Consider the following 57,671-nt stretch of genomic DNA (forward strand, 5'->3'; position numbering starts at 1 on the left):
GATCGTCTCGGAGGCGGCGCTCAAGGCGCATGGCCTGACCCCGCTCGCCCGCATCCACGCCCTCACCGTCACCGCGGGCGATCCGGTGATCATGCTCGAGGAGCCGCTGTTCGCCACCGACCGGGCGCTGCGCCGCGCGGGCATGACGATCGACGAGATCGACCTGTTCGAAGTCAACGAGGCCTTTGCCTCGGTCCCGCTCGCCTGGCTGCGGCATACGGGCGCCGATCCCGAGCGGCTCAACGTCAATGGCGGCGCGATCGCATTGGGCCACCCGCTCGGCGCCTCGGGCACCAAGCTGATGGCGACGCTGGTCCATGCGCTCCGCAAACGGGGCAAGCGCTACGGCCTGCAGACGATGTGCGAGGGCGGCGGCATCGCCAACGTCACCATCGTCGAGCGTCTGTGACAAGCGAAGGGAGGAGAGGATGAAGCTCGACGACAGCATCGCCGCGGTGGTGACCGGCGGCGCCTCCGGCCTCGGCGCCGCGACCGCGCGGGCGCTCGCGGCCCGGGGCGTGAAGGTGGCGATCTTCGACCTGCAGAAGGAAAAGGGCGAAGCGGTCGCGGCGGAGATCGGCGGCCTGTTCTGCGAAGTGAACGTGACCTCGGACGACAGCGTCGACGCCGGCTTCGCCCGGGCGCGCGCCGCGCATGGCCAGGAGCGGATCCTGGTCAATTGCGCCGGCACCGGCAATGCCGTGAAGACCGCCAGCCGCGCGAAGGAAGACGGCACGATCCGGCACTTCCCGCTCGAGGCGTTCAACTGGGTGATCCAGATCAACCTGGTCGGCACCTTTCGCTGCATCGCCAAGGCGGCGGCGGGCATGCTGGCGCTCGATCCCCTGGAAGACGGCGAGCGCGGCGCGATCGTCAACACCGCCAGCGTCGCCGCCGAGGACGGGCAGGTCGGCCAGGCGGCCTATTCGGCGTCGAAGGGCGGCGTGGTCGGCATGACGCTGCCGATCGCGCGCGACCTGATGGGCGAGGGCATCCGAGTGAACACGATCCTGCCCGGCATCTTCGACACGCCGCTGCTCGCCGCCGCGCCGCCGAACGTGAAGGAGGCGCTCGCCGCCTCGGTCCCCTTCCCCAAGCGGCTCGGCCGGCCGGAGGAATATGCGCAGCTCGCGCTCTGCATGATCGAGACCGGCTATTTCAACGGCGAGCATGTCCGCCTCGACGGCGGCATCCGCATGGCGCCGCGGTAGCCCCGCCTACTCCGTTACCCCGGCACGGGGCCGGGGTGACAAATAGCAGACAGAGGAGCGAAGAAATCATGGGGCCCCTTGCCGGCATCCGGATCGTCGAACTCGCCGCGATCGGCCCAACGCCCTTTTGCGGGATGATGCTGGCCGATCACGGCGCGGAAGTGCTCTATGTCCATCGGCCGGGCGCCCCGCCCGATCCGCGTGATCCGCTGCTGCGCGGGCGCGTGCCGGTGGAAGCCGATCTCAAATCGTCCGGCGGCGCCGCGCACGTGCGCGCCCTGGCGGCAGGCGCGGACGGGCTGATCGAAGGCTTCCGCCCCGGCGTGATGGAGCGGCTGGGCCTCGGGCCGGCCGAGCTCCACATTCTCAATCCGCGCCTGGTCTACGGCCGGATGACCGGCTGGGGGCAGACCGGCCCGCTCGCCCAGGCCGCCGGGCATGACATCAACTATATCGCCCTGGCCGGCGCGCTCCACGCCTTTGGCCGCGCGGGTGGCAAGCCGACACCGCCGGTGAATGCCGTCGGCGATTTCGGCGGCGGCGGCATGCTGCTCGCCTTCGCCATGGCGGCGGGTCTGCTCCAGGCCAGGACCGGCGGACGCGGGACGGTGATCGACTGCGCGATGAGCGAAGGCGCGGCGCTGCTGATGTCGATGGTCTGGGGCTTTCGCGAGACGCTCGGCTGGCGCGACGCGCGCGGCGTGAACATCCTCGACGGCGGCGCGCATTTCTACGACAGCTACGAGACCGCCGACGGCAAATATGTCGCGATCGGAGCGATCGAGCCGCAATTCTACGCCCAGCTACGCGCCGCGACTGGCCTGGCCGACGATCCCGACTTCGACGCGCAGATGGATCCCGCCGCATGGCCGGCGCTGAAGGACCGGCTCGCCGCGATCTTCCGCACCCGGACGCGCGACGCATGGTGCGCGCTGCTGGAAGGCACCGATGCCTGCTTCGCCCCCGTGCTCGCGATGGCGGAAGCCCCCACGCATCCGCACAATGTCGCGCGCGGCGCCTTTATCGAGCGGGCGGGCGTGGTCCAGCCAGCCCCTGCCCCGCGCTTCTCCGCGCCTCAGGATTCGACCAGCGCGACCACTTCGAAATCATAGCGCTCCCAGCCGCGCTGCTTCGCCGCCTCGGCGAGCGCGGCCTGCTTGCCCGTTGCTTCCTTGAGCGACTTGACGTGCCCCCAGAACACCTCGGTCCGGCCGCCGCCGAGATGCGCGACGATCCGCCAGTAATGCGTGAAGGGCACCGCGGTCGGCCCGATCGTTTTCACATAGCCATCGGCCATGGTCGCGGTGAGAATGCGCTTCTTCTTCGCCATGCCCGGACGATAGCGCGCGCCCTTGGCGTTGGCACGCCGGCATCCCCACATAGCGGGCGAAACGGAGATCCCGCATGACCGACTATCGCAAGACTCCCGAGGCCGTCGCCGCGCTTTCCGCCGAGCAGTATCGCGTGACCCAGCAGAACGGCACCGAGCGCCCCGGCACCGGCGCGCTGCTGCACAACAAGGCGCCCGGCATCTATGTCGACATCGTCTCGGGCGAGCCGCTGTTCGCCTCGACCGACAAATATGAGTCCGGCTGCGGCTGGCCGAGCTTCACCCGGCCGATCGCGAACGTCGCCGAGCTGCGCGACACCAGCCATGGCATGATCCGCACCGAAGTGCGCTCCGCCCAGGGCGACAGCCATCTCGGCCATGTGTTCGACGACGGCCCGCATGATCGCGGCGGCCTGCGCTACTGCATCAACTCGGCCGCGCTGCGCTTCGTGCCGCGCGCGGAAATGACAGCCCAGGGCTATGGCGCCTGGCTCGACCAGGTCGAGGACCCCACCTGAACCCGCCGACTGTAAATTCATGTAAGCTATTGATTTAGCTGCATATTTGGTACTCATTTCGTCATCCCCGCCCAGGCGGGGATGACGGTTGAAGGAATATGAGTCCTCAACCAGCCCGCCGAGCGGGCGGGCCATTGCCCCCGCTCGACTCGGCGCGCGCCCATGGCACCGATCCGGACTGAAAATCCCCGCAGGTCCGCAACTTGCCGACTGTCGGGAGGCGATACCGCGCCACATTCTGTCGCAGTAATGCAACAGTTTGCATCAATCCGCAATTGGAAGCGGTTCCAATCATTTCAGCCCAATTGACAGAAGCCTTCACGATGATAGCGATAACATCAGGGAGGCATTTCGCTCACCCGAAATAAAAAGAAAGTCGCACTCCGCACGGAGCGCGCTGAAGGAGGGGTTATGACTATTCAAAGGCGCATGCCTATACTTGCGCGTTCCGTTTCCATATTCGCCGTCGCCGCCGGGCTCGCCATGCCCGGCCTTGCCCATGCGCAAGCCGACAACGCTGTCAGTTCGCAAGCCACGGAGAGCGGCCCGGAGGATGGCCAGGAAATCGTTGTTAGCGGTATCCGCGCCAGCCTGGAGCGCGCGATCGCGATCAAGCGCGAGGCGCCGGGCATCGTCGATGCGATTTCCGCGGAGGACATCGGCAAGTTCCCCGATACCAATCTGGCGGAATCGCTGCAGCGCATCCCCGGCGTGTCGATCAACCGCACCAATGGCGAAGGCTCGCAGGTCACGGTGCGCGGCTTCGGCCCGACCTACAACATGGTTACCCTGAACGGCCGCCAGCTCGCCACCTCGACCGTGTCGGTGGTCGGCGGCGACCAGAATGCCGATGGCGCGCAGGGCACCAGCCGCTCGTTCGACTTCTCCAACCTCGCCACCGAGGGCGTGCGCACGCTGGAAGTCTACAAGACCGGCCGCGCGGCCGTCCCCTCGGGCGGCATCGGCGCCACGATCAACATCGTCTCGCGCCGTCCGCTCGACGAGCGCAAGAGCGGCCTGGACGGCAGCATCGGCGCCAAGGCAGTGTACGACACCAGCGTCAACGACTGCCTCGATTGCGGTTCGAAGGTGACGCCCGAATTCTCCGGCGTGCTCAGCTGGAGCGATCCCGACCAGCGCTTCGGCGTCATGCTGTTCGGCAGCTATCAGAAGCGCAACTACACTTCGATCGCCGCGACGTCGAACGACTGGAACATCGTGTCCTACGACACTTTCCTGACCGGCGGCTTCGCCCGCTCGGGCGGCGCCTGCCCCGGCTCGACGCCCGGGCCGAACTGCACCGTGGTCAACAACGCGCCGTCGAACCCCAACCAGCTGGTCGCCATCCCGAACGACAGCCGCTACCATTATGCCGAAGGCACGCGCGAGCGCATCAACGGCCAGGCGGTGGTGCAGTTCAGGCCCACCGACGCGCTGACGATCACCGCGGACGCGCTCTATGCGCAGAACAAGCAGCGCGAGACCCGTTCGGACCTGTCCAACTGGTTCAGCCGCCCGTTCGACGTGGTGACCTTCGACGGCAACCCCACCGTCGCCACCGCCACCTATCTGCACGAGACGATCAACGGCCAGAAGGACGAGGGCTTCGAGGCCCAGTCGCGCGCGCAGAAGGGCAAGCTGGAGGATTACGGCCTCAACCTCGAATGGGAGCTGGCGAGCAACTTCTCGCTGAAGCTCGACGGCCATATCTCCACCTCGTCCAGCACGCCGGACAATGCCAATGGCAACTCGTCGACACTGGTCGGCATGGGCGCCAATGTCGTCGCCGCCCATTCGGTCGACTATTCGGGCGGCATTCCGCGCCAGGACATCACGTTCGGCGCCAGCGGCCCGCTCGACGTCAACGATGTCGGCTCGCAGGTCGGCCGCACTTTCCGCTCGACCCAGCGCCAGCGCGTGAAGGAGCTGCGCGCGGATTTCGGCTGGGACCTGGGCGGCGAAAGCCGTTTCGACTTCGGCGGCAATTACCGCACCACCGACATGCGGCAGACCTTCGTCGCCACCCAGCAGACGCTGGGCGACTGGGGCATCACCAATCCGGGCGACGTGCAGGCGCTGGCGCCGGGCGCGCTCCAGGCCTTCTGCCTCGAGTGCAAGTTCCACAAGTTCAATCCGGGCGGCGATCCGGAATCGCAGATCGCCTTTCGCGGCGTCGCTTCGGACCTCTATGCGATCCTCTCGCCCTATTATGCCAATCGCGGCAATGCGGTAGGCACCACCGGCCGGCAGGACAACCATGTCACGGAAGACATCTGGGCAGTCTATGGCCAGCTGACCTGGAAGGGCGAGCTGGGCGGCGCGCCGGCCCGCCTGGTCGCCGGCATCCGCTACGAGCATACCAAGTCGCACACCATTTCGCTCGAGGCGATCCCGGCCGGCATCGCCTGGGTGTCGGACAACGACTTCACCGTGTCGATCTCGAACCAGACGCAGTTCGTCAGCGACGGCGGCAACTACAGCAACCTGCTGCCCCAGGTCGATTTCCAGGTCGAGTTCGCCAAGAACCTGATCGGCCGCCTGTCGTACAGCAAGACGATCGCCCGGCCGAACTACAATAACCTCTACACCTCGACCACCGTCGGCGGCCCGCCGCGGCCGACCTTCAATGGCGGCATCCCCGGCGCGACCACCGGCAACGCCCGGTTGAAGGCGCTGGAATCGGACAATTTCGACGCCTCGCTGGAATGGTATTTCAAGCCGGACAGCTATGTGTCGATCGCCTTCTTCGACAAGCGCGTGCGCAACTTCATCGGCAATGGCCAGTTCAACTCGACGCTGTTCGGCCTCCGGGACCCCAGCTCGGGCGCGGCGGGCAGCCGCTCCGGCCAGGCCAGGACGGCGCTGGGCGGCCTGGGCGCCGATACCAGCGACGGCAATCTGTTCGTGATGTCCGCGCTGATCCAGGCAACCGGATCGGTCGCCGCCGCCACCGCGCAATTCGCCGCGCACTACAACGCCACCACACGCCAGCTCGACGACGATTATCTCAAGCTGATCAACAATACCTACGACCTGAACGGCATCGCCAGCGATCCGCTCTACCAGTTCCAGGTGACCCAGCCGATCAACAACAAGGACGCGGAGATCTACGGCGTCGAGCTTGCCGGCCAGTATTTCTTCGGGCGCACGGGCATCGGCATCGCGGCGGCCTATACGCTGGTGCGCGGCGATGTCGGGTTCAACCTGGGGGCCAGTCCGGCGGAGGACCAGTTCGCGCTGCTCGGCCTTTCGGACACGATCAGCGGCACGCTGATCTACGAGAAGCACGGCATCTCGGCCCGTGTGGCCTATAACTGGCGCGACCGGTTCCTTTCGGGAATCAACCGCCAGGGCTCGCGCAACCCCGAGTTCACCGCGCCGTTCGGCCAGCTCGATGCGTCGATCAGCTACGAGATCACGCCGCAGGTCGCGATCACGCTGGAGGGCATCAACCTCACCGAGACGGCGGTGCGGACCTATGCCCGCGACAAGAAGGAGCTCTGGTACGCGCAGGAACTCGACCGGCGCTTCCTGCTCGGCGCGCGCTTCAAGTTCTGAAGATCTCCCTCTCCCCGCTCGCGGGGAGAGGGCCGGGGAGAGGGGCATGGCGAGAGGGCATGCGCGCTCGCCAGACCCTTTTCCCGGTTTCGGCTTTGCCTCGCCCCTCTCCCCGCCCGCGGGGAGAGGGGGGTTTGGGGATCGCCGCCCCTTCTCTCCAAGTTGAGGCCCGGCGCGCTTTGCGCCATGCTCGCCTGCCCAGGCTGGATGGAGTTACGATGACCCGACCGGTCGCGCTCGACAATATCGCCCATGCGGATCTCCGCGTCGCGCTCCGCCACGGCGCCGCCCATGGCCATGCCGTGAACCAGGCGCTCCTCTTCCCCACCGAATTCGCCGAGGCGCAGCGCGACTTCCCCATTCTTTTCCGCCGCGAACCCGCCGAAGGGCTCCAGGCAGTCGCCCTGCTCGGGCTCGACCGTGACGAGAACCTGTTCCTCGAAGGCGATCGCTGGACGAGCAGCCATGTTCCGCTGAGCCTCCAGCGCGGTCCCTTCCTGATCGGGCTGACCGCGGACGACGCCGCGCCGGTGATCCAGATCGACCTCGACGATCCGCGCGTCGATGCCGAGGACGGCGAACCGCTCTTCCTGCCCCATGGCGGCCAGGCGCCCGTGCTCGATCATGTCGGCCGCCTGCTCGCGGCGATCCATGTCGGCATGGCCGATGCCGGGCCGATGTACGCCGCGTTCGACGCGCTCGGGCTGATCCAGCCGGTCACGCTCCAGCTGATGCTCGACGACGAGCGCCGCTATGCGATCTCCGACCACGAGGTCCTGGCCGCCGACCGGCTCGAGGCGCTCGGCCCGGCGGAGCTCGGTGGCCTCCACCGCGCCGGCCATCTCGGCGCCGCCTTCCTGCTCGCCACGTCGCTCGGCAACATGCCGCGGCTGATCGCCCGCAAGAACGCGCGAGACGCCGCATGAACGTGGCAGCGGCCGGCGCGGCCCGGGTCCGCGCGCTGGACGGCGTGGCGCCGGGCGCCATTCCCTATGCCGAATTGCTGGCGGGCCAGGCCCCGGTGATCCTGCGCGGAGTGGCGCGCGACTGGCCGCTGATCGCCATCGCCCGCGAGTCCGATGCGGCGGCGATCGCCTATCTCCAGGGCTTCGATGCCGGCCAGCCGGTGGTGGGCTTTGCCGGCCCGCCCGCGATCCAGGGCCGCTTCCATTATGATCCTGGCCTCACCGGCTTCAATTTCGCGGGCGCCCGTGTCGGCATGGCCGATTTCCTCGCACGGATCGGGGCAAGCCTCGACGCGCCCTGCCCCGAGAGCCTCTATATCGGCTCGGCCGATCTCGATCGCCATCTCCCCGGCTTCCGCGCCGCGAACGACTTGCCGCTCGACGATCCGATGTTCGCGCACGGCGTGCTCGCCAGCATCTGGATCGGCAACCGCACCACCGCGCATGCGCATCACGACATGTCGCACAACCTGGCAATCTGCGCGGCCGGGCACCGGCGCTTCACGCTGTTCCCGCCCGGCCAGATCGCCAATCTCTACCCCGGTCCGCTGGAGCCTACGCCCGGCGGCCAGGTGATCTCGATGGTCGACTTCGCCGATCCCGATCTCGAGCGCCATCCCCGCTTCCGCCAGGCCATGGCCGCGGCGCAGGTGGCGGAGCTGGAGCCCGGCGACCTGCTCTTCTACCCCGCGCTCTGGTGGCATCATGTCGAGGCGCTGGAGCGCTTCAATATCCTGGTCAATTACTGGTGGAACGAGGCGCCGGGCTTCCTCGATACGCCCCAGACCACGCTGCTCCACGCCCTGCTGAGCCTGCGCGACCGCTCGGACGCCGAGAAAGCCGGCTGGAAGGCCATGTTCGACTATTATGTCTTCGGCCCCGCCGGCCAGGCCGCGGCTCACCTGCCCGCGCACGCCCGGGGGCCGCTCGCGCCGATCGACGCGACCGGGGCACGGCGGCTGCGGGCGCAGCTGATCAACAAGCTCAATCGCTAGGGGAATGGGGATGGACCAGGCACCGATCCGGCGCGTCGTGATCGCGGGCGGCGGCACCGCGGGCTGGATCGCGGCGGCGGCGCTGGCCAAGCTGCTCGGGCCGCTGATCGAGATCACCCTGATCGAGAGCGACGAGATCGGCACCATCGGCGTCGGCGAGAGCACCATCCCCACCGCCCGCACCTTCCACCAGCTGCTCGGGATCGACGAGCGCGCCTTCCTGCGCGACACGCGCTCCACCTTCAAGCTCGGCATCGCATTCGAGAATTGGGCGCGGGAGGGCGATCGCTACATCCACAGCTTCGGCCAGATCGGCAGATCGACCTGGATGGGCGATTTCCACCATTTCTGGCTGGAGGCGCGCGCGGAAGGCTGGGGCGGCGATCTGGGCGATTATTGCCTGGAGCTGCAGGCGGCGCAGGCCGGCCGCTTCGCCATCCCCGAACAGGGGCACATCAACTATGCCTATCACCTCGATGCCGGGCTCTATGCGCGCTTCCTGCGCGATTTCGCCGAGCCGCTGGGCGTGCGCCGCGTCGAGGGCAGGATCGAGGCTGTCGAGCAGCATCCGGAGACCGGCTTCGTCACGGCGCTGCGCCTGGCTTCGGGCGCGCGGATCGAGGGCGATCTCTTCCTCGACTGCACGGGTTTCCGCGGCCTGCTGATCGAGCAGACGCTGCACGCAGGCTATGAGGAATGGGGCCATTGGCTCCCCACCGACAGCGCGATCGCGGTGCAGACCGCATCGACGGGCCCCGCGCTCCCCTATACCCGCGCCGCCGCCCACCGGGCCGGCTGGCAATGGCGCATCCCCCTCCAGCACCGCATCGGCAACGGGCTGGTCTATGCCAGCGACTTCCTCGACGACGACGGCGCCCATGCGCTGCTCGATGCCCGGATCGAAGGCGAACGGCTGATCGAGCCGCGCATCATCCGCTTCAAGGCCGGGCGGCGGCGCAAGCTGTGGGACCGGAACGTGATCGCGCTCGGCCTGGCGAGCGGGTTCGTCGAGCCGCTCGAATCGACGAGCATCCACCTGATCATGATCGCGATAACCCGCCTGGTGCAGCTCTTCCCCTTTGGCGGGATCGGCGATGGCGTGGCGGCGCGCTTCAACGCGCTCGGCCGCACCGAGATCGAACGGATCCGCGATTTCATCATCCTCCATTATCACCTGAACCAGCGCGCGGACGGCGGCTTCTGGGACCGGTGCCGGACGATGGCGATCCCCGACAGCCTGGCCGAGCGGATCGCCGCCTTTCGCGACGGCGCGATCGCGTGGCAGGCTTCGGACGATCTCTTCCGGGTCGACAGCTGGGTGCAGGTGATGCTTGGCCAGCGGCTGGTGCCGGCGCGCCATCATCACATGGGCCGGATGATCGTCGACGGCGAATTGCGGAGCGCGCTGGGCGAACTCAGGTCGGGCATCGCCGGCGCGGTGGCGCGGATGCCGGCGCACCAGCAATTCCTGGAACGCTACATCGCCGCCTGACGCCGTTATGCCGCCCCGCCCGTCCGACGCGCTCAGCGCCAGCCCAACGATGGCGCGACATGGGTGAGGAGCGCCTCCAGGACATGGGCGTTATAGTCCACTCCCAGCTGGTTCGGTACCGTCAGCAGCAGCGTATCCGCCTCGGCGATCGCCTCGTCCGCCCGTAGCTGCTCGATCAGCTTGTCCGGCTCGGCCGCATAGGAACGCCCGAATACCGCGCGCATATTGTCGATCTCGCCGATCTGGTCGCTGTCGTCGCCGCGGCCGAAATAGTCGCGATCCCGATCGTTCATCAACGCGAAGATCGAGCGCGACACCGAGACGCGCGGCTGCCAGCCATGCCCGGCTCGTTGCCATGCCTCGCGGTACAGCCGGATCTGCCGCGCCTGCTGGACATGGAAAGGCTCGCCGCTCTCGTCCGCCTTCAGGGTCGAGCTCTGCAGGTTCATGCCCTGCTGCGCGGCCCAGACCGCGGTCGCGTCGGACGCCGACCCCCACCAGATGCGCTTGCGGAGCCCCTCGGAATGCGGCTCGAGCCGGAGCAGGCCGGGCGGATTGGGGAACATCGGCCGGGGATTTGGCCGCGCAAAGCCCTCGCCCTTCAGCAAATCGAGAAAGACCTGGGCATGGCGGCGGCCCATATCGGCATCGCCTTCGCCCTCGGCCGGCGCATAGCCGAAATGACGCCAGCCCTCGACGACCTGCTCGGGCGATCCCCGGCTGATGCCGAGCTGCAATCGTCCGCCGCTGATCAGGTCGGCCGCGCCGGCATCCTCGGCCATGTAGAAGGGATTCTCATAGCGCATGTCGATGACGCCGGTACCGATCTCGATCCGGCTGGTCTTCGCGCCCACCGCTGAGAGCAGCGGAAAGGGCGAAGCCAGCTGCCGGGCGAAATGATGCACCCGGAAATAGGCCCCATCCGCACCGAGCTGCTCGGCCGCGACGGCGAGATCGATCGACTGGAGCAGCACGTCGGAGGCCGAGCGAGTCGCCGAATAGGGCGCGTTCGACCAATGTCCGAACGAGAGAAAGCCGATCTTCTTCATGCGAAATCCCCGATCTCCAATCCGGGGCCCGTGCCCGGATCACACGCACCGACATGGGCTTCGCGCGGAACGATCGCACCCCCGCCCCGGGGTCCGGAATGGAAACACAGGGTTTCCGGCCGCGAAGCCGGGGCCACACGCATCGAGAAAGGCCGGCCGGCCTGGGAAAGCCCGGCTAGCCATGGCCAGCCGATGGCGCGGGAATGGCGGGGCACGCCCGCTTCCCGTGCGGGCAGGTCTTGCCGCGGCGCCCGCCCCGCTACGGCATACGCGACGTCCGATCCGGATAAGACGGTCGCTCGGACCGGCAGCGGCTATGCAATGCGTCCCGGCTTGTGATCGGCCTGCCCCAACTGGATAGAAGCGGCTGCGGCGCGAAACGCCGGAACGACCCAATCGCGGAATCGGGCGACCTTGCGGCTGCGCCTCTGGTTTTCGGCATAGACGAACCAATAGGCGGTGCCTTCATCGGCCACCTGGGCGAAGGGACGCACGAGGAGGCCGCTCGCGAGCTCCGAGCGCCAGAGCATCGGGGTCATCAGCGCAAGACCATGCCCCGCGATCGCCGCCTGGCCTTCGCTTGCCTGCGAGTCCATGCGAATTCCGCCGCGCCTGGAATCGTTCATGTCCTCCATCCCGGCGCTCCGGAACCATATCGGCCACCATCGATCCTGCGGGCTGATCCGTTGCATCTCCCGCGCTTCCCGCGCGTCCAGCGGTAGAGTGCGCCCCGCGACTAGCGCCGGACTGCACATCGGAGTGAAAAACACCGTCGCCAGATGATCGGCCTTCAGGGCCGGCCAGTCCCCGCGGCCGGTTCGTATGGCGACATCGATGCGGGATTCCGCGAAGTCGATCACCGCGCTGCTGACTTCCAGCTCGATCTCGATATCCGGATGCGCGGCGTGAAAGGCTCCGATATTTCGCGCGAGCCAGTTGTTCGCGATGCTCGCGGTCGTGGCGATGCGCAGCACCGTTTCGCTCTCGCCGGTCAGTTCGTCGAACGCCATCTCTATCTCATCGAAAGCGGTCGCCAACCGCGCTGCGACGCGGGCACCGCCGGCAGTCAGTTCGGCGCGCCTTCCCCGCCGGAAGAAAAGCGGCTCGCCGACCCGCTCCTCGAGTATCTTGATCTGATAGCTGATGGCGGCCTGGGTCATCCCCAATTCCGCCGCCGCCGCCGTGAAGGTGCCGTTGCGCGCAACCGCTTCAAACGCTCGGACTGCAGGAAGCGGTGGTAGCCGTCGCATGCCGCTTGATAAAGCCTCTTGATAAGGCGAGTCGATCCTTTTGTTGGAAGCACTCGCCAAAGATCCGCATCTCCCTCCCACTCGCTTCAAAGCCAGGAGGCCGCCATGATCGACGAGATGTATGATCGCGCTTGGGTTGGACATCGCGAACGCTTCAGCCAGGACGCGCAGCTTCTGCTCCGGAAAGCCGGGGCGATGTTGAGGTCCATCCTCGAGCCCCGGCGACAGTCGGCGAAGGGAAGTTTCGCCGCCTCTATCGGTGAGCGGGAACGGGAAGTACCGGCGGCGGCGGACGAGGGCTTGGCGCAGCGGGTCCGAGCGTCGCGTCATCGGCACGGCGTTTCTGCGGATCCTTGAGGACCGGATAGGCTTTGTCGAGGCGCTTGGCGCGCCGCTCGGCTTCGTCCTTGTCGCCTGCGAAGATAAGAGTCGCGAGGGCGCCTGCACGTTCGTCCACACCTCGGGATAGCGACCGTTCGTTCATCCGGCGTGCGGCGCGCCCGGTGGGTGCCGGACGCGCCGTGGACATGGGCGATGCTGCTGTCCGGATGGACCGCCCGTGCCCTTTACTCCGCAGTCTTGTTGATCTCGCCCTTGCCCATGATCGAGATCAGGGCGTTGCCGGAGCCGGTGAAGTTTGCGGCGGGCAGCGTGGCGGTCCTATCCTTCACCTTGACCAGCACCTGCTCGATCCTACCACCCGCGGCGGCGCGGACCGACTGGACGGTGCCGATCAGCTTGCCCTTGGCATCGGTGACCGGCATGCCGGCCGAGACCGGGAAGGCGCCGCTGCCATTGGCCGCAGCCGATCCCGCCAGCGTGAGCGTGCCGTTGCCGAGGGAGCCCACGCCATTGGCGGCGCCCGTGGCGGCTGCCGAGACGCCATCGGTGCTCGGCACCGCATTGCGGGCCCGCGAGACAGTGTTGCCGGCGGTATCGCGGACGCGATCGGTTGCGGTGCCGGCCCGGTCTCGGACGTTCGAAACGGTTTCCCGAGTGCGGCCGAGCGCATTGCTCGCCGTGCCGCGCATCGCATCGGTGCCGATCAGTTGGGCATCGGCGCTGCCGCCCGCGCTTCCCGAGGCCGAGCCACTGCCGCCGATCGTGCGGTCACCGACATGCGAACTGTTCGCCGCGGTCGAATCGAGCGCGCTTTCGTTCGACGCCTTCACACGGCCCTTGCGGGCATCGACGCTCTTCTCCGAGTGCGAAGCGCCGCGCAGACTGCCGGTGGTGTCGCTGGCGGTCGGCAGGCGACGCGTCGAACCGTCGATCATGCTGCCGAGCGTGCCCGTGCCCGAACCGCCGATATTGCCGCCGAGGCCGCCGCCCAAGCCGCCACCGCCGCCGAGAATCTGCGCCGAAGCCGGAACCGCCGCGAGCGCGAGGGCGAGGAAAGCGCTGGTGCCGAGAAGCTTGATCATTTCCATTCTCCCAAAATCCATTGGCATTGGGAGAACGGTGGCCCGATCGCGTTTAATCCCGGCGCGCCGAAAAAATTCGGGATCGGTAACTTTCCAAAATGAAATCAGTTCATTGCACAGGCGTCCGACATGCCTCGCACAGCACCCCGCGGCCATAGAGCTTGTCCGTACCGCGCGATCCGGCGTCGCGCGCTTGGGCATCGACCTTGGCCATTGCCGCCCGCAGGCCCGCGGAATCCGGTGCCGGATAGAAGCGTGCGATCGTCGCTGCGACGAAGGGGGCGGCAAAGGAGGTGCCGCGCACGCGCATGGTGCGCCCACTCGCTCCCATCGCCAGCATGTCGGCACCGGGAGCGGCATAGTCGAGATGGCCCGCGCGCCCGGCCTCGATCAGCGCACGACCGCGTCCGTCGATGCCGGTCACCGCGACCACGCCGGCATAGGATGCCGGATAGGCTGGTGGCGCTGCCGGGCCGTTATTGCCGACCGCCGAAACGATCACCGTTCCGCGTGCCTGTGCTGCCGCGATCACCCGCCCGAGCACGGGATTGGGCGGACCGACCAGGCTGATCGTGACCACGCTCACCCGGTTCTGGACCATCCAGCCGATCGCCCGCGCGATGGCGGTTGCGTTGCCGCCGGCGGGATCGCTGCCATAGACATCGGCCGAAGCGATCCGCGCGCCGGGCAGGCCGCCGCGCACCAGGCCGGCACCCGCTATCAGCGAAGCGATGGCGGTCCCGTGATCATTGGCCCGCGGCGCGCCGGCAGCGAAGCCGGATGTGAGAGCGGCACCGGCCGCACCGCCGTCGATCACGCCGACCAGCGGCCCATTGCCAGCATTCACTGGAGCCGCATGCCCCGGGACCGCTCCGCTCGGCGCGTGGAGCTGATCGGCACTCACCTCATGCCCGCCAAGCTTGCGAAGCTCACGGATGGCTTGCCCCAGCGAGCGCCCGCGCGGCGCCGAGAGGCGCACGAAGCCGACGCCGAGCACCTCATCGCGTGCGATCACCGCATAGCCCTTGGCCGTAGCCCTCGCGATCAGCGCATCGTCTGGATCGTCGACGATCACTTCCCCAGCGCGCGCGGGAAAGCCCTCCGGGTCGAGCGCGATGTGGTCGGGATGTTCGCGAACCAGCTTGGCCGCGGCGGCGCGCCGGACATCCTCGAGCTGCCGCGCCACATTGCCGGTCACGCGTTCCAGGTCCTGCCCGATCTCGTTCAGCACCGGCCTTGCCGGCAGGGGTAGCGATGGCAGGGTCGGCGCGAGCTGGGCGCATGCGGGCTGCGCCGTCGCCAGCGAAATCAGCCCGGTCCAGTGCCATATGCCGCGCATTGCCGCGCCCTTCTTGCACAAAATGAAGATCATGTGGATTAAACGCCGCACGCCGTCCGTTTCATCCGCGGACAAGAGGAACTGGGTTTGGCGGCTTTCGAGGAGAACCTGCTGGCGCTGCTGCCGCGATTGCGGCGCTTCGCCCGCGCACTCGCCCGTGACGCCGCCGATGCCGACGATCTGTGTCAGGTGGCGCTGGAAAAGGCGCTGCTGGCACGCGCATCATGGCAGCCAGGCACACGGATGGACAGTTGGATGTACCGGATCATGCGCAACAGCTGGATCGACGTCACCCGCAGCCGCGCCCGCGCCGCGCAGACTTTCGTCGATGCCGATGCAGGGCTCGGTGTCGGCGCCGATGGTGGGGCCGAGGCGCGCGTGGCGCTCGGCGAGATCGACGTCGCGCTACACATGCTGCCCGATGAGCAGCGCGAGGCGGTGGCGCTCGTGTTGGTCGAGGGGCTGGCGTACAAGGAGGCAGCCGAGATCCTCGACGTGCCGATGGGCACACTGACTTCCCGGCTGGTGCGCGGGCGACAGGCGCTGATGGCGCGGTTGGGAGAAGCGGCATGAGCATCGATCCCGAGGTGCTGATGGCCTATGCCGATGGCGAACTGGGCCCGCTCGAGGCCAGGCGCGTGGAGCGCGCCATTGCCGAGGATCCGGCGCTCGGCGAGGAAGTCGCGCGCCACCGCGCGCTGCGTGCCCGGCTGAGCGGCCATTTCGCACCCGTGACGGAGGAGCCCGTTCCCGATCGGCTTGCCGCGATGCTGCGCAGCAACCTGGTCGAGCTTCCGGTACGCAAGCCCGTCGCGCGCATTGCCGCATGGATGCGCTTGGGGGGCGCGGCGGCGGCGTCGCTCGTGCTCGGACTCGCCATCGGGCATGGCCTGCGGGACAGGGGCGTCGTCCAAACCCGAAGCGACCAACTGTACGCCGCCGGTACTTTGGCCAGCGCGCTCGATGGCAAGCTCGCCGCGGACCAGGGCGCGACCCAGGTGCCCGTGACCTTCCGCGATGCCGGAGGCAGCTATTGCCGCGTCTTCATCTCGCGGGCCGTGGAGGGCATCGCATGTCATGACAGCCAAGGCTGGGCACTGCGCCAGACCCGTGCAGGTGGTGCCATGGCGAAGACCGACTATGTCCAGGCAGGCTCCACCGGCGCGGCCGTGATGGCGGCGGCGCAGGAGATGATGGCAGGCGCTCCGCTGGACGCCACGATGGAAGCCCGGGCGCGGGCTTCCGGGTGGAGATGAACGGCCGGGAGAATTGGAAAAGGGCTGGGTTGCGCCCATTTCCAGTCGCTCCGGTTGTCCCGCATCGAGCCGGCTTCAATCGATCGGTGTCGTGCGCAAGCGGACGGAGGCGCCCGGCGAGGCCGGGTACCTCCGTCAGCGGCATCAGCGGGCCGGCAGGCTCGCCGCCAGGCCGCTCACGAACTCGGCACCCGCCGGCACCTGCGCGGTCGATGCCTTGATCGAATCGCCGATCGGCTCGGCGCGGCCGCCAAGGCATTTGCCGAGGAAATTCTCGGCCACCGCATTGAAGGCGATATTGTTCTGGGGGCGGGCGAAACCATGGCCTTCGTCGGGGAACAGGACATAGGTCACCGGAATGTTCTTGGCGCGCATCGCCGCGACGATCTGGTCCGATTCCGCCTTGTTGACCCGCGGATCGTTGGCGCCCTGGCCGATCAGCAGCGGGCGGACGATCGCATCGGCCTTGTAGAGCGGTGAGGCCGCATCGAGGAGCTTGCGTCCCTCCTCGGTCGTCGGGTCTCCCATCCGCTTGTAGAATTGCTGCTTGCCGGCCTCCCAATAGGGCGGGATCGTCTTGAGCAGGGTCTGCAGATTGGACGGCCCGACGATATCGACGCCGCAGGCAAACGCAGTCGGAGTGAAGGTAACCCCGGCAAGGGTGGCATAGCCGCCGTATGAGCCGCCCATGATCGCGACCTTGTCCGGGGTGGTCACGCCCCGCGCCACCGCCCAGCCGACCGCATCGAGCAGGTCGTCGTGCATCTTGCGGCCCCATTGCAGGTTGCCGGCGGTTATGAAGTTCTTTCCGAAACCGGTCGAGCCGCGATAGTTGACCGACAGCACCGCATAGCCGCGATTGGCGAGCCATTGGTGATAGCTGTTGTACCCATATTCGTCGCGCGCCCAGGGGCCGCCATGGACGAACAATATCATCGGCACGGGCTTGTTCGGCTTGCCATCGCCATCCGGGTCGGTACCGGCCGGGAGCGTGAGGTAGGACACGAGCGTAAGCCCATCGCGCGCCTTGATCTCCTCCGGGTACATGGCGACGAGTGGCGCGCCCTCGAGCTGCGGCCGCGAGACGTAGAGCGTGCTCAGCTTCCTGGCCTTGCGATCGAACAGATAGGTGGTGCTCGGCGCGACGACCGGATCGACCGCGACGATCCAGCGATCATCGGCACGCGTGCGCGAGGCGACGATCGGCTCGCCCTTCAACTGCTTGCGCAGCCAGTCGAGATCGGCCCCGATCCCGGGATCGATCGCGGTCCATTCTTCCTTGAGATAGTCGATCGAATATGCCTGGACGCGGCCCGTCTCGGCATCGGCCATGACCCCGCCGATATCGGCCTTCGGACTCTCGGCGATCGTCGTCATCTTGCCGGTGGCGACGTCCTGCGCGAGCAGCGCCGCCGTGTCGCGCCCGCGCGAATCGGTCCAGTAGAGCGTCTTGCCGTCCGCGGTGAAGCCGGCGGGGCCGGTAGTCAGCGAATCATCGAGCCCGATCGTCACCAGCGGCGTTGCCTCGATCTTGTCGCCGGTCACGCGGAAATAGTCGCTGCCGCCGTCGTCGCGCTGCTTGCTCGCCATGCGCAGATTGAGCTGGTCGTCGGCCAGGAAGCCGGCATAGCCGTCATTCCGCATCACGAGCGTCAGCTTGCCGGTCTTGAGATCGAGGCTGTAGACATCGTGCCAGCGCGGATCGCGATTGTTGATGCCGAGCAGGATGCGGCCGGTGACGTGATTGCTGGTGCCGACCAGCTTGACACGGGTCTTCTCGAACGGCGTGAGCAGCCTGGGCTCGCCCCCGGCGGGCGCCACGCCGTAGAGCAGGAAATTCTCGTCGCCACCCTTGTCGTTGATGAACATGATCTGCGAGCTGTCGGGCGCCCAGAAATGACTGCGGATGGGGCGCGTCTTCTCGGCAGTGAGCGGGCGCGCCTGGCCAGGGTCGGATGCCGGCGCGACCCAGATGTTGAGCACGCCGTCGCGCGGGGCGATCCAGGATAGCCATTTGCCGTCGGGGCTGAGGCGCGCCTGCGTCTTGGTCGGATTGCCGAACAGGTCGTTGCGTTCGATCAGGCGCACTGCACCGGGATCGGTCTGCGGCGCCGCTGCGCCCCCTGTCCCGACAGCCAGCAACCCAAGTCCGACCAGGTGAAGCGTCCGCATTGCCGTTCTCCAAAGCGATGATGAAGCGGGATCAGCTTATGACTCGATACAACATGTCTCAAGGCGAGTGACCTGGGGCGCCCGGCAAGGCGCTTGTCAGACCTGTGGATTCCTGCATAAGGCAATTGCCTTATGATACAATGTATCATTCCTTGCAACTGGATGCCGCGGCCGGCGTTCGCAGCGACGAAGGAAGTCGACGTGAAATTGATCAGGCTGTCCGTTCTGTCGGTGACCTTGCTTGCCGGAGCCGTGGCGGTTCAGGCGCGATCGGAGGGGCAAGGCTATCTGGCACCGGGGGCGTTCGACGTCCTGGCGATATTGCCGCCGGCTCCGGTGAAGGGCGATGCCCGCTATGAAGCCGACCGCCGGATTTTCCGGGAGACGCGTGCGCTGGTCGGCACGCCGCGCTGGGATATGGCAACCGGCGACGTTCCGACCGGGCAAGCCGATCTGATGCGCGATTTCAGCTGCGCGCTAGGCGTGACGATCACGCCGGCGAATGCGCCACGCACCGAGGCGCTCGTGGCGCGTGCCCGGATCGATACCGGGCGCGGCACCAATGTCGCCAAGGATTTCTACAAGCGCAGGCGTCCGTTCTTGATCGACAGAGGTGCGATCTGCCAGCCCGCCAGGGAAGTGCTCGACAGCTATGACTATCCTTCCGGCCACACGACGCTGGGTTGGACATGGGCGATGCTGCTCGCCGAGCTGGCGCCCGATCGCGCGACCCAGCTTCTCGCGCGCGGCCGCGCTTATGGTGAAAGCCGGATCGTGTGCGGCGTGCACAATGCGAGTGCGGTCGAGGGCGGGAGGCTCTCGGCGACGGTGACGCTGGCCGCGCTCTCGTCCTCGCCTCAGTTCCAGACCGATTTCGCAGCGGCGCGGGCTGAGCTGGCCGCGCTGCGAGCCACCGGCCCCGCGCCCGATGCCGGGATGTGCGCGCGTGAGGCGTCGCTCGTCGCCGAACCGATTTTCGATCCGGCGAAGCGGCGCTGAGCGATGGCGAGCAAGCATCAGGCGGTGCGCACCGAGCCCGTCCGCGCCTGGCGAGGCGTCCAAGTCCACGCGCTCGACGCTATCCTGCGGGATGCCGTCGATCTCGCGATCTGGGAGCGTGCGCTGGCCGCCGGGCTGAGCGCGGCAATCGGGCAAGCTGACCTCAGCGGAGTCGAGTTTCTCCGCTTCGAAACGCCGGCGGATCGCGTGGCCGAGGAATTGTGCCTCGCATTTCTGGAGGCGGGCATCGAGGGCGATGGCTGGGCGCTTGCCGAGGATGCGCAGCTGCTGGCATGTGCCTTTGCCCGCAATCTCGGGATCGACGACGTTGCGATCCGGCTGGAGCATGTCACCGGGGACGCCTGCCGACGCTTCCATGCCGACTATGTCAGCGCGCGGCTGATCACCACCCAATCCCGGACGCTCAGCCTTCCCGCCAATAGCGGTCGTTTATGGGTTCACGACCATATCAACGTGGCCGTAGGTAGTGTCAAAGCGGCTCTGTCAAATGAACGTGGCCTGGGGCGGGATAGGGTGATAGCGCCGGGTTATGAGCCGCAAATCGAGGGCAAAACCGCCGAGCCCATTCCGACGCTTTCCCTCATCGCCCGAGATAATCCGGTTGGTGGTTCTGATGTACGTGCGGTTCTCGCTGTCGCTGCAGGCGGAACCCGATTGGGCGTCTCCAGCAGGAGTTATTCCGCAGATTGGCTTTAAGTACTTGATATTTGTCCACTCGCAACACGGGGTGCGCCGCGAAAACTTACTGGAAAATCAATGCGGAATGCCGGTTTTTGGTACCGTGTACCGAAGGTTCGAATCCTTCCGCCCCAGCCAAGGATCACATCCAGGCGGAATGACGGCCCGTGAACGGCCGTCATTCCGCCGAATCCCGGCTGTGTGCCGCAAGTCGTGCGGGCGCTGAATCGCTCAGGCGAGCCGTCATCGCGGCATGGGCTTACTGGGCGCAGGCACCGCTTCTGTCCGCAAGCGCGCGTCGGCGGTCGCGGCGGAATGCGCAATAGGATCGTGCGCATGCATTTTCGCCGCTGAGCGCATGAGTATTACTCGATTGCATGCCAAAGCGGCAGGTACTGCGAATTACACCATTTTGGTTCATTCCGTTTCTGGACCTATCTCATTCTCGAAAATAGCCTGCGCTTGATCGACAGGATTCGGGGCATTTCTCCGTCGCCTGATCGACATAGAAGGGCACAATTCTAGTAGCCCTCAAAGGGGGAGGGCATATGCGTCTTCGCTTGTTGGCGTGCACGAGCACGCTGGCCATAGGTTTCGCGTCGCCGCCGGCGCATGCGCAGGAAACCACGACCTATCAATATGATCAGCTCGGACGGCTGGTGCGGTCGTCGATCAGCGGCGGGCCGAACAGCGCGGTGACGACGGCGACCTGCTTCGATCCGGCCGGCAATCGCGCGCAATATTTCACCGGCACCGGGGCGCCGCCCGTCTGCGCCACGCCCACGCCCACGCCCACGCCTACCCCGACCCCGACACCTACGCCTACTCCCACGCCGACCCCGACGCCCACGCCAACCCCGACACCCACGCCCACACCGACGCCGACGCCGCCGGTCGCGGTGAATGACTCGACCTCGTTCGTCTGCTCGACGACGAAGACGGTGGACCTGTTGGCGAACGATTATGACCCGAACGGCAATGTTCCGCTGACCCTGGTCTCGATCAATCCATTCTCCGGATCGATCTATGCCTCGATCGTCAGCAGTACCTCGGTGACGTTCAGCGCGGCCTATACCGGCACGGCGAGCTTCACCTACACGATCGCCAACAGCCTGGGCGCGACGGCCACCGGCATCGTCACCGTCACCGCCACCGGCAACAACAACGCCTGCATCGGCGAGCCGCCCGTCTAGCGCGCTGCCCCGCCACCCCAAATTCCTGATGGAGACCAGAATGCATAGGCATGTTGCACGGCTTCTCACGGCCTCGGCGTTGTTCGGCGCGCTGCCCGCGACGGCCCAGATCGTCCCGCCCAAGATCTACTCGACCACCCCGACGGGCGTGAACCTTGCGGATTCGGCGTTCACCTACACCACGACCGACATCGCGATCGGGCCGCTCAAGCTCGAGCGCTTCTATATCGGCAGCTATCTGAACGATCCGAACGCGATGTTCTTCGGGAGGCATACCAGCACCAATTTCGACATCTATGTCACCAGGCGAGTGAAATCGGTCGGGCGCTATGTCTACAATGTCTATCTGGGGGCCAGCCAGGGCGGCATGTACGATGTCGGCTCGCCCAATCCGATCGAATCGAATCTCGATTCCCGGCGCGGCACGCTGGAGATCGTCAGCGGCAACCTCGTCTATACGGACGCGGCGGGCACGATCTACACCTTCACGGCATCGGTGCCCGCGCTGAGTGTCGGCGGCGGCGTGATGCCGTCCTCGCAGCGCATCGCCAGCATCACCTATCCCGACGGACGGGTGCAGAGCTTCTCCTACAATGCCAGCCGCCAGCTCAAGCTGGTGAGCGACAGCTCGGGCTATGCGATGGTGTTCGACTATGGCGCCAACGGAAGCATCTCGGCGGCGTGCGGGTTCAACCTGTCCAGAACCTATGTCACGGCCTCCAGCACCTGCAGCGGCGCCGCGCTGAAGACGAGCTACGGCTATAGCGGCGACAAGCTGACCGGTTTCACCGACGTGATGAACCAGACGACGACCTATGGCTGGAGCGACAGCATCACCTGCATCAAGCCGCCCGGCTATGCGAACTGCAAGATCACCAATATCTATCTGTATACCAACAAGATCGATCGCCAGATCCTGGCGGACGGAAGCGTGTGGACCTACGCGTCCAACGCCGAGCCCGGCGTCATCACCGACGACGGCCAGGCCATCGACAGCGACGGGCAGATCAACGGCGGCGTGATGGATCCGGACGGGAAGAGCTTCGGCGGCACCTTCACGCGGTCGAGCCCCTACAGCTTCACCGACGCGAACGGGCAGACGACGCAGTATCGCTACACCGGTGCCAGCGACTTCTTCTCGAACAACCCGCCGGGCGGCCCGCTGGCGGAGGGCAGCTTCCTCGTCGAAGTGACCTATCCCGAAGGCAACAAATATCTGGCCGAGTATAACGGCGCTTATCGCGCCCTCAGCAAGGAGACGCTGGTCGCGAAGCCGGGCTCCGGGCTGCCGGATCTGGTGAAGGGCTATCTCTTCGGCGTCGCGTCCTATCCCATCACGCGGCAGAATGTGGCCAAGCCCAACGGGATCATCGATCCCAACGGCAACCGGACCGACTTTACCTATGCCACGCATGGCGGCGTGACGAGCGAGATGCAGCCGGCGCCGGTTGCGGGCGCGGCGCGGCCGCTGAAGCTCTACACCTATGTGCAGGGCTATGCCTATGTGAAGAATTCCGGTGGCGCGCTGGTGGCGGCGGCGTCGCCGGTCTGGCTGCCGGCGACCGAGACGCTGTGCCAGACCTATGCGGGCAGTAGCACGGCGAGCTGCGATCCGGCGGCGCCGATCACCGTCACCAGCTATGAATATGGCGCGAGCGGCACGGCGGACAACCTGTTGATGCGTGGCATGGTGATGACCTCGAGCGGGGTCAGCTTGCGCACCTGCTTCGGCTATGACGAGTATGGCAACAAAATCTTCGAGACCAAGCCGCGCGCTGGTCTTGCGAGCTGTTCGTGAACCGGAAGCAGGGGGACATCGCCATGAAGAAGATTGTCGCTCGGCTGCTGGGCTCGGTCGCCTTGCTCGCCCCGCTCGCCGCGATGGCGCAGTCTGCTCCTTCGAACTTCACCAGTGCAGCGCGCTATGATCTGGCCCGCCGATTGGTGGGAACGATCGCGCCCGATCCGGACGGTGCCGGGCCGCTCCACCATCTGGCGGTGCGCAACACCTATGACTCCAATGGGCGGCTGACACTGGTCGAGAAGGGTGAACTGGTAACCTGGCAACCGGAAGGTACTGCGCCGGAGAACTGGTCCGGTTTCTCGGTGCAGCAGAAGATCGCCACCGATTATGACTTGCTCGACCGCAAGGTGAAGGAGACGGTGCTCGGCTGGAACGCGGCCACCAGCACCTGGGAAACCGGACAGGTCACACAGTATAGCTATGACAGCGTCGGCCGGCTGCAATGCACCGCGGTGCGGATGGACCCGGCGTTGTTCGGCAGCCTGCCGGCCAGCGCCTGCGCTCAGAGCAACCCGTCCAATCCGATCGACCGGATCACCAGGAATGTCTATGATCCGGCCGGCCAGCTGGTGCAGGCGCGCAAGGCCGTCGGATCCAGCCTCGAGCAGGCTTATGCAACGTACGGCTTCACGGCCAATGGTAAGCAGGAATATGTCGTCGACGCGAACGGCAACAAGGCGCGGTTGGTCTATGACGGCCATGACCGCCAGGTGCAGTGGCAATTCCCCTCGACGAGCGCTCCCACCACCTACAACCCCTCGACGCCGGCCAATGCCCTGGCGACTTCGGGCGCGGTCAACACCAATGACCGCGAGGAATATGGTTATGACCTCAACGGCAACCGCACCTCGCTGAGGAAGCGCGACGGGCGGGTATTCGGCTATACGTTCGACGCGCTCAACCGGATGACATCAAAGCTTGTGCCCACGGCGTGCGTGGCCGGTTATGCATGCACCAACGTACCAGCCTCAATGGCGCGCAACGTCTATTACAGCTACGATCTGCGTGGGTTACAGACGGCCGCGCGGTTCGACAGTCCGAGCGGCACCGACGCGGTGACGAACGGCTATGACGGGTTCGGGCGCCTAGCGTTGAGCACCACGAGTATGGGCGGGTCGAGCGTGGCTTTCGGCTATCTCTATGACGCCAACGGCAATCGGACGCGGATCACGCATCTCGATGGCAACTTCTTCACTTACGAGTATGACGGGCTAGATCGTCCGGTGGCAATTCGCGAGAATGGCGGCACCTCGGTCGCAACGATGAGTTGGGACGTGCAAGGGCGGCGTGCGGGTGAGGCACGAGGTGCTGTCGCCACCAGTTATAGCTATGATGCGGCGTCGCGTCTGAGTAGCCTAGGCGACGATCTGGCGGGCAGCGGTTATGACGTGATGACGACCCTTGGCTATAATCCGGCCAGTCAGATCACGACCAAAGCCCGGTCGAACAACAGCTATGCGTTCGGGGCCTATACCAGTACCAACCGCAGCTACGCGGTGAACGGGCTGAACCAATACTCCGCGGTCGGCAGCAACAACTATGGTTATGATTCCAACGGCAACCTGACCTCCGACGGCGGCATCGCCTTTACGTACGATGCCGAAAACCGGCTGGTTGTGTCGTCAACCGGTGCCAGTCTCACCTATGATCCGCTAGGGCGCCTTTATCAGACCTACAGCCCGTCGACAGGCGTCACGCGGTTCTATCATGACGGCGACCAGCTGACGATGGAACTGAGTGGCTCCGGCGCAATCCTGAGGCGCTATGTCCACGGCACTGGCGTGGACGATCCGCTGCTCTGGTACGAGGCATCGGGACTTACCATGCGGCGCAGCTTGCAGATCGATCACCAGGGATCGGTCGTGTCGGTGGCGGATGCTGACGGCAACGCGCTGTGGATCAACAGCTATGACGAATACGGCGTTCCTGCCAGCGGCAACCAGTACCGGCTCCAGTACACCGGCCAGGCGTGGATTCCCGAACTGGGTATGTACTACTACAAGGCGCGCATCTACGCGCCGATGCTCGGGCGCTTCATGCAGACCGACCCCATCGGATACGAAGATCAAGTCAATCTCTATGCTTACGTAGGGAATGACCCCATCCAAGGGAGGGATCCTAGTGGGCAATTCGGTCTGTTCGACCAATGCCCTGCGGGGAGTTCCTGCGCTAGCACCGACCCCGAAGCCTCGAATGCTGCTGCGGCCTCGTATGGGGCAAAGGGTAGGCCGTATTCATCAATAGACGTCTATGTATGGACGCCTACTGAATATGCAGATGACCCTATAAGGGATCAGGGGCATGTTATGACAACCATTGGTGGAACTACACAGGTTCTAACAAACCCTTGGCCTGAAGACGGCAACGGAAAGACAAACAACACTCCAAGCAATACCAAAACTATATCATTTTCTGCATCATTTAGGAGTATGAGGGCCTATGGCTGGAATGGTACTTCGAATAGCGAATACAAACTCACGAAGTATACCGTGAACTTTGACTCAAAACTGTCCGGCAAGCTTTCCGGAATAGCCCGCGAAGAGGCTGGGAAAACCTGGAGATTGTTGGCTTCTTGGGGAAGTGATACGACGAATTGCACGGAGGCCGCCCGTCGTTTGCTCACCGCCGCTGGCGTAAGAACGAGCTGGGCCTTCGCGCAACCATCGCCGACGACGTTAGAGCGCGACTTGCGCCACGCGGTCTACAGAACGACAATGAAAGGCAGGATGAATTGATAGCAGCCAAACGGCTTGGTCTCCATCGTGTGTCATGGTCGTTAAGCACAGGAGGTTGTGATGATAAATCTTCATCGAACCAAGATTATAATTATTGGATCAATTGCTGTCGTCGCTTACTGGTTTTTTGTTGTCGTTAATGCGATTGGTTTGAGATATATTCATTGCTCATCTTCGGTAGTTGAGTGTGCCAAGATTTCTGAGATGGCAATCAATCGCTCGAACAATTACTTAGTGCAATCTGGAATTATATTTATATCTGTGGTTGCGATTGCACTTATAGTGATTTTCTTGAGGCGGCGCTGACGTAGCTATCGATAATATCGAAATATTTCTCAGATTCTAAGCTAGAAATTGCTCGCGCCTGTTCATTAAGTCAGTTTCTAGCGACGGATCGAAGGAAGAGCGGGCCATAACGAGAGTTTATCCTTAGGAACTTCAACTGATCTATTGGGGCGGACATCATGTACCGTTCTCTGGGCATCGTCGGTTTTCTTCTGATAGGATGCAGCAATCAGCCTGGTGCGTGTGGGGAATCATTCTGTATTGACCACGCCGAGAAGAATCAGTTGAAGAAAATATATGAGATGGAGGACGGGTCTACCAGTTTTATCAAGGTAGAAAGAAGTTTTCGATTTATGAAGGAAATGCACCTCAGGTCGATATGCGTTTGGCCAGGGTTTTGGCCGATGACGGCAAGGGCATACGGTATGACTTGGCAGAGGAAAAGGACAAGACATCCGTAGTGATAAGTATTGCTATGGGAACTTGGCCGAGAAAGATTGGCGTCTGGCAGGATTGTCAACTTGGGCACTGCGATGTCTTGGGTGTTGCATCGAGAATCAAGATTAACTCCAGGGACCGCTAGCGCCTTCGCGGAGCAACGGTGCGGCCTACTGCATCTGATGTTGCCCTCGCCGAACCATCCACGTGGCGCGGCTAGATCGTTTCAGGTGTTACACCGACATCCTCCGGTATTTCCTGTCGCAACTTCGGTCCGCTCGCCAGCCTGCGCGGCGGGTTCGGGGAGTGATGGAGTGGTCGTTAACCAGAAGCGGACGAACACGGCGTCCGCTTCGACCGCGACTGTGAGATCCCTTTCGAGGCGCGCAATGCCCCGAGTGAGTTGGTCGAGCCGTTTGGCAATGGCGGCCTCTTGGCGTTCCGCTGCATCCGGGGAGACGATGGAGGGAATGCCCGCCTCGGCGACCATCGACAGAGACAGTCCGCGCCGGGCGGCATGCGCCGCCAGCGCATCCATGACCTCTGTTTCGAGATAGACCGAAAGCCGCTGCTTCTTTGTCTTGGGTCCTTTCGCCACACGCAGTTCTCCTAGAGTTCGATGCCGTCGTCAGGTTGGGTCTTCGGCCGCGGCCACCGGGTTCCGAGACCGCCCGCGATCATGGCGTCGGCGCGCTCCTGATTCATATGCGCGTCGTAGAGTTCGATCGTCGTGCGCGCGTCCCGGAAGCCGAGATGGGCCGAAAGGACGGCGACGCTTGCCAGCCTCCCGTCCGGGTCGGTTGTGCGCAAGGTCTGCCAGAGCGGCCCGTCATAGCGATCGATCGCCGGCATGTATTTCGGGCCGGCCCGCTTCGTCGCTGAACAGGACAGGATCAGCAAACGGCGGGGAGGGAGAGATCGATCCATCGGCCGGCCCTCCCGGTGACTTGGGGGGAGGCGCCGATACGCCGCACCATGACGGGATGGGTCTCGCCCGCCTGTGCCGGATAGCCGGATAGCCGGATAGCCGGAAGGTCAGGTCTTGCTTGGAGCCTTTTTTGCCCTTGGCGCACCCTTGGCCGCGCGACCTTTTGCGCCGAGTCCTATCTTGTGCGCCATCGCGCGACGCTGCTCCGAATAATTGGGCGCGACCATCGGATAGTCGGACTTTAGATTGTAGCGTTCACGATAGCTTTCCGGCGTCATGCCATGGGTGGCGAGGTGTCGGCGCAACGTCTTGTACGGCTTTCCGTCCACCATCGAGATGATGTGATCTTTCGATGCGAGCGACTTCTTGACGGATACGGCCGGCGGATATTCGACGGGAGCCGGCGACGGCTCCGGATCAGTATCCGGGGATGGCTTGTCGGCCGACAGTGCGGAGAGCGTCGCATGGGCGCGCAGATCGAGATGCGGCTGATCCGCCACGGCTTCTATCCGCGCGGCGGTGGCCGGATCGAGGTCGATATCGCGCCGGGCAAACTGGCGCCGATCGATTGCATCGAGCGCGGCGCGCTGCGCTCGGTGTCGGCAACTGCCCTATTTGCGGCGCTGGCGTACAACATTGCCGAGCGCGAGATCGCGACTGCGCGCAAGTTGCTGCTGGACTGGCCCGAGGACACGTTCGCCGTCCGCCAGCTTCCCGACGAGCAAGGCCCTGGCAATGTGCTGCTTCTCGAAGCGGCGTTCGAGCATGCGACCGAGATCGTCACGGGTTTCGGCAAGCTTGGCGTATCGGCGGAATCGCTGGCGAAGACCGCTGGGCAGCGCATGGCCGGGTTCCTCGCGTCCCATGCGTTCGCGGGCCCTTATCTGGCGGATCAGCTTTTGCTGCCCTTCGCCCTGGCGGGGGGCGGCAGCTTCACTACGGTGAAGCCAAGCCAGCACGCGCTTACCGCTCGCGACATTATCGAGCGCTTCACCGGCCAGCGCTGGGTGTTCCAACAGCAGCCGGGCGGATGCCATCTCGTGCGGTGAGCTCTCGATAGGCCGGACGGCGCGCGCAAACCGTAGGATCAGGCTGCCCGGTGCTGGCGCAATGCCAGGCCTTGATTTCGCCATTCCCAGCGGCCGCTTGCGCAGGTCGACTTCGCAAAACCGGCCAGTCCGCAAGCGGCCCAAATCCAGCCATCCACGGGCGGAGGTTTGAGCGGCGAGGATCGACCAGCCCTAATCGGCCACCAGGGGTTAGGCTCGCATGGCGCGGACTGACTGTGCTGTTTCTCCTTCCAAAATGATGGCCGCCGCTTCCGCGAAGTCGCTCACCTGATGGTTCGGGCCAACCTTTTCCTTGTCCAGGGTCCAGCGCGGGACGAAGTTGCCGGGAAAATAGATGGTTCTGAGACCTGCTTCCTTGGCCGGAGCTATGTCACGATCGAGTTGATCGCCCACCATGTAGGCGGTCGCTGGATCGCCGGTGAGGCGTACAATGCGCCGGAAAAGATCAGGGCGCTTCTTTCCTTCAATTACTCGAGTGAAATGTCCTGTCAGCCCAAGCTCAGCCGCTGTCTCCTCAACCCTGGCGCGCGCAGCTTCGGTCACGATGAGGACCGTGGCGTTCGCCTTCTCCAGCATCATCAAGCCCTCGACCACACCAGGCCGTAGCGCCGGCTGCTGTTTCAGCGCCGCGAAGAAGCGCTTTACCAACGCTACCTCATCGACACTCGCCAGCATTGAGGGGAGATGATTCGACCAGGCAGCGCGCGCGGCTACTTCACTCGGCTGTCCCTGCAGCGCGAAGACGAGCGCACGCACTAGAAGATGAGGGGGGTAACGTAACCCGTCATGATGTCGCGCTGCGATCGCTTGATCGCAAGCACGGATAAAACTCAATCGATCCGTAGTCGCTGCCTTCAGCCCAACTGCTGCTTCCACCTGTTCCAGGAGCGCTAGCTGCGCGCGCGCGAACACCTCATCGGTATCCCAGAGCGTGTTGTCGGCGTCGACAAATACGGTAATCGATCCCTCGATCTTAATCATGAGGAGCGCCCTCCTTGGCGTTGTGCTTGGGCGCGGCTGTGTTCTGAGCAGGGGGTAGCGGCTCGGTAGGGAGTTGTGGCGCGGCCTTGGCCGTCGGAGAATCCGATGGTGTCGCAGGCGGGGCTGGGGCTTCACCGACGGACGTAACGGGCTTCACCTCGATGGGCGCGCCCGAAGAATCAACATGTATAACTATCGGCTTCGCCGGTGGTGGCGTCACGGCTATCCCGACGATTACGAGGCTCACCAACCAAAGGAAGAGACAGGTTAGCGACATCGCAAGCAGTCGCTGTGCTGGATCAAGGAACCGGAGTTTGTCTGCGGCTTTGGCCGCGACAAGATAGGTCTCGCCAACGAGATCTCGGAAATAGGCTTGCTTAAGCGCATGATCAAGGACGGGATCGACCTTTTGCTCAGGGTCGGCATGCGGCGTGACAAAGGTCAGTGCCCAGGCCTTCGGCCGGACGCGCAGAATTCCTCGATAGAAAAGCCGCGAGCGAGGTAGGCTGTCGTCGCGCGACACTTCGCCGTCGTGGACATATTTGAAGCGGGTTCGGGTCGCGTGAAAGGTGATAAGGGCACCGAACACCGCGGAAAGCACGAAGGCTCCAAACAAGACGTAGCTCGCGCTGAGCACCACCTGGGAGCAGAGCGGCTGCGCTGCAAAGCTGGACCGAGGATAGGCATCGAGCATGCGGGCGAAGAGTACGCCCGAGAAGGCAGTCAGGAATGTCGTCACTGTCAGCAGGCGAGTAGCCTTCTGATCTTGATACTCCGTCTGATCCTTGACCTCGTCGAGGCTCTGGCGGGCGAGTTTGATCGCATCATCGAGCCGATCCTTGTCGATATCGTCCGTGGCCGGCAGATCTGTCCAATGCGCGGCTGCGTCGCCAAACTCCCGCGTCAATGCATCGGTGTCGAGCAGCTTCGGCTTCCCACCGTCCAACACCCGCGGGTAGTAGTCGATCTCATGACCTAGCAGAGCGTGATAAATTGCCTTGATAGGCGACAACGGCTTCCTGGCCTGGTCCTTCGCGGACACCTGCGCTTCGGCTTCCTGGTTGGTTTGCTCGGCCTCACTCACACTTGCCGCATAGCCGATTTGGCTTGGCGACGCGAGTACATATCGCGAACGCTGATCTAACCCCTGCCGACGTTTCGATTGATATGCGACTAGCCGCACTTCGCTCATGCAAGAATAATCTGGCGCACTAACTCATGCTTCCCGATTGACGCCTTGGAAAGTCTCGGCAAGTTGGTGCCGGAGGGGTTCAATGGCCGGCGGAATCAGTGCATCGACGGTCAAGTCGTGGTTCCAGTATCGCTGTGAACGCAAGACACGGTACGACATCATGGAGCCGGCCGAGCAGTCGGCAATCCCGCTCCTGTCCGATCAGCGGGAACAACTCTGGGCGCAGCTCGGCAACGCCTATGAGGATCGGATCGTCCTTTCGCTAGGGTCACCGGTGTTGCGGCCCTTTGCGGGCAAGAAGGTACTGACCGAAGAGCAGACGCGGGGATTCCTGACCGGCGCCAAGACCGAGCGGTATGCCTGGCAGATGAACCTGCGGCCCAAATCGGCGCCGCTGCTGCTCGCCGGTACGTCCCTTCAGGTCCGCCAGACCAAACCCGACCTGATCCGGGTCAATCGAAGCGGCGCACGGCCGGTGTTCAGCGTCATCGACATCAAGGCGACCCGCAAGGCTACCGCCTTTCACAAGACCCAGGTCGCCTTCTATGTCCGGTTGCTTGAGCTCGCGCTCAAGGAACTCGGCGTGGACGCCGAGATCGACGATCATGGCGAGGTGTGGCGCATCCCGGACAATGGCACCGCCGAGGGCGCCGACTATCAGACCGAGAGGTTCCTGCTCGCGCCCTATCTGCGCATGGTCGACAAATTCTGCCGCGAGCAGATCGGTGCGATCGCCTCGGTCCCCGTCGAGCCGGGCTGGGGCGGCGACAAGACCTTCTTCCATGTCTATTTCAAATGCGAGCAGTGCAACTATCTGCCGCATTGCGAGCGATCGATCGCGGCCGACCTGCCGCCCGAGCGGCGCGACGTGTCCGCGGTCGCGGGTGTATCGCACGAGGCGAAACGCGCTCTTCACGCAAATGGCGTTCGAACCGTCGCCGCACTCGCCAAGGCCGAAGGCATCGGCCAGCGCGATGGGGTTGGCTGGACGCTTCAGCGCCGAGCGGATCAGCTTCGCTTAAGGGCACGCGCACTGGTCGAAGCGCGCCCCTTGCGGTCCCGCGAAGAGCATAGCTTCCTTATGCCGCCTCGCGTGGACATCGCGATCCACCTCGTCGTCGATCACGATCCCGTGGACGACATGCTAACCTCGATTGGCCTCTTGGTCCGCAAAGGAGGTGTCGATCAGCCAGTGATCGAGGTTATCGAACGCGCCGATCGCGCCGGTGAGGCCGACGCGATGTGCCGGATATTCACCTTGCTGCTCGACGAACTCGGCGCGATCGATGCGCTCAATCGCGCCGCCCTGGACAGCGGCGCTCCGACATCGACCACGCACATCTTCTTCTATGAACCCGCCGAAGCGCAAAATCTGCAGCGGGCGATCGGGCGCCACCTAGACGATCCGCGTATCCGCGCCGGGCTCCTTCACATCGTCCGGATCTTCCCACCGGAAGATGTGGTGCCTGAGCCTGAGTTTCGCGGCGCGCACCATTTGCCCGCGACTGCCGTCCGCAATGTCGTCGAGCAACTCTACGCGCTTCCGGTTACGGTGTCCTACGACCTCCGCCAGGTATCGGCGGCTCTGGCCGATGCCGCGCTGATCGCAACGCCCTATCAGCCCGAGGCGGCCTTTGCCCGACCATTCTCCTCGCTGCTCTCGATCGAAGTGATCCGCGGTCTGCGCGAGGGGCGAGCAGACAGCCCGGACGCAATCGCGGTTGGCCGCGACGTTGCCGCACGGCTCGCGGCGCTATCGTCGATCGTTGACTGGCTGTTCGCGGCCGATGCAGCCGAGCGAGGAGCCGGAGCGAGTGGTCTGCAGCGCTTGAATAAGAAGCCCTTCATCTTCCATGCGAGCTTCGATCCGCTCGACGTCGTCGACCTCGATGTCTTGCGGGCAATGGAAGTCCTGGAAAGCCGAGCAGGACTGCTCGACGCGCTGATCGGGCTCGCGCAGCCGGCCTCGCAACGGCGTGACGCCGGACGGTGTATTGCGGGCATGAAGATGACTGCGAACAAGCGTCATGGGGGCCGGCAACGCATGACCTTCTATGTGCCGCCCGAGAGCCTGATGAGCGATATCACCGCCGGGGATCTCGGCTTGATACTCACCGACGATGATCCCGACATGCGCCTTGATCCCACCGCATGGGGCGATTGCGCGATTAATCTCTGGCGGCGTCGGCCGGATCGCCCCGAGCGCTTCCTGACGCTCGACATGTCTGCCGCGGCCTTCGACGGCCCGGTGTTTCAGCAAATGTTCAATCGCTCTGCCGATAAGTCGGTCTGGCATATTGATCGCAGCTTCACCGACATTAACGGCCCGCGCGCGGCTGCCTATATCGGCGCGCTGATCGGATCGACCCAGCCATGAGTGCAAGCGACGACGTTTTGGAGTTCCTACGGGACCTCCCGGCATTCGCGCGCGGCGCGGACGCGCCTGAGGTCTGGCTGGCGGCGCTCGAACAATTTGCCGAACCGATGTTGGCCGCGGCCGGAGACTTTCCACTGCGCGACGCCCAGGTCTCGGCATGGCGCGGACTCGCCAGCGAGCGCGCAGGCCTGATCCTCGGCCCGCCCGGAACCGGCAAGACGCATCTGCTGGCCTGGCTGATCCTTGGCTATGTGCTCGCGTGCCGGGCAGCCGGGAGGCCGTGTCGGGTGCTGGTCAGCGCCTTCACCCGCGCCGCGATTGGCAATCTGCTCGACAGCGTTGCCAAGCGCGTCTTGGCCCACGGTGTCGAACTCCCGCTCGTCTATATTGGGTCTGCGCCACCTGACGGCCTGGCTGGCGGTATTCTCCACATCGAGCGGACCGGGACAACTGGTCTGAAGGATGCGGTCGATCAGATCGCGGCGCCACATCTGGTGGTCGGCGCATCGGTCTGGACCATCTACAAGCTCCTCCAGAGTGGACGGCTTTCCGGCGCAAACGGAATGTTCGCGCCCGCCTTCGATCTCATCTGCATCGACGAAGCATCGCAAATGCCCCTCGGGCACGGCTTGATCACGCTTGGTGCGCTGGCGCCCGCGGGGCGGGTGGTGGTCGCTGGAGACAACAAGCAATTGCCGCCGATCCGCGTCTCGCGTGCAGTCGAGATCGAAGGGCGTAACCTCGGTGGATCGCTCTATGAATATCTCAAATCCGCTGCAGCGCGCGAGTTCGCGCTCGAAGAGACCTTTCGCCTCAACGCTCCGCTCACGCGTTTTCCCGAGGCCAATTTCTATCAGGGCAAGTTTCGCTCGACGGACGAGACCAAGGCCCGTCGTCTGCCGCTCGCGGAAGGTTGGGCATCAAACCTGAGCGAGTGGGAGCGCGTCGTCCTAGATCCCGACTGGCCCATCTGCGTCCTGGTGCATGAGGGGCCGAGCGCGGCGACACGGAGCCCGTTCGAAGCCGGCATCGTGTCGCGGCTGACGAAAGTGCTCCGCGCATCGATCCTCGGCGAATCAGGGACGGCGCCCTGTGACGCGCGGGAGTTCTGGCGCGAGCGTATGGCGGTGGTCAGTCCGCACCGTGCGCACAATCAGGAGATTGCAGCGCTCCTCGCGAACGATGGAGAAGTCCCGTTCGTTGAAACCGTCGATCGCATCCAGGGCAAGGAACGTGACTGCATCATCCTTTCCTACTGTGTCGCCGATCCAGAGTTCGCGCTGGCAGAAGCGGCCTTCATCTTCAGCCCAGAGCGGCTCAATGTCGCCACGACCCGTGCCCGCAGCAAACTGATCGTGCTGATCAGCCGCAAGCTCCTCGAAGCGACGCCGGCTGACCAAGAGACTCTTGATCAGGTAGAACTGATGCGCGAGTTCGTCGCCTCCTGCGCGCCTAAGGGCAAAATTGCCGTCCAGGACGCCGCGGGACGGACGGTCGGCATCGAAGTGATGGTCCGCGGATTCGACGAGACGCCGGTCCTTGCCGACCTGAAACCCGAACCCACCGCCACGCCGGTGGCCGCGATGACTTCCGCGCTTCAGGCGGTCTACGATGCCGTTGATCAACTGAGCCTGGGGAGCAGCTACAACAACGTCCCGCTCGGTCGCCTCCGGCAATATCTCGCGCGGGACGAACGCTCGGTGTTGACCGATCTTGTCTCGCTGCACCATCTAGGCTGGATCTCCCTCCAGCAACGCTCGGGTAATAACGGCCCCTGGTGGGCGGCCCAACCCTTCCCGCAGCCCCGCCGCGTGTTCACCCACGAGGATCCGGACTTCGCGCTACGGGTCGAAGAAGCGATCATCGGCGCGCGCAGCGGTCGCAAGGCGCCATATTACGACCGGGTCCGGGAACGCTTCGCCTGGATGACGAAGCAGGGAGACGACCAGCTTTTCCGCCACCTTCAGGATCTGGCGCAAACCGGTTTCATTCGTCTCCTCAGCGAGGGCGGGGGCATCCGGGTTGAGTTGGCCGAACGCCGCCGGCAAGCGGAAGCGCCTGACAGCGCTTCCCTTCCCGAACTTGGCGATGACGACTTCGTCGTCCTGAACGCGCTTGAGGCGATCGAAGCGGACCAGATCAATTTCGGCATTTTCGAGAGTTGGATCTCTCCGCAGCGGCTAGCAGATATACTCGAGCGGCCGCGCTCGGCAGTCGGCCTGTCGGTGGGACGGCTCGTGGCGCATGGTTATGCGATGCTCGCAGAGGACCAGCGACTGCGCAGTCGCATGGGCGAACTCGCTCGCGAACTGCGCTATGTGAAACAGCGCTTCCGTCCCGACGACGCCAGTGCCCGGCCGTATCTGGTGCGCAGCCTGAAGGTCGAGTTGCGCGACCGCAACAAACCGAACCGCGACGTAAAGCTAGCAGGCGTATTGGACGGCCTCCGCACTCGCTTCGCCGCAAAGCCGGAGGTTCTACGCGCGCTCGATGGCGTCGCTGCGATGCTGGCAGGACAATGGGGTGACGATCCGGAGATCGCAGGCTTTCAGCGACGCGCTTTCGACGAGATACTCACTGCCTGGCATGCTGATGGCGGGCCGCAGATCGTGATTTCGGCCGATACTGGTTCGGGCAAGACCGAAGCCGCTTGCTTACCGATGATCACCGCCGCGGCGGCAGACCGGCTGGCGGGAATACAGGGCACGCGCGCGGTCATCGCCTACCCGCGCGTGCGGCTCGCTGCGAACCAGGCACAGCGGCTCACCAAGTATCTGGCGGCCCTCAGCGCGATCGATGGGATGCCGTTGCTTACGATCGGGCTACAGGTCGCGGCCGTGCCGCGCCGGTTCGATCGCCTCCACGCCGACGATGTCGCGCGAGGTTGGCGGACCGCCGCGCCGGGCAAGTTGGATTTCCCCTTCTTCGGCTGTCCGGAATGTGAATCCCCGCTGCTCCTCGACATTGCCGCCGGCGAAGAAGGCGCGGATCGGCTCGACTGTCTCGGCTGCGGTTGGCGCTTCAACGGATGGGTCGGTTCCAAGGCCGGGTTGATGCAGACGCCGCCCGCCTTCTTCCTGCCGACGACAGACTCGCTCCACCAATGGATGCACAATCCCGACTACGGTCGCATCTTCGGGGATAGGCCCGGGTTCGCTGCCCCACGCGCTGTGCTAGCCGACGAAATTCATCTTTTCTCACACATTCACGGAGCCCAAGTCGGGCATGCGCTCCGCCGCCTTATCCACCGGGCGAAGGTTAATGCGGGCGGAGTAGTGCCGCTCGCAATTGGCATGAGCGCGACGCTCGGCGACCCCGCGATGGCCTGGGGCCGGTTGATCGGACGCGATGCCGTGACTGCGATCCGGCCCTATCCGACGGAAAGCGACACGAATCCGCGCGGCCGCGAATATTTCTTCTTCATCCAGCCGGAGATCGAGTCGCGCGGAAGCGACATCGCGGGCGCATCGACAACGATCCAGTCCGTGATGTGCTTGGCGCACGGTATGCGGCGCCGCACTGGCAAAGCGGGTGGCTACCGCTCGCTCGTCTTCCTCGATTCGATCGACAAGCTCCGACGCATGCACAGCGCTTTTGTCGATGCCGAAGAAGAGCAGAATCTGTTTGCACTTCGAACCGAACGCTATCCCGATGACCCGGTCACCGGGACCCCGAGGCGCGAATGCTGCGGCCAACCCCATGGCTGCGATCGGTTCGAAGATGGCGAATGCTGGTTCTTTGCCGCGACCGACAAATTTCAGGTCACCACCCACGGCGCGCTCCAACCAGGCTCTCCGCTGCAGGTGGCGAACCAACCGATTTCCTCCGCGACCGAAGGCAAGGTGGACGCGCTGATCAAGTCGAGCGACATCCTGTTCGCGACCTCATCGCTCGAAGTCGGGTTCGACGACCCCGACATGACGATGGTCTTTCAGCACTACGCCCCTCAGAACCTCGCCAGCTTCATCCAGCGCAAGGGGCGTGGCGGTCGAGGGATCGACGATCGCCCCATGACCGGCATCACATTGTCCCTCTATTCGCCCCGCGACAGCTGGTGGTTTGCTCATCCGCACGAGATGATCGAGCCTGCCGGCTTCGATGTGCCGATCAACCCGGAAAACCATTTCGTCGTACGCGGTCAGGTGCTCGCAGCGATGTTGGACGGCCTCGCCGCCTATGTGTCTCGCACCGGCGCGCCCGCGCTCGATTTCCGGGGTAAGCCAACGCAACCGGCTTGGGCGAGCGCCGAAGCTTCTGTGATGGACTTGTTTGGAGCGGATATCGCCGAGCGGCTCGACTTGGGCTCGCTGGCCGAGCTTTGGGAGAAGGCTGGCGCAAATCGGGCCGGCGCTGATCTCGACGAGCGCCGTCGCATCCCTGACCTGCGGGCGGCCCTGGATTGGGTGCCGCAGCTTTTGTTCGACACGATCAATTTGCCTGAACTTCATGTGCGAACCGGGAGTGCAAGCGAGGGCAAGCGCGAAGACATTATGCTGGGCCTCGCTGCCACGGCGCCAGGCAATGTCACACGCCGTTTTCACCCCACCGAAGCCTATTGGCTGCCGCCAGCCAATGGACGCGCGCCGTGGCTCGACACCAATGATTTTGCCGCCGCCGAACGTTGGCCCTATCAGGCGGGAGCGGAGGCGCTGCGTGCCGAACTTCCGATCGAGGGGCGCGAGCGGGTCGGTGATCGGCTCCTTCCGGAATTTGCCCGCCCGCGACAGATCAGTCTGGAAAAGCTCGGCTTCTTGGTGGGCGCCGATTGGCAGACGCGCTGGATCTGCGAGGTGACCGGTGAAGGGCCGGTCATTCGCCACTCGGAGGATCAGCAACTTCGCCCCCGCCGGATCTCGCACGAATCCCGCGGCGAGTTGCGCGGCTTCCCGATCGTCGCGGCAAAACCCGACAAGGGGCGGACGCTCGACTTAGCCGGGGCTGAGACCTGGCTGAAGAACCTCTCCACCTATGTCGGCGACGGCATGGGCCGTGCTAATTCGGGCCTCGCGGTCTTGAGACTATATTGGGGCGCCGATAGCGAGATCCGCGTCGAGGATCGCCGCGAAGATCCTGTGGTGTTCAGCCAGACCTTCACTGCGCCGGGGACTGACGACACGCTTCTTCACGGTTTCCACGTCTCGACCGAAGGCGTCCAATTCCGCCTCGACAGTGCGCGCCTGGATGCGTTCGTGGCGAACGAGCGGACGCGCCTCGCAAGCGCCCCGGCGGACCGGCGTTGGTTCATGAACCAATGGATGCGCCACTTGGTCGAGGCGCGGGCGCGGGCGATCGGTATGAATGGCTATGAGGCACAGCGCGGCGCCGAACTCTTCGCCGCGGCGGCCGGCGAGCCCGCGCTACGCAAGCGTCTCAATGGACTTTTGTCCTATTGGGACGCGGACGATCTCGCCGCCTTGTTCGAAGATACGCGGGCGACACTGCTCAGCCAGCATCCGCTGCTCAGCGTCCGGCGCGTCGAACGAGTGGCGGCAGCACTTGGCAGCTTTGCCTTCAGGGACATGTTCAAGGCCGTCCTTGCTGAAATGAAGGACGAGCAAGCCTTTGCAGGCTATCTGCGCACGTTGGTCCTACACAGCATCGCCCAACGCCTCAAACTCGGTTTCCTTCTGACCGGAGGCGGCGACGACCGGCGCATCGTCGCGCACGTCAAACTCCCCGTACAATTCGGCACGGACATTCCGGCGGAAAGCGCGGACGTGATCACGATCGCCGAACTTGGCGAATTGGGTGATGGAACGACCCGCGCGTTCGAAGCTAACCTAGCCAACTTCGCGCAGCTTCTGAGCGAAGGCTTCCTCACCCGATGCCCGGCCGCCGAAGACGACGCGCTCGCCGCTCGCTTCTTTGCTTCGCCCGACGAACACGTATCCTGGCGCGCCAAGGATCCGATGCGCCCCGATCACCTCGCCGAGATCGCTCATGCGCTCGGTCGCTCTGACGGGGTGCTGCCTGCCCCGATGATCCGGATCCTGTTTGGCCATGAAGAAATCGGCGCGAGCCAGTTCGCGCTTTACGATCTCGCCACCGAAATCGAACAGGTTGTCGCCGGTCTGTCTATGCGCGGCGGTCGGGAGCCGACCGCTTGGGAAGTGACAAGCGCTGCAGTCGCACAGGCAGAAGCAGGCGCAGGCGAACTCGGGCGCTTGCTCGACGCCTATCGCGGCGTGGATCACGCAAATCTTGATGACAGCCTGAGTCCCGAGATGCGGTTGGCGGACCAGGTTTACAGGCTCGCGGCACGCCAATGCGTCGATGGATGCCGCGCCTGCCTGCACCTGGAGAGCGACCTGATGACTGAATCACTTATGGCGAGTTCAGTTAGCCGGCGCTTGCTCGCGCGCTTCCTTGAGAAACCGGAGGCCTAGTCGATCGGCTGAACGGTGAACTGATCGAGGGCTGCCTGCTCGCCCAACCAGACGAGTACCTTGGGCGTAACCAGCGATAGCTTGATACTTCCCTTGGACACGAACCCGGTCAGGAACGCATCCACCTCGGGATCGCTCGCAAGCTTTGTGAGATCGTTGGTCAGTGCCTCGCGCGCCTCCTGCAGCGCCTTGAGCTTGTCCGGCAGCGATACTCCCGCGCTCGCCAGCCCCGAACTCATGAGCCACAACTGGCCAATCGCGTTCGCCACTTCGTCACGCCCAAGACGCCGCAACAGCTTCTCAAGCGCACTGAGCGGCAGGACATGGTCGCGCGTGTAAAGCTCGGTGAGCGCCAGCACCGAGCGGTGGAGCGAAGAAACGGCGGGTTCGAGCCTTCTCACATCGCGCACGACCGCCTCGAGATGCTCGGGCTCGCTCGCTGCCTCCATCGTCTCGCCAAGGTCGAGAACGGTTTCGGTCGCTTCTTTGATTTCCGCCGCGCGCTGGATCAGATAGCCGGGCAGCAGCGCATAGCTCTCGCCCAGTGCTTTTAGCCGTTCGATCCGCTGGGGCACGTCGGCGCTGGCGGTGACCGCCAGACTCAGCGCCTTGCCGAGATGTTGCTGACTGACGGCACCTTGGAGATAGGGCAACGCCGCCTCCAGACGCTCCAAGGGGTCGATGGTCCCGGTCATGACGCCCTCGCCGCTTTGAGATGCGTTGTTATCTCGTTCGCGGCAGCGATCAGGGCCGCACCTTGAGCATGAATCCCTTCGAGCCCTGCCACCGGCCCCGATTGCTCGACCGTCGCGCCCGCTGCCTCGGCAAGCAGACTGACGACCGCTTCACCAGCTGTGAAGGCAAAGAAGACTGTTTCGAGAAGCGCTGCCTGTGCCGTGACCAGCGACGCAAGAGTCTTTGCGGGCGATGCGGCTTCATCACCAAAATCTTCCGGGAATGCATCCTCCTCTTCTGTCGCCCCGAACGCACTGAGGGTCCTTTGGAGATCGCGGGCTCCGTCGGTCAGTGTCCCTTGGACGCCTTCATAGGCGGTCTTCCACTCGCGAACCCTGTCCGACGCCACGCCGGGCAGCGCCTTGCTCGCCGAAACCACGGCTTGGTCGACCCGCTCGCCGTGCGCGCGGAGCGAACGGCCACGAAGCAGGCTAAGGAGCCGGTCAGACCGGTCGGCCAACCGCCGCTGCTCGTCGTTCATCATCACCGGCAGCACTTCATGCGCATTTACGAGTTGCTCAGCGGCAGTCTCGATGATCTTTCGCGCTTCGGTATGCGTCAGCACTTTGGCGGGTATGTCGCTGAACTTGAGCGTGCGGATCAGCACCACCACAGCACCAGCCGCCACGCCCGAGGCGAGCCCGAACTCCTTGGAATCGCCTTGCGGCAAACTCAAACTCTCGCGCAGCAACGTGCGCAGCCCGGCATGTTGTTGCGCAGTCGCGCTCAGCAGAGTCTGCCACTTGGTCGTGCGCGAAGCTGGGGCGCTCTCAGCGATACCTTCGTCCTGCAACAGCACTCGCCATTGTTCGGCGGGGCTTGCTGTGGGTAGAACTGCGCCGCGCAACCAGGCGCGAACGAGCAGAATCTGGGCAGCGGCGACGGCGGGCCTCCACGGCGAGCCCCGTTTCGTCTCGCCGAGCACCTTGTCGATGTAGTCGCAGATGTGTCGCTTCAGATGCCGCAGCATCCTAGCCAGCCGTGCTTGACGGAACTCGATTTCGTCCGCGGTCGCGGTCGCATTGCCCTCGATCTCGGCATAGGCCTCGAGTCCGTCTTGAAGCCAGGCCTCAACGGGAAGAAGTAAGAGGTCGCGGCGCGCTGCCGCCGTTCCTTCGATCTTGAGCGTGGTGGCTTGGATCAACCTGCTCCAGATCCAGCCGTCATAGCCTGAGGTGCGTGGGTCTATCTGATCGGCAATTCGGAAAAGGGCGTCGTTCCACTCATTCGGATTCTGCAGCTTCCCGCCGTCCTTGCGCCACTGCTGGATGTTTGCCGGGTCGAGACGAAGCTTGGCCTGGCGTGTCGGCGTTGAGAGTGCCGATTTTGCACTTGCAGGCGGCGCCGGCGTCGGCGTCGCGGTTGTTGGCTCGGGAAGCGGTTGCGCTACGATCGGTTCAGGCTCGCGGGCATCGAGAGGTATCGATGACGCTGGCGCAGGTGGAGGCGGCGGCGGGGCCAGCTCCGGCTGGATCGCCGGCGCTTCGACAGGCACGACCACAGCGTCGCCCGGTTCGCCGCCTAACCACGGTAGCCGGAATGCTTCGAACACGGCTTGCGGAACGCCATGGAAAGCGAGATTGCCACCAGGCTCGAGCGTCGTCTGTAAATCCCCGGTCGCGCCCCAGAAGGTCATTGTTCGCCGGAGCCGCTCGCGTTCTGTCTCATCCTGGCTACGCGCTTGCAACAACCGGCCGAGCGCCCCCGAGGCGTAGCGCGTGCGTGGATCAAAGGCCCGTACTTCGATATTTGCGCCGGGATAGGCTCCAGCATCCAGTATCTCGGGCTGTCTGAGGCTCGGAGAAAGGATCGACTGGATCACGCCGCGCGGAGTCTTCCACGTCCGCCGCTGATCCTGCTCGTTCAGCGCGTTGAAGAAGCCATCGAGCGCCTTTGGCGTGAACGGGAAGAAGCCGATGCCGTCAATCTCACCAAAGACAGCATGGCACACCTCGACCCGCGAGCAGTCGAGACAGGGATTGGGCGGCGGGCGATCGGGCGCGATGCGTTGTGCTTCGCGCCACACCTTGAGGCTTTCCGGACCGGCGCGCGTCGCTGCGAGATAGCGGCTCACGAACCGCTGGCGATCCACAGAATCGCGCATCATCGCGACATCCTGGATGCCGTGCTCGCCTTCACCCAGGCTGATCTTGTGGGTGATGCGGTCCTGATAGTTGGTCCGCAGCGTGGTGTCATAATAATCGGGCGTGAGGCCCACCACCGAGACGAGGTCGCACTGATCGCGCGTATCTTCATTGTCGCTGCGCGTGTCGGCGTTGGTCGTCAGCACATCGATCAGGCTGTCGTCCAGACCTTCCCAACTGGTGATGTCCTCGAGCAGCAGCACAAGCCGCTCGCCGCGGGCGCGCAAGGCCCGGCGGACCTCGCGGAAAAGCTTCTTTAGACTGTCGGAGGTGACGCCGACCACATGCTGGATAGCATCATTCTTCCGACGATTGAGCGCATCGGCGAAGGCGACATGCTGCGGGATTTTCGAGCCCAGTTCACGAACCACCCGATCCGCATCCCAGCCCGCTTCGCGCGCTTCCTCGATATCGACTGATTCGCCAATGAGCGCGGCCCGCAGGCTCAACGTCTTCGAGGATTTCAGATCGTCGCGATTGACCAGTTCGATCAGGTCGTAAACATCGAACACATTGAACCGCGCGGACTCGGAATTACGCTCGCCGTCCTTACCCGAGATCAACCGCAGAATGCGACGGGGTGCACCCCATTGCTCCTCGACATTGTCGGGGCGGAGCATTTGTGCCGGGTGCCAACGCTCGCACCAGTCCTGATCGACCAGCGGCCGTTCATAATGGTCCGGCTTTAGCGCTTGCAGCAGGTTCGAGTGAAATGTCCGGACGCGACCTGCCTCGGCAACCTTCTGCTTCGTTCCCAGCCCGTCGAACAACTCCCTGAACTCGCTCGGCAACCGTTCGCGCAATTGCGCGAGCGCGCCCTCGAGGCTGCCGTCCGAGCGTTGCAGCAGCAGCGGCCGATCCGTCTTATTGTCCGGCCAGTTGACATAGAGCCAGCGGATCAAGTGCGATTTGCCCGAACCTGGTTCGCCTTCGACCACGCAGAAGGCGTGGTGAACACCGGGCGGCGTGAGCGCCTCCAGCACACCGCGTTCGTCGAGGGTTCGAATCTCGTCCGCGCGCGCTCCACTGACCGAAAAGCCTCGGATCGGTGAATGGGTAGCAAGAAAGACCGCCTCATTACCCTCGAGCGCTTCGACACGGAACACCGTGCCCGCCGACTCCGCGCTCCAGCACGCGCTGCCAGGCATGACCTCAAGCATCGAGGGCGCTCCCGTTGAGGATCACGGCGTTAAAGGCATGAATGTCGGCGAACGTATCGCTCGCCAACTTCGCCACCACCTGCGCATCGCCGCGCGGAGCGACGAGACGGATAACGCCGTCTTCGTGCAAGTCACGCAGCGCAGCACTCAGAAGCCGGGAAATCGAGGTGCCCGGAACGTGCCCCATTCGCTTTGCGGCCGCCAAAAACAGCGTGCCCTTGTCCAAATACGGCAAGGTTGACGCGACCCAGGCAAGCATGGCGTCCGGGACGATCGCTTCGTCGCGCGGCAGGTCGCTAGCCCGGAGCGCACGATGCAGGCGGTCGGTCACCGAGAGCAACGTCGTTCTGGGCGCGATCGACTGGTTGAGGCCGACAAACTCCACCCACCGCATCCAGGTGGCGTGCCGGGAGGTATTGTAACGCTGATCGGCGGTTTCAATCGCACGCGGTTTGAGCGATCGCGTGAACAGATCCGCGATCTGCGCGGCGGTCCGGTCGCTCAGCCATTGCCGGTTCGCGCGAAGCTCGGTCTCGACCACCGCGCAGGCGAATGCGTCGAGAATATCAGCATCCGACGACTGATCGGCCTGCGCTAGAAGCAGACTGTGCACCAGGTCAGCAAAACCGCTAATGTCCACGGGCAGCGACGGCACGGCCAACTCAACCGTATCTCTGCTGGTCTCGATGAGACCAAGCCCCGAGGCGGCCTGGAGCGCTTGGTTGACGAGGCCTCGGTCGTTCCGGTCTCGGGTGGCGTCGGTTAACCCGTCCCAGCGCGGCTTGAGCCATTGCTCGAGTTCGGACCGGGCAATCGTTCCGCCATGGGCGTCGACCACGGTCACGATCGCCCAGAGTCTCTCGGGTGTCCCCTGCGTTGCTGCCAGTAAGGCCACTAGTGAAGGCTCCCCTCAACGCGGTCTCGTGTCAGAGCCGAGAGCACAGCGATATCATAAGGCGCTGCGCGCGATGCGATCTGCGCCAGCGGCCGCCCTTCGAAGGTGAGGCCACGCGACCCTATAATGACCAGCGTTTGCGTGGGGAAACGGTTGATGAAAGCGCGACCGCGCTGCCACAGGCCCACGCCCATTTCATCATCCCGCGGCAGGAAAAGCGCTGTTGGCATATCCAGGGCCTCTAGCGCCGCATAACCGAACCATTCGTGATGCTCCGTCACCAGTCCGAGGCCCGAACCCTGGGCAAGTCTCTCCGCGCATGCAGGACCTTCGCCATCCGGTACGACATATTGGACGATACCCAGCCGGTCGAGCACCCCCACCGCGGTCGGAAGTTCGGCAGTGAGATCATCGCATTCGACAAAGGTCGTCCCGATGGCGAGTTGCGCCGACGCGGCACTCGTAATCCCCCAAATGTCCTTGCCGCCACTGCAATGCATGTTGCGCGGTGGACGCTGTCCTTTACGACGACAGGGGGGACACCGCCCGCAATCTGGCGTCTCAGCAAGCGGATCGACGAGGCGATAGACCTCGGCCAGCACGCAATCGGTCGCCGAGGGTGAGGCACGCATCACCTTCAGGAAGGCGCGAAACTCGTTCAGCGCCTCCGATTGCTCGTCATCGCGCAGCAGCCCCAGACGTTCCCATAATATGTCCTGCGCAGCCTCATCCGCAAAAAGTGCGTCGTCGAGGATCTCTGCTTCCCAGAAAGTTGCGTTGGCGCCACGCTCCTGGACCTGCGTGATTTTAAGCATGCCTGCGCGCTGCATCAGGTTGAGCAAACTCATGTTCCAGCGGCGATTATAGTCGCTGCTCTCGCCCTCAAGTTTCTCGTGCATCGCATCGATATCGAACTGCGCCAGCCTTTTGGCTCCAGACCAGTCAATCGCATGTTGCCGCTCGGCAAGCGCACGCATCTTGCGCCAGCGCAGCCGCGCCTTGTCGATCGTTAGCCACGACCCTGCCGCCATCCCGGCAGCCTGGCTCTCATCGTCCCGGATCTTCTCGCCGCCTTTGAATCGGTCGCCCGCCGGCTGCCGTGTCCAGACGCTGAGCGCGATTCCTTGATGGCCATCGCGCCCCGAGCGGCCAATCTCCTGGTAGTAGCGGGCGGGGCTTTCCGGGATTCCGACATGAAGAATCGTGCGAACATCGGCCTTATCGATCCCCATTCCAAATGCCGATGTCGCCACGATCAGATCGAGCGCGTCATCTGCCCAAGCGTCGATCACCGACTGGCGAAGCCGTGTGTCGCTGAGCGCGCCCGTGAACACCGCCAACCGCGCATAACCTCGCTTCCGCAACGTCGCTGCTAGCGTCTCGGCATGTTCGACCTGGTTGGTATAAATGATCGCCGGACGCGGCGCATGATCGATCAATCGGAGGAGTAGTTCATCTCGTTCGTCGTGCGACGTGACTGAGAGCGCCGCGAGATCGAACTCGTAGCGCGGGACGCCAGCATGCACCTCGAGCCACAGTCCGCCCTGATAGGCCTGGCGCAGCACGGCACGCGCGGCAGGTCCAAGCGTTGCCGACAACAGCATGGTGCGAAGTGCGGGATTGCGCCCTCGTAATTGCCCGACAAGCGCCGGCAGCCGCTGAAAATCGGGGCGGAAAGTTCGACCCCAACTCTCGATGATATGCGCTTCATCGACGACGAAGCCGCTGAGATGCGCGTTCACGCCAGGCGCCTTTTGATCAGGTGGGGTTGCCGCGTCCAGCAACGCTTCGCGCGCCGACGTGAAAGCGGTTTCCGGGGAGAGGATCAGCACGGGGACTTCGCCACGGCGAAACGCATCGAGCAGATCACGCCGCTCGTTTGCATCCAACTGGCCCGTTAGCGCACGGCTCTTCTCGAGGCCCGGGATTTCCTTGAGCGACCGTTCATGATCGAGCGCAAGCGCCACCGTCGGGGTGATCAGGGCGATGCAGGATCGACCTTGCGATGGCCAAAGACTCGGCGCCGCTTGGAAAAGTAGACTCTTCCCCGTGCCGGTCGGCATCGACACCATGAGTGTCGCGCCTGGAGGCATCGTCGCCACAGCCCGCAATGCAGCCTTTTGCGTCTCGCAGCGATATTCCTGGTGCTGCGACAAGCGCAGCAGCATCGCGTCGGGCGGCGAGGTGCGGTACGGGCGGCGCGGCGCGCTGTCGAGCGCGAGTGCCTCGGCAAAATCCGTGGGAAGGTCTGCTGGCCTTCCATCCAGTCGGACGATATTTCCGCTCAGCGAAAGGCCGAAGCGCGCCATTATCGCGCGCTCACGATCGTTCAATGTAAGATCGACGCTGGCAAGATCGAGGACATTGTCCGAGAGCCGCACCCACTCCCGCAATAGCGCAAGTCGATCGCCGGCTGCTTGAGCAGCAGAGAAGGTCTTGGCTGCACGCGCTATGCTGCGCGCCCGCCAATTTTCCGTGCTCTCAATTCCGTTAAGGTCCCCACCCATTAGAAGTGTTTTCGACTCAAGTGATCAGGATTTCAATCTGTACCCGCAAATTGTTCGTAACCATTGCGGCGCAAATCACAGGCCGGGCAATTGTCGCAACCATAACCCCATGGATGCAGCGCGTCATGGTCCCCCTTGTAGCAAGTATGGGTTCCCGTGCGGATGAGTTCGACAAGTGCTGAACCGCCTAGTTCTTCGGCCAGGCGCCAGGTTGCCGCCTTATCGAGCCACATCAGGGGCGTGTGGAGCACCGAGCGGTTGCCCATGCCAAGGTTGAGCGTGACCTGCAGCGATTTGAGCGTGTCGTCGCGGCAGTCGGGATAGCCCGAATAGTCGGTCTCGCACATGCCGCCGACCATGTGGCGGAGCTCACGCCGGTAGGCGAGCGCTGCAGCCAGGGTGAAGAACAGTAGATTGCGTCCGGGTACGAAGGTATTGGGAAGGCCATCCTCCCGCATCTTTATCTCGGCGGTGCTGGTCAGCGCCGTCTCGCTCACCTGACCGAGGACCGACAGGTCCAGCATATGGTCCGGGCCGAGGTGATCCGCCCAGTCGGGGCGCTGAGCGATCAGCTCCCGACGGAAGCTGTCCCGACATTCCAGCTCGATGCTATGACGCTGGCCATAGTCGAAGCCGACCGTCTCGACCCGCTCGAAGCGGTCGAGTGCCCAGGCAAGGCAGGTCGCCGAATCCTGCCCCCCCGAGAATAGGACTAGCGCACCCTCGCTCATGCGGTGACCTCCTCGCCCCAATAGACACAGGTCTCGCCGCTGGAATCGCGGTGGACCGCCACCTTGTACAGATTGGCGATGTTGGGGCGCAGACGGTCCCAGATCCAGCGGCTGAGATTCTCCATCGTCGCGGGACCGAGGTCGTTGATCTCATCGAGAAAGCGGTGGTCTAGCGCGTCGCGCGCATCTTCCATCGCACGCTGGAGCAGCCCGAGATCGATGATCATGCCGGTGGCAGGATCGGGGCGTCCGCGCACCGTGACCTCAGCGCGGTAGCTATGCCCATGGATGCGGCGGCTGGATTCGGTTTCGATCGACCGTTCGAGCGTGTGTGCGGCGTCGAAGCGGAACTGTTTGCTCAGTTCGAACATCAGCGGATCCCGATCATTTTGTGCGACTGGAGCGAGAGGCGCCAGCGCGGGTTTTCGGTACAAAATGCAATCGTTGCGGCCAGATTGGCGTCAGCATCGGCGGAGTCCATCGGCTGCAGAAAAAAGTGGTGGAAATCGAGGTGCTCGAAACGTGCCGGCTCCGCGTCGGCTTGGGGATAGACGAGCTTCAACTCATCGCCATGGGTCAGCACGATCTGGTTGTCCGCCTTGGGCGATACGCAAATCCAATCGATGCCGGCGGGTGCGGCTTGCGTGCCATTGGTCTCGACGCCGATTTCGAACCCGCGGCGGTGCAATGCGGCGACGAGCGCATCATCGACCTGAAGCAACGGCTCGCCGCCGGTCAGCACGACATAGCGCCGGTCCGTGCTCGCGCCCCATTCGGCAACGATCGCTTCCGTTAGGCTTTCGGCGCTGGCGAACCGGCCGCCGCCGGTTCCGTCCATGCCGACAAAGTCCGTATCGCAGAAGCTGCACTGCGCCGTCGCGCGGTCTCGCTCCAAGCCGGACCAGAGGTTGCAGCCGGTGAAACGGCAGAAGACGGCAGCGCGGCCGGCCTGCGCGCCTTCGCCTTGCAGCGTCTTGAAGACTTCTTTGACCGCGTAGCTCATGCGCTGGCAGCCCCTGCCTGCGGGGCTTCCGAGCCTTCCCGGGCACGGCGGCGCAGGTCGGACTTCACGATCCCCACCAGATAATGTTTGAGGAGCGCCACATCGTGGTTGAGATTCTGGAGGCTGTTCCAGCGCTTGATCTCGTCGCCAAACTCCCATTCGCCTGAGGTCCAGGCGGTGCGCCCGCGAAGGCATAGGAGACCTTCTTCGAAATCGTCGATCGAGCGCGCGTCCGACCGCTGCGCGAGAACTTCCATGACGTCACCAAGCGCCTGGATGCCAGCCCCGTGCAGCAAGCGGGACGTGGCGGGCTTATGACCGTGCCAGTCCAGCGGAAACACGCGCTTCACTGCATCGAAGAAGTTCGACACGAGCCTGACGCACTTATCCTCGCCTTTTGGCATGGCGATGAGCTCGCGCATCACACCGTTGGTAAGCGACTCCATCAACACCTTTTGGATGATCGTGTCGGCGATCTTTCCGTCCGGCATCGTATGCTGCTTGATATAGCCGTGGAGTGCGGTTTTCTCGGTGTTGAGCCGTGATGTGATTGCGGCGGCGGTCGATCGCCGGGCCATGCGCGGCGGCAGGTCGTCTACCGTCGGGAGCAGCTCATAGATCAAGGACTTAGGCAGGGGCTTGGTGTTGTTGATCAACACGAACTGGCGCCTGAGCTCGGCTTCGTCACGACAGATCAGCGCCGAGACGAACACCTCGAAATCACGGTCGAGCTCCGCGAGTGCCGAAAGCCGCTGCTGGCCATCGACGACGAGACCCGGTGCGCCATCGCTCACATCGATGGTCAGCATCGCTGTGCCGCCCCGCTCGGCGACGGTGACGCCGTCGATGAAGGCGACCACGATGGCATTGGGGAGGACGGCATTCGGCTTTTCGAGATAGTCGCGGATCTCGCGGATATGCGCTGCGACCTGAGGGCGCTGGAACCCGCTGAGCTCACCTTCCGCGTTGCGGCCGATCCGGTCGATCGTCGCAAAGCGCAGAATGTCGCCGGCCTTGGCCGCGAACGTGAAGAGCTGATGCTCAACGCTCTGCCGCGCACAAACGGCGAGGTAGGTCATCGGGTCGGTCAATTGCACGCTTCAAATCCAATCGTTCGATATGGTCGTGGTAGATGGCGAGGTTGTGGATGCCCCGCCGCTTGTTCCGGTTGCTGCCGCGGAAGATGATCACCTCGACACCGGCATTCGCGCAGATCGGACACCCGCATTGCTTCCAAGGCTTTTCGGTCAGGGTCTCTCGGTAGCGCTCCGCAAGACGCGCGATCGGGACACTGTCGGCGCAGTCAGCATAGGGCTTCTCTTCGACGAGCGGCGCGCTGTACGTGACGACCGCTTGCAGGACGTCCTCGATATCGGCTCCCCCGGCATCATAGGCCCTGAGCGCCGAGAGCGCGGCACTCTCCATCGTCACCAGATCCTCAGCACGGAACTGGCCTTTCTTAACCGCGCGTTGGAGCTTGGGGTTCTCAAGCGCCTGTGGGATGCGGATCGAGGTATAGTAGCGCAGCCCACCGCCCGTGCGAGGCAGGTAATAATTCTGCTTGGCATCCTTGAACGCGCGGATGAGCGGCGAGGTCGTGTCGAAGCTCGAAATGTCATAGCCGTGGAAGCTGTCGATATCCTCCGCTTTCGCAAAGCCGAGGATATGGATGCGAGTCTCTTGCGGAATCGCATCCCGGATCGCCTCAAGGCAAAGTTTGATTTCAGGCGACTTAAGCGGGACCATGCCGCCCAGTGCAAGATAGCCATAGCCCATCGCAACAAGGCGCCGTGCCGCCTCCGCCATGCTGTCGGGCGACCACCCCTGGACGACACCCATCGGCGTGAAGCTCGCATCCATCGCCAACGTCTCGCGGCGGAATGCGTCGGCATTTTCCAGCGTGATGTCGAAGCGCGCCTTGGCATCGTCGCTGCCACCACCCATGCCCTTGGCGCTTGGGTCGAAGTCGAAGATGATATGGTCGACGGAGGCGCCGTGCGTGAAGCCGCACTCGTCATAGAATTCGGCCATCTCCACCGCGCTGTACGGGGGGCGCTCTTCTTGCACATAAGTGAAGGCGCCGCAGTCGCCGAAGATGTCCAGGTCCTTGAATTGCGGCTTGTCGAGCCGCAGGAATTTGCGGGCGCCGACGAGATGGAAGCGGCGGGCCTGGCTCGACGTATATTTTCCTTTGACCCGGTGGTCGCCGATGATGCCGCGCGAAACCAGCACGCCGTCATAGGGCGCATAACCGAGGATTTCGTGCGGATAGGCATCGTCCCAATAGGGCTGCCGCTCCGCCGGGCTACGATCCGCGATAAAGTCGAAGGCGGGATCCACATAATCGAGGCTGTCGGCGAAGATGAACTTCATGGCTTCACCCGCGCCAGCTTGCGATCGATACGGCACAGATGCTCCGCGAGCCGCTGGATATCCTGCGGGCTCGATTGCACCTGGTTCCACTTAAGACCAAGTTCGTCCCATTCTCCACTGGTCCAGCGGCAATGCGGCGCCAATCGCTCGAGCGAGGTGCGGACTTCCGCCTCGGCATCGGCGGTACTGTCCGCGCGGACCATGATCTGGTCCATCAGCACGCCCATCGCGCGTATGCCTGCCGAGTGCGTCAGCCTGCTCTGCGTCGACTTCTTGCCCCAAGCGTCGGGGAAGGCGTCGCGAACCGCGCTCCAATAGGCAAATAGCGTCCGGTACATAGCATCGGTATCGACCTCTCCCCCGCCACGATATTGGGACAGCGCTCCCATCGACGATTTGAGGTTCTGACCGATCGCAGCACGCAGCGCAGAGTCGGTTATGAGCCCCGCGTTCACCGGATCCGACTTGCGCTTGAGCATTTTGTAGAAGGGCGAGTTGGGATCCTTGGCGAGTTCGTCTGTGAGGAGACTCGGCAACCGGCGTTCCTCAAGGTCCTGTGGCAGAAGCCCTCCGACCTTGGGGAGGAGCTCGTCGATCAGGCGCGCCGAAAGCGGCCGCGCCTTGTTTACGAGGATGAACTGCTCGCGGTGCGTCGCCAGGTCTGCGCTCAGAAATCCAACGACCGGCACAACGAGCGTGTCGTTCTTGGCCTGAGCCAACGCCAGCGAGCGTTGCTGCCCATCGACGATCCAGGCGGCGCGCTTGCCTTGCGACCGGACCGGAATAGTGATGACCCCACCATCGCTGATGTCCGAACACCCCTCGACGCCGCGCCCGCGCACCGCCCGGAAAACTACGTCAGAGGAAAAAGCGAGAATGATCGCATTGGGAAACAGCACGGGACCGGAATCGAGAAACTCGACGATCGAGCGGACATGGTTCTTGATCTCTGGCCGCTGAAAGCCTTCGAGCTCCTCGTTCGAGCGGCCGACCCGGTTGATGTCGGCGATGCGAGCCACATCGGCACCGCGCAGGAAGAAAGAATAGATCTCAACGCCGTTGCCCTGGCGGGTGCGGGTGGCGCGGACCCGCAATTTCTCCACGCCCGTCATGCGACATTATTCCGCTCTTCGCGCATGTCGCGAATGAGGGCGGCAAAGCGTCCCTGCTCGCATGCGATTCCGAGTTCGTCGCGAAGCAGCCTGAGCATCCGCGTCGATCGCCCGCCCATCGCCTCCCAGTGCGCCGCGAGTATTTCGCGCAGTTCCGCATCGCTTTTTCGGATTCCCGACGTTCGTATGGGACGCGTCCAGCCCGCAAGCGCGGCTTGAACTGCCGCCGTGTGCTGGGCGACCATGTGTCCTTCCTTACCGGGCAGGACCCGGGTGGCGAAATGCCGTAGGGCTCTGGATGCGAAATTCGATCGCGTCCCTCGATAGGGGCTATCGGGACCGTCGAGCCGATCGTCATAGGGCATTTGCAGATGCGCAAGCGCTGCCGGCGCTTGTGCGCCGCAGAACAGGCGAACCCGATCAAGCACCTGCTCCGGGAGTGACAAGAGATCCGCCTCGATCATATCGAGATAGGGCCTCGGCAGCGCGATCAGGCAAGGCCCATCCGTCGCCAGGATTGCGGTTTTCAGAGACTGAGCAAATGGTGAGCGACCCTGCAGCCAGCGCCACCAATGACTTGCGTCCGGATTATCGCCGAGCTTGGCGAGAATATCATCCTCGCCGGCGAGCACCGATGCCGCATAATTGGGAACCTCGGCATCCGCCGCTATCAATCCGAGCCCGGCGGAGACGATAAGGTGGGGATAACCTGAATCCTCAGCGGCACGCCTGCTTTCGGCATGGCTTCCGCCTTGATAGAGCCTCGCCGCAAGCGTGCGTTCCTGGTCCGCGCTAATCGCGGCGATCCATTGGCTACCTACGGCCTCGATCGGACCCGCGGGGATATCGGCCGCGCTGACCTGTGCATCGCCCATCTTCTTCTTGGTACAGGCCGTGATGAGAATGGGCATGACATAAACTGCAGCATGATCGAGCAATGCTATGTCATATACTCGATCAATCCTGCAATCCAGTCTGCATTTACCTCGCAAATGGGTGAATTTGCTCAGCCGCGCTTCGGCGCCTGAGATCCGTCTAGCTCGGCCAACAGTGCAGGGACGATCCTCAGCCTACGGCGGCGATGCTGCTCCAGCAGGGCGACCAAGCGTGCGCCATCGCCTTGCCCGAAATACAGGGCAAGCAAAGCGAACTCTTCCTTGGCATCGCTCAACACCTGCGCTTCGAGGCGCCGAAACGGCGCGAGGCGATCATTGAGCCGCTGAATCGCCCTGACATGTTCGGTGCTGCCAGTCACGCGGGCGATCTCGACAAACAGGTTGGCTGCCGCCGCGACCAAGTCCTCATCGGAAGAGAAGATGAGTGCCTCGGCAGCAGGTTCGGGGCGTTTGCGGCGCGCTGCAAGGAGGAGCAACTGCGCATTCCAGTTATAGAGGTCGCGAAGCGCGGTTTCACTAGGCAGCGGCACCCGAAAGCCATTGTGGTTGGGCGCCTCGACCAGCCGCTCACCGGTGAGACGATGCAGTGCGTCGCGAACGGGCGTTATGCTTGATGCAATCTGCTTGCCGATCAGCGCGGGCTCGATCGGGCTGCCGGGCGGCAGTTCGCCCTCGGCCAGCATGCGCTTGAGTTCGTGATAGACCCGTTCGAAGGTGGCGCCGGGGCTCATTGTGGCGTCAGCCGCGCTGCCCGGCGACATGCGCCTCGATCAGCGCCTGCTGGTCCGGGCGCAGCGCATCGATCGCGCCGATCGGGTGGTTGGGTATGTCGTGGAGCAGGATCGACGGGCATTGGCCTTCATAGTTGCCGAGGTTGGGCCGGTGCTGGCGGTAGCCGACCAGTGCCGCGAGCTCGGGCGGGAAGTGGCGCGCGACGTCGGGAGGATAGGTGAGCCACTGGTTTTCATAGGGCTTGAGCCAGCCCAGGCAGTAGCTGATGATCGCGCCGCGGCGGGTGGTGAAGCTGCGGTTGCCGCTCGCGCCGTGCAGCGTCGATCCGAGGAAGACGAGCGCGTCGCCGGGATCGAGCTCGAGCGCGATCGGCGCGGTGTCCGGGTTCGGCTCGAGCGCACTGGCGCCGTGGCTGTCGGGCCAGAGCAACGTCGTGCCGTTCATCTCGCGATAGGGGGTGAACGGCCACATGACGTTGACGAGATATTCGATCGTGCCGACGGGTCCCCGCCACATGTCCTGGTCGCGGTGCGGCAGCTGCGGCAGCGCGCCGGGGTGCAGCGCGATCGCCTGCGTCAGGTTGAGCTGGATGCAGTCGCACCAGGGGCTGAGGACCTGCTCGGCGATAGCGAGGATATCGGGATGCATGACCAGCTCTGCGGCATGGGGGCTTCGGGCGAGCAGCCGCCCGAAGCGCTTGGTGCGCTCGCCATAGAAACCGCCCTGGCAGAACGGGGTTTCGGTGAAGGCTTGAGCTAGGTCCTCGTCGAGCGCCTTGATCGTGGCATTGGGGAGAGCGTCGGGCAGGACGCAATAGCCCTGGTCGAGGAGCTGCCGCATCGGATCGGGCGCCGCCTGTGCGATTGGCTGGAGCTTCGTCGCCATCACGCTGCCTCCTGCTCGAGCTCGGCCGGGGCATGGATGCCATTGGCCGCGAGCAGCTTCGGCGTCTCGGGCGTGATCTCGATCCGAAGCGCGCCGAGCGTCATCCCGTCGATCGTGCGAGGCAGTCCCAGTGGCTCGGCGTGCCAGCCGAATGCGAGGATCTGGCCCAGCCATCCCTGCTCGGCGACTCCGGTATAGGTCGTGATGCCGTGTTCGAGCGCGTAATGCGCGAGCGCCGCGACCAGCGCGTCGCGCCAGCGTCGGCGCTCGGGCGCGCGCAAGTTCCGGTCGAGGCAGAAGCGGGTGATCTCCCAGGTGCTCGGGCCGGTGGGCGGCGCTGCGTCGCACAGCCCGGCGAACAGGTCGCCCAGGATGTGCGGGCGGGTCGTCGGCAGCAGCCGGGCCGACGCCAGGTGGTTCTGGTCGGTGTCGGCGAGGATCAGGTAGCGCGCATGGGGATCGTCATACTGGTCGATCTCGTAGCGGCCGGCGAGGACGGGTAGGTTCCAGCCAAGCAGGTCGACGAAGACGCGCTTCCTGGCTTCGAACATCGCGCGCATCACCGCGTCGCTGGCGGCGCTCTCGTCGTCGTGGGTGAACAGCATGGCCGGGCTCCCCTGGTCGTGGAGGCCCGATGCTGTGCCCGGTGGCCGGCGCTGGCCATTCCCCAGAAATGGGGAGTTTCAACGCCACAGCGCATCGGTGAAGGTAAGCGCCCCGTCATAGAGGGCGTGGATCGCGAGCTGGGTCCGGTTGGCGACGCCATACCGGCCCCGCGCCTCCTTCATGTACTGGATCGCCGTCTCATGTCCGATACCGAGGATCTGCGAGATCGCCCAGTCCGACTTGCCGCGCGCCGCCCAGTAGATGCAGTCGCGCTGGCGATCGCTGAGCCGCGGCCGGTCGAGATCGATCCGGCGCACGCCGGACAGTCGCCGCGCCGCCTCGAACGCCGCGGTGCCGACGAACTGCGCGAGCGGCAGCCATTCCACGCGGTAGCTTTTCCCATGGGCGGTCGCGAAGGAGCACGAGCCCTCCGACTCGCCCGGGATGTGCGCGGGCACCGTATAGCCGTCGGCGATTCCCGCGCGCCTCGATCGCGCGATAATCTCCTCGTCGCGCCGGCTCAGCTCGATGAGGTCGCGCAGCATCGTCCATGGGAAGCCGAGATTGCGCAGGTGGCTGGCCCGGTGCACCGGATCCGAGCGGCCGAGCCCCTCGGCATCGAAGAACGCCTCCCATTCTGCGGGATAGTTGTGGATGCGGATCGCCGGCTGCGGCGTCCGCGCGATATCGACATGATGCGCCAGCGCGAAATAGCGGAAGCCCATCTCGCGCGTGATCGCGTCCACATGGGCGCCGAGTTCGGCGATATCTACCGCGGTTTCGGCCGCAGTGGCGAATTGTTGTGCTGTCGCGAGTACCATGGGCAACGCCATACCGATGAAGGACGCGCCCCAAGCTGCTGCGTCCGTGACCGACACCTGCCCTGTCCGCGCCCGGCGCTTTCCCGTCGCCGCCGCGGTCGGATCGATAGGCGGTCGGGTCTAGTCCGATCTGGCCGGCAGGGCAAATCCGCGTGGCAGAAGCTGCAGCTAAGTCGCTTGGGCACAAGGCCATTACCCCGGTATGCCGGCGATGGGGCCGGCGCCTGACGGCCGTCCCGACTGGCGGGACAGCGCGCCTTACCGTGCGCTGGCGGGAATCGATCGTGCGGGGCTCGCCTGGGAGTGGCTGCGCCGCGATCCCGCCTATGCGGCGATCAGCGCGCGGCTGCGGCGCGTCGGCGTCGGCACGGCGCCGCATCTCGAGATGGAGGCGGACGCCCGGGCTTTCGGGCTGTGCTTTCGCCGAGGACGCCGGCCGGCCGGCGCCTGAGGCGCGCTTGTTGTGGCATGCCGATCTGGACCCGTTTGTGCTCCAGGTCCGCGCGGTGCCGAGTGCAGGCTCGGATCCCGATGCGATCGACCTCGCCCGCCTGATGCGCTGGGCGACGATCGTGCGCGGCGGCGGGCGCGAGCATGTCGCTCTCTCCGACGGCTGGCACCGCATCCGGATCGACGTGGTCGAAGGCACGCTGGTCGAGGAGGGACCGGCGCGGCTCGACTATCTGCTGTCGGGGCTGACCCGCGTCGATGCGCCGGTGCTGACCTTACGTCGCATGCTCGGCTTGTGGCGCACCGGCCGCTTCGCACGATTGCTCTATCCGCCCGAACCAGGTCTGCCGCGGCGACTGGAGACACTGCGTGTCGGCGATGCGATCGCGGCAGGCGCATCGTTCCGCGAGATGGCCGTTGCGCTCTACGGCGGGGACCTGGTCCGCTCCGAATGGAAGGGCCGGTCCGACTTTCTGATGTCGCGGGTTCGCCGGCGTGCGGCCGAGGCCCGGGCGATGGCGGCGGGAGGCTGGCGGGCGCTACTGGGCAGTTGAGCCCGGAAACCACGTCGCGCATCATGGCTAATGTCGAATTTGGGGGAACGCGATGGACTATTTTGAGCAGAAGCTAAGCTTCGTTGATGGCTGCGTCATGACTTACAGCAAAGCCACACGTCTGATGACAGAGGTATGGGAAGCGGAAATGGGCGCGCCGATGGGCAAACTCTCAGGTTCTCCGAAGGACCGGTTTCGCGAGGCGCTTCGCCATTTTGCGGACGCGATCCGCGGGCATTCTAGAACAGATCTTGGAGGTAAGCTGAAGAAGGCGGCACAGGATGACGCGGTACTCAAGTCCTTTATCGATGAGAGCCTGGAAGTTCCCGACGCGACACTGCCGCCAGATGTCGATGACGTACCGCCTTCGGTCTTCAAAGATGCGATATGGGCTGAAGTTTTCGACCTCGCAGTGGAAGAG

At 64.3% G+C, this 57,671-nt stretch carries 47 protein-coding genes and 1 pseudogene (2 of these 48 running past the window's edge); 22 read left to right on the top strand and 26 right to left on the bottom strand.

Translation table 11 applies throughout. The features are described from left to right. From OMP43_RS09105 to OMP43_RS09115, 3 genes are all read left to right on the top strand, one after another. Nucleotides 1–409, top strand: the end of a protein-coding gene (locus tag OMP43_RS09105) for an acetyl-CoA C-acetyltransferase (protein ID WP_280279401.1). It extends 767 nt beyond the left edge of the window; 409 of the gene's 1,176 nt are visible here — the last part of the coding sequence; the start codon falls outside the window, past its left edge; it ends in the stop codon at nt 407–409. 19 nt (nt 410–428) lie between these two features. Continuing rightward, nucleotides 429–1,211 carry an SDR family NAD(P)-dependent oxidoreductase gene (locus OMP43_RS09110; protein WP_280279402.1) on the top strand — a complete coding sequence of 261 codons (783 nt, stop codon included), beginning with the start codon at nt 429–431 and terminating at the stop codon, nt 1,209–1,211. A gap of 65 nt (nt 1,212–1,276) precedes the next feature. Continuing rightward, nucleotides 1,277–2,323, top strand: a complete 1,047-nt coding sequence (locus OMP43_RS09115) for a CaiB/BaiF CoA-transferase family protein (RefSeq protein WP_280279585.1) — start codon at nt 1,277–1,279, stop codon at nt 2,321–2,323. Here OMP43_RS09115 and OMP43_RS09120 read toward each other — a convergent pair. Next, entirely contained in the window at nt 2,287–2,541 is a 255-nt protein-coding gene (locus OMP43_RS09120; protein ID WP_280279403.1) for a hypothetical protein, read from the bottom strand. The two genes, OMP43_RS09115 and OMP43_RS09120, sit on opposite strands and share 37 nt — an antisense overlap. A gap of 74 nt (nt 2,542–2,615) precedes the next feature. On the opposite strand from OMP43_RS09120, the gene msrB reads away from it, so the two are divergent. The 5 genes from msrB to OMP43_RS09145 all read left to right on the top strand — a co-directional run bounded on the left by msrB (nt 2,616) and on the right by OMP43_RS09145 (nt 10,069). Continuing rightward, nucleotides 2,616–3,059, top strand: a complete 444-nt coding sequence (msrB, locus tag OMP43_RS09125) for a peptide-methionine (R)-S-oxide reductase MsrB (RefSeq protein WP_280279404.1) — start codon at nt 2,616–2,618, stop codon at nt 3,057–3,059. Between the two features lie 411 nt (nt 3,060–3,470). Then, nucleotides 3,471–6,617 (top strand): TonB-dependent receptor, encoded by a 3,147-nt coding sequence (locus tag OMP43_RS09130; protein ID WP_280279405.1) that lies wholly within the window; start codon nt 3,471–3,473, stop codon nt 6,615–6,617. Between the two features lie 218 nt (nt 6,618–6,835). Next, nucleotides 6,836–7,543, top strand: a complete 708-nt coding sequence (locus tag OMP43_RS09135; protein ID WP_280279406.1) for a SapC family protein — start codon at nt 6,836–6,838, stop codon at nt 7,541–7,543. Then, nucleotides 7,540–8,577, top strand: coding sequence for a cupin-like domain-containing protein (locus OMP43_RS09140; RefSeq protein ID WP_280279407.1), 1,038 nt, complete (start codon nt 7,540–7,542; stop codon nt 8,575–8,577). Before OMP43_RS09135 ends, OMP43_RS09140 begins: the two co-directional genes overlap by 4 nt. Nucleotides 8,578–8,587: 10 nt before the next feature. Then, a complete protein-coding gene (locus OMP43_RS09145) occupies nt 8,588–10,069 on the top strand; it encodes a tryptophan 7-halogenase (protein WP_280279408.1) in 1,482 nt (493 codons plus the stop codon). A 32-nt stretch (nt 10,070–10,101) separates the two neighbouring features. Here the strand turns inward: OMP43_RS09145 and OMP43_RS09150 are convergent, their stop codons facing one another. Both OMP43_RS09150 and OMP43_RS09155 read right to left on the bottom strand, forming a co-directional pair. Continuing rightward, nucleotides 10,102–11,118 carry an LLM class flavin-dependent oxidoreductase gene (locus OMP43_RS09150; protein ID WP_280279409.1) on the bottom strand — a complete coding sequence of 339 codons (1,017 nt, stop codon included), beginning with the start codon at nt 11,116–11,118 and terminating at the stop codon, nt 10,102–10,104. A gap of 314 nt (nt 11,119–11,432) precedes the next feature. Next, nucleotides 11,433–12,368 carry a LysR substrate-binding domain-containing protein gene (locus tag OMP43_RS09155; protein ID WP_280279410.1) on the bottom strand — a complete coding sequence of 312 codons (936 nt, stop codon included), beginning with the start codon at nt 12,366–12,368 and terminating at the stop codon, nt 11,433–11,435. A 105-nt stretch (nt 12,369–12,473) separates the two neighbouring features. Between OMP43_RS09155 and OMP43_RS09160 the strand changes: the two genes are divergently transcribed. Beyond that, nucleotides 12,474–12,725, top strand: coding sequence for a hypothetical protein (locus tag OMP43_RS09160; protein ID WP_280279411.1), 252 nt, complete (start codon nt 12,474–12,476; stop codon nt 12,723–12,725). A gap of 209 nt (nt 12,726–12,934) precedes the next feature. Here OMP43_RS09160 and OMP43_RS09165 read toward each other — a convergent pair whose 3' ends face one another. Both OMP43_RS09165 and OMP43_RS09170 read right to left on the bottom strand, forming a co-directional pair. Continuing rightward, the gene (locus OMP43_RS09165; protein WP_280279412.1) at nt 12,935–13,792 is read right to left on the bottom strand and encodes a hypothetical protein; all 858 of its coding nucleotides are present in this window, start codon (nt 13,790–13,792) and stop codon (nt 12,935–12,937) included. Between the two features lie 109 nt (nt 13,793–13,901). Next, on the bottom strand, nt 13,902–15,131 hold the full coding sequence (locus OMP43_RS09170) for a S8 family serine peptidase (protein ID WP_280279413.1): 1,230 nt from the start codon (nt 15,129–15,131) through the stop codon (nt 13,902–13,904). 87 nt (nt 15,132–15,218) lie between these two features. Here OMP43_RS09170 and OMP43_RS09175 point away from each other — a divergent pair, with 87 nt between their 5' ends. Together OMP43_RS09175 and OMP43_RS09180 are read left to right on the top strand one after the other, a co-directional pair. Further along, nucleotides 15,219–15,704: a sigma-70 family RNA polymerase sigma factor gene (locus tag OMP43_RS09175; protein ID WP_280279414.1), complete on the top strand. Its 486-nt coding sequence runs from the start codon at nt 15,219–15,221 to the stop codon at nt 15,702–15,704. Continuing rightward, on the top strand, nt 15,701–16,387 hold the full coding sequence (locus tag OMP43_RS09180; RefSeq protein WP_280279415.1) for an anti-sigma factor: 687 nt from the start codon (nt 15,701–15,703) through the stop codon (nt 16,385–16,387). Before OMP43_RS09175 ends, OMP43_RS09180 begins: the two co-directional genes overlap by 4 nt. Nucleotides 16,388–16,531: 144 nt before the next feature. On the opposite strand, the gene OMP43_RS09185 is transcribed toward OMP43_RS09180, so the two are convergent. Continuing rightward, entirely contained in the window at nt 16,532–18,559 is a 2,028-nt protein-coding gene (locus OMP43_RS09185; protein WP_280279416.1) for a S9 family peptidase, read from the bottom strand. Nucleotides 18,560–18,760: 201 nt separating this feature from the next. On the opposite strand from OMP43_RS09185, the gene OMP43_RS09190 reads away from it, so the two are divergent. The 5 genes from OMP43_RS09190 to OMP43_RS09210 all read left to right on the top strand — a co-directional run bounded on the left by OMP43_RS09190 (nt 18,761) and on the right by OMP43_RS09210 (nt 25,989). Further along, nucleotides 18,761–19,558 carry a phosphatase PAP2 family protein gene (locus tag OMP43_RS09190; protein WP_280279417.1) on the top strand — a complete coding sequence of 266 codons (798 nt, stop codon included), beginning with the start codon at nt 18,761–18,763 and terminating at the stop codon, nt 19,556–19,558. Nucleotides 19,559–19,561: 3 nt separating this feature from the next. Beyond that, nucleotides 19,562–20,275 (top strand): DUF1826 domain-containing protein, encoded by a 714-nt coding sequence (locus OMP43_RS09195; RefSeq protein ID WP_280279418.1) that lies wholly within the window; start codon nt 19,562–19,564, stop codon nt 20,273–20,275. Nucleotides 20,276–20,805: 530 nt separating this feature from the next. After that, nucleotides 20,806–21,450 (top strand): Ig-like domain-containing protein, encoded by a 645-nt coding sequence (locus OMP43_RS09200; RefSeq protein ID WP_280279419.1) that lies wholly within the window; start codon nt 20,806–20,808, stop codon nt 21,448–21,450. Between the two features lie 40 nt (nt 21,451–21,490). Next, nucleotides 21,491–23,248: a hypothetical protein gene (locus OMP43_RS09205; protein WP_280279420.1), complete on the top strand. Its 1,758-nt coding sequence runs from the start codon at nt 21,491–21,493 to the stop codon at nt 23,246–23,248. A gap of 23 nt (nt 23,249–23,271) precedes the next feature. Beyond that, nucleotides 23,272–25,989: an RHS repeat-associated core domain-containing protein gene (locus OMP43_RS09210; RefSeq protein ID WP_280279421.1), complete on the top strand. Its 2,718-nt coding sequence runs from the start codon at nt 23,272–23,274 to the stop codon at nt 25,987–25,989. Between the two features lie 939 nt (nt 25,990–26,928). Here OMP43_RS09210 and OMP43_RS09215 read toward each other — a convergent pair. The 3 genes and pseudogenes from OMP43_RS09215 to OMP43_RS09225 form a co-directional block, all read right to left on the bottom strand. Beyond that, nucleotides 26,929–27,250, bottom strand: a pseudogene (locus tag OMP43_RS09215) (CopG family transcriptional regulator). Between the two features lie 71 nt (nt 27,251–27,321). Then, a complete protein-coding gene (locus OMP43_RS09220) occupies nt 27,322–27,639 on the bottom strand; it encodes a hypothetical protein (RefSeq protein WP_280279422.1) in 318 nt (105 codons plus the stop codon). 108 nt (nt 27,640–27,747) lie between these two features. Next, on the bottom strand, nt 27,748–28,089 hold the full coding sequence (locus OMP43_RS09225) for a MucR family transcriptional regulator (RefSeq protein WP_280279586.1): 342 nt from the start codon (nt 28,087–28,089) through the stop codon (nt 27,748–27,750). A 15-nt stretch (nt 28,090–28,104) separates the two neighbouring features. On the opposite strand from OMP43_RS09225, the gene OMP43_RS09230 reads away from it, so the two are divergent. After that, nucleotides 28,105–28,689, top strand: coding sequence for an RNA 3'-terminal phosphate cyclase (locus OMP43_RS09230; protein ID WP_280279423.1), 585 nt, complete (start codon nt 28,105–28,107; stop codon nt 28,687–28,689). A gap of 210 nt (nt 28,690–28,899) precedes the next feature. Here OMP43_RS09230 and OMP43_RS09235 read toward each other — a convergent pair whose 3' ends face one another. After that, nucleotides 28,900–29,691: an HAD family hydrolase gene (locus OMP43_RS09235; RefSeq protein ID WP_280279424.1), complete on the bottom strand. Its 792-nt coding sequence runs from the start codon at nt 29,689–29,691 to the stop codon at nt 28,900–28,902. Continuing rightward, the gene (locus OMP43_RS09240) at nt 29,684–30,883 is read right to left on the bottom strand and encodes a hypothetical protein (RefSeq protein WP_280279425.1); all 1,200 of its coding nucleotides are present in this window, start codon (nt 30,881–30,883) and stop codon (nt 29,684–29,686) included. The genes OMP43_RS09235 and OMP43_RS09240 overlap by 8 nt, the downstream gene beginning before the upstream one ends. Nucleotides 30,884–30,965: 82 nt before the next feature. Here OMP43_RS09240 and OMP43_RS09245 point away from each other — a divergent pair, with 82 nt between their 5' ends. Then, nucleotides 30,966–33,260 carry a hypothetical protein gene (locus tag OMP43_RS09245; RefSeq protein WP_280279426.1) on the top strand — a complete coding sequence of 765 codons (2,295 nt, stop codon included), beginning with the start codon at nt 30,966–30,968 and terminating at the stop codon, nt 33,258–33,260. Continuing rightward, on the top strand, nt 33,257–39,646 hold the full coding sequence (locus tag OMP43_RS09250; RefSeq protein ID WP_280279427.1) for an AAA domain-containing protein: 6,390 nt from the start codon (nt 33,257–33,259) through the stop codon (nt 39,644–39,646). The genes OMP43_RS09245 and OMP43_RS09250 overlap by 4 nt, the downstream gene beginning before the upstream one ends. Here the strand turns inward: OMP43_RS09250 and OMP43_RS09255 are convergent. The 15 genes from OMP43_RS09255 to OMP43_RS09325 form a co-directional block, all read right to left on the bottom strand. Continuing rightward, the gene (locus OMP43_RS09255; RefSeq protein WP_280279428.1) at nt 39,643–40,341 is read right to left on the bottom strand and encodes a hypothetical protein; all 699 of its coding nucleotides are present in this window, start codon (nt 40,339–40,341) and stop codon (nt 39,643–39,645) included. The two genes, OMP43_RS09250 and OMP43_RS09255, sit on opposite strands and share 4 nt — an antisense overlap. Further along, nucleotides 40,338–43,685: a hypothetical protein gene (locus tag OMP43_RS09260; RefSeq protein WP_280279429.1), complete on the bottom strand. Its 3,348-nt coding sequence runs from the start codon at nt 43,683–43,685 to the stop codon at nt 40,338–40,340. The genes OMP43_RS09255 and OMP43_RS09260 overlap by 4 nt, the downstream gene beginning before the upstream one ends. Then, nucleotides 43,678–44,529: a hypothetical protein gene (locus OMP43_RS09265; protein ID WP_280279430.1), complete on the bottom strand. Its 852-nt coding sequence runs from the start codon at nt 44,527–44,529 to the stop codon at nt 43,678–43,680. The genes OMP43_RS09260 and OMP43_RS09265 overlap by 8 nt, the downstream gene beginning before the upstream one ends. Nucleotides 44,530–44,579: 50 nt before the next feature. Continuing rightward, nucleotides 44,580–46,961 carry a helicase-related protein gene (locus OMP43_RS09270; protein ID WP_280279431.1) on the bottom strand — a complete coding sequence of 794 codons (2,382 nt, stop codon included), beginning with the start codon at nt 46,959–46,961 and terminating at the stop codon, nt 44,580–44,582. 158 nt (nt 46,962–47,119) lie between these two features. After that, nucleotides 47,120–47,818: a 7-cyano-7-deazaguanine synthase QueC gene (gene queC, locus OMP43_RS09275; protein WP_280279432.1), complete on the bottom strand. Its 699-nt coding sequence runs from the start codon at nt 47,816–47,818 to the stop codon at nt 47,120–47,122. After that, nucleotides 47,815–48,189: a 6-carboxytetrahydropterin synthase gene (locus OMP43_RS09280; protein WP_280279433.1), complete on the bottom strand. Its 375-nt coding sequence runs from the start codon at nt 48,187–48,189 to the stop codon at nt 47,815–47,817. Before OMP43_RS09280 ends, queC begins: the two co-directional genes overlap by 4 nt. Continuing rightward, nucleotides 48,189–48,821, bottom strand: a complete 633-nt coding sequence (gene queE / locus OMP43_RS09285) for a 7-carboxy-7-deazaguanine synthase (RefSeq protein WP_280279434.1) — start codon at nt 48,819–48,821, stop codon at nt 48,189–48,191. Before queE ends, OMP43_RS09280 begins: the two co-directional genes overlap by 1 nt. Further along, on the bottom strand, nt 48,818–49,918 hold the full coding sequence (gene dbpB / locus OMP43_RS09290) for a DGQHR domain-containing protein DpdB (RefSeq protein WP_280279435.1): 1,101 nt from the start codon (nt 49,916–49,918) through the stop codon (nt 48,818–48,820). Before dbpB (OMP43_RS09290) ends, queE begins: the two co-directional genes overlap by 4 nt. Beyond that, complete coding sequence (gene dpdA, locus OMP43_RS09295; protein ID WP_280279436.1) at nt 49,863–51,194, bottom strand: tRNA-guanine transglycosylase DpdA; 1,332 nt, start codon at nt 51,192–51,194, stop codon at nt 49,863–49,865. The genes dbpB (OMP43_RS09290) and dpdA overlap by 56 nt, the downstream gene beginning before the upstream one ends. Continuing rightward, nucleotides 51,191–52,306, bottom strand: a complete 1,116-nt coding sequence (gene dbpB / locus OMP43_RS09300; protein WP_280279437.1) for a DGQHR domain-containing protein DpdB — start codon at nt 52,304–52,306, stop codon at nt 51,191–51,193. The genes dpdA and dbpB (OMP43_RS09300) overlap by 4 nt, the downstream gene beginning before the upstream one ends. Continuing rightward, a complete protein-coding gene (locus tag OMP43_RS09305) occupies nt 52,303–53,217 on the bottom strand; it encodes a hypothetical protein (RefSeq protein WP_280279438.1) in 915 nt (304 codons plus the stop codon). Before OMP43_RS09305 ends, dbpB (OMP43_RS09300) begins: the two co-directional genes overlap by 4 nt. Nucleotides 53,218–53,312: 95 nt before the next feature. Next, nucleotides 53,313–53,963 carry a GntR family transcriptional regulator gene (locus OMP43_RS09310; protein ID WP_280279439.1) on the bottom strand — a complete coding sequence of 217 codons (651 nt, stop codon included), beginning with the start codon at nt 53,961–53,963 and terminating at the stop codon, nt 53,313–53,315. Next, complete coding sequence (locus tag OMP43_RS09315) at nt 53,941–54,819, bottom strand: phytanoyl-CoA dioxygenase family protein (protein WP_280279440.1); 879 nt, start codon at nt 54,817–54,819, stop codon at nt 53,941–53,943. Before OMP43_RS09315 ends, OMP43_RS09310 begins: the two co-directional genes overlap by 23 nt. Then, nucleotides 54,819–55,424, bottom strand: coding sequence for an acyl-homoserine-lactone synthase (locus tag OMP43_RS09320; RefSeq protein ID WP_280279441.1), 606 nt, complete (start codon nt 55,422–55,424; stop codon nt 54,819–54,821). Before OMP43_RS09320 ends, OMP43_RS09315 begins: the two co-directional genes overlap by 1 nt. 78 nt (nt 55,425–55,502) lie before the next feature. Next, the gene (locus OMP43_RS09325) at nt 55,503–56,246 is read right to left on the bottom strand and encodes a LuxR family transcriptional regulator (protein WP_280279442.1); all 744 of its coding nucleotides are present in this window, start codon (nt 56,244–56,246) and stop codon (nt 55,503–55,505) included. A gap of 211 nt (nt 56,247–56,457) precedes the next feature. Here OMP43_RS09325 and OMP43_RS09330 point away from each other — a divergent pair, with 211 nt between their 5' ends. The 3 genes in view from OMP43_RS09330 to OMP43_RS09340 are tightly spaced (at most 52 nt apart) and all read left to right on the top strand, a layout consistent with a single transcriptional unit that may run on beyond the window. Continuing rightward, on the top strand, nt 56,458–56,697 hold the full coding sequence (locus OMP43_RS09330; protein WP_280279443.1) for a DUF6499 domain-containing protein: 240 nt from the start codon (nt 56,458–56,460) through the stop codon (nt 56,695–56,697). A 10-nt stretch (nt 56,698–56,707) separates the two neighbouring features. Continuing rightward, the gene (locus OMP43_RS09335) at nt 56,708–57,250 is read left to right on the top strand and encodes a DUF2285 domain-containing protein (protein WP_280279444.1); all 543 of its coding nucleotides are present in this window, start codon (nt 56,708–56,710) and stop codon (nt 57,248–57,250) included. A gap of 52 nt (nt 57,251–57,302) precedes the next feature. Continuing rightward, nucleotides 57,303–57,671: the 5' portion of a hypothetical protein gene (locus tag OMP43_RS09340; RefSeq protein ID WP_280279445.1), read on the top strand. 264 nt of this gene lie beyond the right edge of the window; only the first 369 of its 633 coding nucleotides appear in the window; the start codon lies at nt 57,303–57,305; the stop codon falls past the right edge of the window.

Origin of the sequence: Sphingomonas sp. CBMAI 2297, from assembly GCF_029870595.1 — a bacterium.
Taxonomy (GTDB): Bacteria; Pseudomonadota; Alphaproteobacteria; order Sphingomonadales; family Sphingomonadaceae; genus Sphingomonas.

Coding starts and splice junctions, on each gene's coding strand:
- OMP43_RS09110 (WP_280279402.1), top strand. CDS start 429: ATGAAGCTCGACGACAGCATCGCCGCGGTGGTGACCGGCGGCGCCTCC.
- OMP43_RS09120 (WP_280279403.1), bottom strand. CDS start 2,541: ATGGCGAAGAAGAAGCGCATTCTCACCGCGACCATGGCCGATGGCTAT.
- msrB (WP_280279404.1), top strand. CDS start 2,616: ATGACCGACTATCGCAAGACTCCCGAGGCCGTCGCCGCGCTTTCCGCC.
- OMP43_RS09130 (WP_280279405.1), top strand. CDS start 3,471: ATGACTATTCAAAGGCGCATGCCTATACTTGCGCGTTCCGTTTCCATA.
- OMP43_RS09135 (WP_280279406.1), top strand. CDS start 6,836: ATGACCCGACCGGTCGCGCTCGACAATATCGCCCATGCGGATCTCCGC.
- OMP43_RS09140 (WP_280279407.1), top strand. CDS start 7,540: ATGAACGTGGCAGCGGCCGGCGCGGCCCGGGTCCGCGCGCTGGACGGC.
- OMP43_RS09145 (WP_280279408.1), top strand. CDS start 8,588: ATGGACCAGGCACCGATCCGGCGCGTCGTGATCGCGGGCGGCGGCACC.
- OMP43_RS09150 (WP_280279409.1), bottom strand. CDS start 11,118: ATGAAGAAGATCGGCTTTCTCTCGTTCGGACATTGGTCGAACGCGCCC.
- OMP43_RS09155 (WP_280279410.1), bottom strand. CDS start 12,368: ATGCGACGGCTACCACCGCTTCCTGCAGTCCGAGCGTTTGAAGCGGTT.
- OMP43_RS09160 (WP_280279411.1), top strand. CDS start 12,474: ATGATCGACGAGATGTATGATCGCGCTTGGGTTGGACATCGCGAACGC.
- OMP43_RS09165 (WP_280279412.1), bottom strand. CDS start 13,792: ATGATCAAGCTTCTCGGCACCAGCGCTTTCCTCGCCCTCGCGCTCGCG.
- OMP43_RS09170 (WP_280279413.1), bottom strand. CDS start 15,131: ATGCGCGGCATATGGCACTGGACCGGGCTGATTTCGCTGGCGACGGCG.
- OMP43_RS09180 (WP_280279415.1), top strand. CDS start 15,701: ATGAGCATCGATCCCGAGGTGCTGATGGCCTATGCCGATGGCGAACTG.
- OMP43_RS09185 (WP_280279416.1), bottom strand. CDS start 18,559: ATGCGGACGCTTCACCTGGTCGGACTTGGGTTGCTGGCTGTCGGGACA.
- OMP43_RS09195 (WP_280279418.1), top strand. CDS start 19,562: ATGGCGAGCAAGCATCAGGCGGTGCGCACCGAGCCCGTCCGCGCCTGG.
- OMP43_RS09200 (WP_280279419.1), top strand. CDS start 20,806: ATGCGTCTTCGCTTGTTGGCGTGCACGAGCACGCTGGCCATAGGTTTC.
- OMP43_RS09205 (WP_280279420.1), top strand. CDS start 21,491: ATGCATAGGCATGTTGCACGGCTTCTCACGGCCTCGGCGTTGTTCGGC.
- OMP43_RS09210 (WP_280279421.1), top strand. CDS start 23,272: ATGAAGAAGATTGTCGCTCGGCTGCTGGGCTCGGTCGCCTTGCTCGCC.
- OMP43_RS09220 (WP_280279422.1), bottom strand. CDS start 27,639: ATGGATCGATCTCTCCCTCCCCGCCGTTTGCTGATCCTGTCCTGTTCA.
- OMP43_RS09230 (WP_280279423.1), top strand. CDS start 28,105: ATGGGCGCGCAGATCGAGATGCGGCTGATCCGCCACGGCTTCTATCCG.
- OMP43_RS09235 (WP_280279424.1), bottom strand. CDS start 29,691: ATGATTAAGATCGAGGGATCGATTACCGTATTTGTCGACGCCGACAAC.
- OMP43_RS09240 (WP_280279425.1), bottom strand. CDS start 30,883: ATGAGCGAAGTGCGGCTAGTCGCATATCAATCGAAACGTCGGCAGGGG.
- OMP43_RS09245 (WP_280279426.1), top strand. CDS start 30,966: ATGGCCGGCGGAATCAGTGCATCGACGGTCAAGTCGTGGTTCCAGTAT.
- OMP43_RS09250 (WP_280279427.1), top strand. CDS start 33,257: ATGAGTGCAAGCGACGACGTTTTGGAGTTCCTACGGGACCTCCCGGCA.
- OMP43_RS09255 (WP_280279428.1), bottom strand. CDS start 40,341: ATGACCGGGACCATCGACCCCTTGGAGCGTCTGGAGGCGGCGTTGCCC.
- OMP43_RS09260 (WP_280279429.1), bottom strand. CDS start 43,685: ATGCTTGAGGTCATGCCTGGCAGCGCGTGCTGGAGCGCGGAGTCGGCG.
- queC (WP_280279432.1), bottom strand. CDS start 47,818: ATGAGCGAGGGTGCGCTAGTCCTATTCTCGGGGGGGCAGGATTCGGCG.
- OMP43_RS09280 (WP_280279433.1), bottom strand. CDS start 48,189: ATGTTCGAACTGAGCAAACAGTTCCGCTTCGACGCCGCACACACGCTC.
- queE (WP_280279434.1), bottom strand. CDS start 48,821: ATGAGCTACGCGGTCAAAGAAGTCTTCAAGACGCTGCAAGGCGAAGGC.
- dpdA (WP_280279436.1), bottom strand. CDS start 51,194: ATGAAGTTCATCTTCGCCGACAGCCTCGATTATGTGGATCCCGCCTTC.
- dbpB (WP_280279437.1), bottom strand. CDS start 52,306: ATGACGGGCGTGGAGAAATTGCGGGTCCGCGCCACCCGCACCCGCCAG.
- OMP43_RS09305 (WP_280279438.1), bottom strand. CDS start 53,217: ATGCCCATTCTCATCACGGCCTGTACCAAGAAGAAGATGGGCGATGCA.
- OMP43_RS09310 (WP_280279439.1), bottom strand. CDS start 53,963: ATGTCGCCGGGCAGCGCGGCTGACGCCACAATGAGCCCCGGCGCCACC.
- OMP43_RS09315 (WP_280279440.1), bottom strand. CDS start 54,819: ATGGCGACGAAGCTCCAGCCAATCGCACAGGCGGCGCCCGATCCGATG.
- OMP43_RS09320 (WP_280279441.1), bottom strand. CDS start 55,424: ATGCTGTTCACCCACGACGACGAGAGCGCCGCCAGCGACGCGGTGATG.
- OMP43_RS09325 (WP_280279442.1), bottom strand. CDS start 56,246: ATGGTACTCGCGACAGCACAACAATTCGCCACTGCGGCCGAAACCGCG.
- OMP43_RS09330 (WP_280279443.1), top strand. CDS start 56,458: ATGGGGCCGGCGCCTGACGGCCGTCCCGACTGGCGGGACAGCGCGCCT.